Source organism: Rhodococcus sp. SMB37, assembly GCF_004345605.1.
Taxonomy (GTDB): domain Bacteria; phylum Actinomycetota; class Actinomycetes; order Mycobacteriales; family Mycobacteriaceae; genus Rhodococcus.
This window is the reverse complement of record NZ_SLVY01000025.1, coordinates 1-56,831: the sequence shown is the minus strand read 5'-3', so window position 1 is coordinate 56,831 and position 56,831 is coordinate 1. Positions and strand designations below refer to the sequence as shown.

Below are 56,831 nucleotides of genomic sequence, written 5' to 3'. Positions count from 1 at the left end.
TGGCTGGCGTCGACTCTTCATCGCGGTGAGCCTGCTCGGGAAGTTCGCTATCTTCTGCCTGGTCGTCGACATCCTCAGCGGCCTCTTGCAGCATGCAGGCATCGTCTCGATCTCGATGTTCGCCGGGCAGATGATCTCCGGGCTCGCGGCGCTGGCCATCTTCCCGCACACATTGCTCCGACAGGCGCAGTTGCCCCAGCAGGGCCCACTACCAGGTACCGCGGCCCGGATCCCCCTCTCTTCGTTCTTCAAACTCGCGTGCTGTCTGATCATCGCAATGGTCGGCGCAGCACTGGCAATCCACGTCTTCTACCCCGTGGTCGATGTCCTGAAGAGCTGGGCGATCCTGGGTGGCATCGGGGCCGGGGTGTTCCTGATGCAACAGATCCTCGCCTCCACCACGGCAGTATTGGGGTTCCGCACACTCAGGAAGTCCCACGAACTGCATTTCGCCCCACCGGCAGCCATTCTGGTGCCGGCCCACAACGAAGCACACAGCATCGGCGCCACCATCGCCTCGGTCGATGAGGGAGCAGCAACCTACCCCGGGCGAATCCACTTGTACGTGGTCAACAATGCTTCGAGCGACACCACCCGTGAGATCGCCGAGGAGGCCCTGCGGGACTGCAGCCACATCACCGGCGAGGTGCTGGACTGTCCCACCCCGGGCAAGGCAATCGCCTTGAACATGGGCATCGACCGTATCCGTGAGGAATTCATCGTCCGCATCGACGCCGATACGGTGATCGGGCCCGGTTGCCTGGAACACGCGATGCGTCACTTCGCCGAGCCCGACGTCGGTTGTGTCGGCGGGATCCCGATGCCCGCGGAAGAAAAGACCTGGATGGACAAGTGCCGCCTCATCGAGGTCTACATGCGACACGGCTTCTTCCAGGTCTCCCTCGACGGATACGACGGGGTGATGGGAATCCCGGGAATGTTCGCCGTGTACCGGCGTAGCCAGCTTCTCGAAGTCGGCGGCATGGTCCAAGGCATGAACGGCGAAGACACCGACATCTGTATGCGCCTCACCGCGGCCGGATACCGTAGCGTCGCCGACCCGAATGCGGTGTACTACAGCGAAACCCCCGCCTCGTACGCGCATCTTCTCGAACAGCGAACCCGTTGGTTCCGCAGCATCTATCACCTCACCGCCCGGAACCGAGCCATGTTGTTCGATCGGCAGACCATGGTCGGGACCTTCGTTCTCCCTTTCAACCTCGTCAATGCCGCCCGCCGCGCGATGCTGGCACCGCTGATCCTCTACGCCGTGGTGGCCGGAGTGGCCTTCCAATCCACCTTCACCTCGATGCGATGGCAACCCGTCGTCGCAACCCTGCTCGGAATGTCGATGATCATGACCGTCGTCGTCTGTCTCATCTGGCGGCCCGGTTCGGTCAAGTACGTCCCGATGTATTTGGTTTTCCGGGTGCTGCGCAGCTACTTCACGCTCGGCTCGACCCTGAGCCTGATCTATCCGCCCATGCATCCCAGGATGCCACGGAGGGTGCGATTACGCCGGGGCGCGTCCGCTGCTCTGCCTTGATATCAGGGGGAGCCGAGATCAGGTGTGCGCCGGGTGTGGTTCCATGGACCGGGTCAGCTCGGGTGTCAACAAACGAAACTCGCTCTCGTGGCGCTCGCGGACCCAGACCGGATCCGTGCAATTCCACCGCTCGGCGGCGAGCGAGCGTGTGAGTATCTTGAACGTTGCGGTACGGGGGAGACTTCGCGCCACCCTGATGAAAGTCGGGAGTTGCTTGGGTCCGAGATCGGCCTGAGCATCGAGGAATTCGGAGAAGGCGGTCGGGTCGAACTCGGCGTCCGCGGCGGGAACGACCGCGGCCATGACCCGGTCGCCCACGTATCGATCGGGTACGCCGTAGACCGTCACCTGCGCGAAGCCCGGATAACGCACCAGCGCGCGTTCGATGGGAGCTGCGCCGAGATTCTCCCCATCGACGCGCAACCATCCGGAACTGCGGCCCGCGAAGTACACGAAGCCGTCGGCATCCTGATATGCGAGGTCGCCGCTGTGGTACTTGCCGTCGCGGATTCGTTCGGCATCTGCCTGCGGGTTCTTGTAGTAGCCGGAGAACGCACCGGCGCCTTCGTTGTTGACGAGCTCTCCGGTGGCCTCGTCGGCGTTGACGATGCGGCCGTCCGCGTCGAACTCCGCCGCCGGGCATTCCAGCGCGGTCTCGGGATCGAGGATCACGACATTGCCGGGAAGCCGGCCCAGCGCTCCGGGCGGTGCACCGGGTGTCGCGGCGATCGACACACCGCCTTCGGTGGACCCGAAGCCGTCCACCACGACCGCATCGAAGCGGCGGGAGAACTCGGCGACCGCGGGGGCGCTGCCCTCGTTGCCATACATGATCCGCAGCGGATTGTCCGCGTCGTCGGGGAGCTCGGGTGTCGCCACGATGTACGACAACGGTTTACCCACGTAGTTCGCGTATGTCACCGAGTACTTGCGCAGGTCGGTAAGGAATCCCGACGCCGAGAACCGGCGACGCAGCGCGATCGAGCTCTCGGCGGCCAAGGCGACACCCCACCCGGCCATCACCGCGTTCGAATGGAACATCGGCATCGAGAGATAGACGGTGTCGGCCGGACCCAGCCCGAACCTCTCGGCCAGCATGCTCCCAGGTCCGGTGACCTTCGCGTGAGTACACCGCACGGCCTTCGGATCGCCGCTGGTACCGGAGGTGAAGATCAGCATGAAGAGGTCGTCCGGTTCGGTGGCGTCGACGATCTGTTCGGAGCCGGCGTACGGGGAGATCGTCGCGCGCCACTCGTCGGAATCGATATCGATCACACGTACACCGGCAAGGTCGAGCCCGTCCAGAAGTCCGATGTGCGTGGTCTCGGTGAACACCACCTGACAATCAGCGAGCAGGATGTCGCGGGCGAGGGCCTCTCCTCGCCGGGTGGTGTTCAGGCCCGCCACCACGGATCCCGAGAAAGCGGCAGCGCCGAGCAGGAGCGAGAACTCCGGCACGTTGTCGAGAAGCACGCCGACGTGCGGCGGACGCGACGAATCGAGAATGTCGCGCAGCAGTGCTGCCCGATCGTGGGAGAGTGCGACGTGCTCGCTCCACGAGACGAAGGCATCCTCGAACCGCATGCCGCGGTCGTCGACCTCGGTCAGTCGGCCGAGTAGAGCGGCAACGGTGTCGATCATCGTGACAGCCTCCGAACGTCAGGCAGGAGTGCCGGCGAGTTCCCGGCCGAGTGCACGCAACTGCGTCGTGGCGGATCCCAGCAGGAATTCGTGATGCTTCGCAACGAGGAAGTACCGATGAACGGGATGGTCCTGGTCGAGACCGACCCCACCGTGGACGTGCACGACGGTGTGTGCCACCCGATGCCCTGCATCAGCCGCCCAGAACGCGGCGGTGCGCAGGTCTTCCTCGTGGGGGTCGCCCTGGGCGATGCGGAAGGCCGCCTGCCACGACGTCAGGCGAACACCTCTGACGTCGATGTACGCGTCGGCGAGGCGTTGCGCGACGGCCTGGAAACTGCCGATGGGTCGATCGAACTGGACTCGCTCACGTGCGTAGTCGGCGGTGAGTTCGAGGCTTCGGTCCAGGGCTCCGCACTGGTAGGCGGCCGACCCGAGGAGCAGCCGGTCGCGCAGCAAGGCGGCGACGGCCGCGCCGTCGGAACCGAGAATGCGATCCGGTCCGAGCACGACTCCGTCCAGCGTGACGATGCCGGTGGAACCGAGACCGGTGGTCTGCTGCGGAGTGACGCTCACGCCGGGATCGTCCGCGCGGACCAGGAACACTGCGACGCCGTTCTCCGTCGCGGCGGGCACGAGGAAGCCGTCGGCGGCGGGCCCGGACTCGACGACGATCTTGGTGCCGTTCAGCACCTGGTCGGACCCGGACGCTGTGGCCGAGGTGGTGGGGTGCAGTGGGTCGTCGTTGACCTCTTCCGCCAGCGCTGCAGTCAGGATCTTCTCGCCGGACCCGGCGGGTTCACCCCATTCCGCACGCTGTGCCTCTGTCCCGAATTCCGCTATCGCGGAAGCGGATACGACGATCGAGGTGAGATAGGGGACTGTCGCGGCGCCGCGTCCTAGTTCGATGAGGATGCTGGCCTGTTCGAGCGGGCCGAAGCCGTCGCCGCCGACCGAATCAGGCAGTGCCGCGCCGAGCACGCCCGACGACGCAAGTGCATCCCACAGGACGTGGTCGGTGCGGTCGTCTGCGGCATCGAGGCTGCGCTGATGCTCGTTGGTGACGATGTCGGTGACGATGCTGCGCGTGAGTTCCGAGAGGTCCTGCTGCGCTTCGGTGAGAGTGAAATCCACGACGGATGTCCTTTCTAGCGCTTCGAAGGCGGCAGGCCGAGTGCGGTCATCGCGATGATGTCGCGTTGCACTTCGTTGGTGCCGCCGCCGAAGGTGAGAATGAGCGAACTGCGATGCATCCGTTCGATGCGTCCGCGCAGTAGTGCGCCGGGCGAATTCTGCCGCACCGTCGCGGCGGGGCCGAGGATCTCCATGAGCAGTCGGTAGGCCTCGGTGGCGAATTCCGTCCCGAAGACCTTGTTGGCCGAGGCCGGCGCGGGTCCGAGTGGTCCGGTACCGGAGGCGATGTCCCAGTTCATGAGTTGGAGGTACTCGGCCTTGGCGTACACGCGGGCCAGGTTGATCTGGACCCATTCCTGGTCGATGACGCGCCGTCCGTCGGGAAGTTGCGTCTGCTGGGCCCAGGTCCGGACTTCGCGCAGTGCGCTGAGGATGGGACCGGCGGAGGTCAGCGCGACCCGTTCGTGATTGAGCTGATTGGTGATCAGGGCCCAGCCGCCGTTCTCCTCGCCGACCAGTGCAGAGGCCGGAACCCGGACGTCCTGGTAGTAGGTGGCGCTCGTGTCCGGGCCGGCCATGGTGTGCACGGGCGTGTAGGAGAAGCCCTCGGCGTCGGTGGGGACGATGAGGATGCTGATTCCCCTGTGCTTCTTGGCATCAGGATCGGTGCGGACGGCGAGCCACACGTAATCGGCGTAGGCGATCAGGCTCGTCCACATCTTCTGGCCGTTGATCACCCACTCGTCGCCGTCGCGGACGGCGCTGGTGCGCAGCGACGCGAGGTCGGTGCCTGCCTCCGGTTCGGAGTATCCGATGGAGAAGTGGAGTTCACCGGCAGAGATGCGCGGGAGGAAGTATGCCTTCTGCTCGTCGGTGCCGTAGTGCATGATCGTCGGCGCGACCGAATCGATCGTCAGGAATGGAACGGGCGCGCCGGCGATGGCAGCCTCGTCGCTGAAGATGAGCTGATCCATCGCGGGACGGTTCTGGCCGCCGAACTCTTCCGGCCAGCCGAGGGTGAGCCACCCGTCCTTGCCCATCTGCTGGACGACCTCGCGGTACACGTTGCCCGAACCGTACTCGCCGGTCGTGGCGGCGAGCGCCCCGCGTCGTTCTTCCGTCATCAGGGCGGCGAAGTACTCGCGCAGTTCCTCGCGTAGCCGTTGCTGCTCGGGGGTGTAGTTGATGTCCACGAACGCTCCTTCGTCGTCATAGGATCCGACGAATCATTGCACAGAATTGTAACGCGTTCTAGTGTGAGTTCGAACGACTCGTACGGCGAGGGAATGAGGTCCGGAAATGGATGTCGAGGTCGACTTCGACCGCTGTGAGGCCAATGGTGTGTGCGTGGGGATCGCACCCGAGGTCTTCGATCTGAACGACGACGATGAACTGATCGTCGTGCACCCCACTCCCGCAGGGAGTGAGGATCTCGTTCGCGACGCGATCGCGCAGTGCCCGCGTGCGGCGCTGTCCGAGGTTCGGTAGCGGCGAGCCGGCGGAGGGTTCGCCGGGTCTTGTCATAAACAGCAACAAGTTCTAGATTCCGGGGCGGCTTCGGATCCCCGGGGTGGACCACGGGTGAGGGCATCTCGGATGCCCGCCCGACTTGGCAAGGGAGTGCGTGAATGAGTGCTGTCGGCAACGGTCGCGACGAGGATGTGTCGCTCGAAGGCAAAGTTGCGGTGGTGACCGGTGCCGGTGCGGGGCTCGGACGCGCCGAGGCACTCGGTCTCGCCCGTGCGGGCGCGAGGGTGATCGTCAATGATCTCGCTCCCGGTGACGCGGTGGACGACACCCTCGCGCAGATCCGGGCGCTGGGTGTCGACGCGGAGTTCGTGCCCGGCAGCGTCGCCGAACGGGAGACCGCCGATGCCATGGTCGCCACCGCTGTGGATCGATTCGGCGGGCTCGACATCGTGGTGAACAACGCCGGTGTCGTCCGCGACCGGATGCTTCCGAACATGTCCGACGAGGAATGGGACACCGTCGTGTCGGTGCACCTGCGCGGTCACTTCCTCCTCTGCCGCAACGCTGCCGCCTTCTGGCGCGGCAAGTCGAAGGAGGTCGGCGGTCCCGTGTACGCGCGGATCGTGAACACCTCATCCGAAGCCGGGCTCCTCGGTCCCGAGGGGCAGGCCAACTACGGTGCTGCGAAGGCGGGGATCACATCGCTCACCGTATCGGCGGCGCGTGGCCTGTCGCGCTACGGCGTCCGCGCCAATGCGATCTGCCCGCGGGCTCGGACCGCGATGACCGAAGCGGTGTTCGGCGACGCACCCGACGGGGAGATCGACCCTCTTTCTCCTGACCACGTCGCATCGTTGGTGTCCTACCTGGCCTCACCTGCGGCGGAGAAGGTCAACGGCCAGGTCTTCATCGTCTACGGCCCGATGGTTGCGCTGATGGCAGCGCCGACCGTCGAACAGCGCTTCGATGCCGTCGGGCAGTGGACCCCGGCCGCGCTCGCGTCCGAGCTCGGCGGGTACTTCTCCGACCGGGACCCGGCCAGGACGTTCTCGGCATCAGCGGCTCTCGACCTGTGATTCACCTCTAAGCTTCGTAGCAAGGGTCGATCCGGACGCTCGTCCGGATCGGGTTTTACTGCAACCGGCGGTGTCGGTTACTGTGCAATCCGGGTGTCGGCGCCGCCGGGCTCCGGTATCGGGAGCATCGAATTCATCGACGCCTGGATAAAATGAGAATCTGTTCTAGTTTCCCCTCCGGGGCCGGGAGTTATCGCTGTCGTGACCGAATTGTGTGCGCCGTCGGTGACGGTGCCGCGGCGGTCCGGTTTATCCCTCGAAGTGCCAGCGTAAACGGCCTTACGAAGGGTTGGGATTCTTCGGCTCGATCACGTTCTTCTCGTAAGTCGAACTGGTAATTCAACCGTGGAAGCGGTGCATCTTTGACACGTGAACACGTTCTAGTTAATATGACGCGGGTCACAGCATCGCTGCTGTTGTGGCGTGGTGCAGGCCAATCAGTGAACGAAGGGGGAGTGCGGTGGTAGACCTCTTCGAAGTCCCCCTTCGCGCCGTCGGCGGATTGTTCGCCATGACGGGCGAAACCGCGCGCGCCGCCTTCGTCCGCCCATTCCAGCGACGCGAATTCATCGACCAGGCATGGTTCGTCGCCAGGGTCTCCCTGATGCCGACCATCCTCGTCGCGGTTCCCTTCACCGTGCTCGTCAGCTTCACGTTGAACATCCTGCTGAGGGAGATCGGCGCCGCCGACCTCAGCGGCGCAGGAGCGGCACTGGGTGCTGTCACTCAGGTCGGTCCCATGGTCACCGTGCTCATTGTCGCCGGTGCCGGAGCGACCGCAATCTGCGCAGACCTGGCCGCGCGGACCATCCGCGAGGAGATCGACGCGATGAAGGTGCTCGGTATCAATCCGATCCAGCGCCTCGTCGTACCGCGGGTCCTCGCGTCCACCGTCGTCGCATTGCTGCTCAACGGACTCGTCTGCACCATCGGCATCCTCGGCGGTTTCGGGTTCTCGGTCTTCTTCCAGGGCGTGAACCCGGGCGCCTTCATCAACGGCATCACGCTGCTCACCGGATTCGGAGAACTCATGATCTCCCAGGTCAAGGCCGGCCTGTTCGGCATGATCGCCGGACTCGTTGCCTCATACCTCGGTCTCAACGTGCGGGGCGGCGCGAAGAGCGTCGGCGACGCCGTCAACCAGACGGTGGTGTTCGCCTTCATGGCGCTCTTCGTCGTCAACCTCCTCGTCACCGCCGTCGGCATCAAGCTGACCGGCGGATGAGGGGGGACACACGATGGCACTGATGACAGGGCGGTTCCCCAGAGCCGCGCGACGACTCGGCAAGACGTCGAAATCGATAGACAAACTCGGCGAGCAAGCACTGTTCTTCGCCCGCGCCCTCGGCTCCATGCCACGCGCGGTGATGCACTACCCGAAGGAAACCGTGCGGTTGATCGCGGAGATCAGCATGGGCACAGGCGCGCTCGCGGTGATCGGCGGCACCGTGGTGATCGTCGGCTTCCTGACCCTGTTCACCGGCGGCATCATCGCCGTGCAGGGATTCAGTTCGCTCGGCAACATCGGGGTCGAGGCGCTCACGGGCTTCTTCGCCGCGTTCATCAACGTGCGCATCGCGGCGCCGACCATCGCCGGTATCGGGCTGGCGGCGACGATCGGTGCGGGCTCCACCGCGCAGCTCGGCGCGATGCGCGTGTCCGAAGAGATCGACGCCCTCGAGACCATGGCGATCCCGTCCATCCCGTACCTCGTCTCGACCCGCGTGATGGCCGGGATGATCTCGATCATCCCGTTGTACTCGCTCGCGGTCATCGCGTCGTTCATCGCCAGCAGGTTCGCGACCGTCGTCCTCTACGGACAGTCGGCCGGTGTGTACGACCACTACTTCTCGACATTCCTCATACCCACCGACATCCTGTGGTCGTTCGTGCAGGCCATCGTGATGGCGGTCGCGGTGATGCTCATCCACACCTACTACGGATTCAACGCGAGTGGAGGCCCCGTCGGCGTCGGCGTCGCGGTCGGTAACGCGGTGCGGGCCTCGTTGATCGCTGTCGTGACGGTGACCCTCTTGATTTCCCTTGCGGTGTACGGCACCTCCGGCAACTTCAACCTGTCGGGATAGGGCGCGCATGGATACCCCTTCGTGGAAGAAGAAACTTGCTGCCGTCGGATTGGTCGGCGGACTGGTGGCGATCATCGCTGTGGCGCTGACACTGTTCGTCGGTGGATTCACGTCGACCACACCGATCACCGTCACCTCGGCCCGATCCGGTCTGGTGATGGACACCGACGCCAAGGTGAAATTGCGCGGCGTCGAGGTGGGCCGGGTCGCGTCGATCGAGCACAGCCCCGACGGCGCCGTCCTCGAACTCGCGATGCAGCCGGGGCAGATGGACCTCATCCCGTCGAACGCGCAGGTCGCGATCGAATCGACCACGGTCTTCGGCGCGAAGTTCGTGAACATCATCGTCCCCGACGATCCGTCGTCCATTCCGTTGCACGAGGGCGCGGTGATCGCGGCAGAGAGCGTCACCGTCGAATTCAACACGGTCTTCGAACACCTCTCCGATGTGCTGGCGCAGATCCAGCCGGAGAAACTCAATGCGACTCTCGGAGCACTGTCCGAAGCGCTCAACGGGCGCGGTGACGAACTGGGCGCCACTCTGGTCGAGGCGGATGACTACCTCGCCGAGATGAACCCGTCGCTGCCGCAGCTGGAATACGATCTCGAGGTCGGAGCGACCGTCGCGCAGCTGTATGCCGATGTCGCGCCGGATCTCATGACTACGATCGGGAATGCGACGGATGTGGGCAACACCATCGTCGACGAGCAGGAACAACTCGACCTGCTGCTGATGAATCTCACCGGGCTGGCCAACACCGGTCGGGACGTGCTGGGGCAGAACGAAGCTCAGCTCACCACGGCGCTCGATCATCTGACCGACACGACCACATTGCTCAGTGAGTACTCGCCCGAACTCACGTGCTTGATCGTCGGTCTCAACGATGCTCGCGTCGCATTCGAACCGATGGCGGGCACCGGGAAGTACCCGGCCCTCATGCTCAGCACCAGCTTCATGGGCGGAGCGACCCCCTACAACCACGAGGAGGACCTTCCGGTGGTCGGTGCGTCGGGCGGCCCCAACTGTCACGGTCTGCCGAATTTCGATCCGGTACGCGACGGTAATGCTTCGTTCGTGGTGACCGACACCGCGACCGTTCCGTACAAGCCGGCGACCGAGGCGTGGATCCGGTACCCGACGATCTTCGGTTTCCTGTTCGGCGACTACCTTCCGGCGGGGCAGTGACCATGAGAGACTCCACGATCAAGTTCTCGATCTTCGCGCTCGTCATGGTGCTCGTCTTCGCGGGGCTCGCAGTGGTGTTCAGTCAGGCGCGTTTCACCGGAACCGAGGACTATCACGCCACATTCACCGACGCATCGGGGCTCGAAAAGGGCGACAAGGTGCGAATCGCAGGAGTCCAGGTCGGATCGGTCACGGGCATCGACATCGGAGACGGCAACCACGCTGAAGTCGATTTCGACGTCGACTCCCATCACACACTGTTCGCGAGTACCCGCGCGACCGTGCGCTACGAGAATCTGGTCGGCGACCGCTACCTCGAACTCCTCGAAGGGCCGGGCAGCATCGATATTCTCGGCGCAGGTGGCACCATCCCCGTCGAACAGACCGAGCCCGCTCTCGACCTCGACCTTCTGCTCGGAGGGTTCAAGCCTCTGCTCAAGGGCCTCGATTCGAAGCAGATCAACGATCTCTCGGGTGCGTTGTTGCAGGTCTTCCAGGGGCAGGGCGACACATTGGTGTCGTTGCTCGGCTCCACGAACTCGTTCACCAACTCGATTGCCGACCGCGATCAGTTGATCGGGGACGTCATCGACAATCTCAACGGTGTCCTCGGGACCATCGACGACCACGATCGCGAGTTCACCGAGACGATCGATCAGCTACATGCCCTCGTCGGTGGGCTCGCCGAGGACCGAGACCCGATCGGCGCCGCCATCCCGCAGATCGCCGCCGGCACGGCGGATCTCGCCTCGCTGCTGCAGAACACGCGGCCCGATCTGCAGTCGGTGATCGCCGAAACCAACCGCACCATGACACAACTGGACCTCGGAGAGGACGACATCAACGCCACCCTCGAACGGTTGCCGTCGGACTACAAGAAGCTCATCCGAGTCGGTGCGTACGGAAACTTCTTCCAATTCTTCCTGTGTGCCAACACCTTCAAGGTGTCGGGTCCGGACGGAACGACCATCCGATTCACGTCCGCCGCACAGACGACCGGAAGGTGCGCGATCCTCGAATGAGTGGAATCCGAGAACCCGACACCCTCCGGATCGGCGCTGTGGGACTTGCGGTGTCCGTCGCGATCGTCGTGGCAGGCCTGCAATACGACCAACTGCAGTTTCTTTCCGGTGGACTGACCTACTCGGCGCGGTTCGCAGACGCCGGCGGTCTCATACCCGGTGACGACGTCACCCTCTCCGGAGTCGACGTCGGATCCGTCACCGACGTCGCCCTCGACGGTGATGCCGTGCTGGTGACCTTCTCCATCCGCGACGGGATCGGCCTCGGCGACGCCACCGGTGCAGACATCAAGACCAACACCGTGCTCGGTGCAAAGTCCCTCGCCGTCCGCCCTGGTGGGCAGGGGGTGATGCGGCCGGGGTCGGTGATCGCCCTCGACCGCACCAACTCGCCGTATTCGCTGACCGACGCTCTCGGCGACCTCACGACCACCACGTCCGAACTCGACACCGAACAGATCAACGAATCGCTCGAAGCGCTGTCGGATTCGCTGCAGGACACACCGCCCGAGATCCGCGGTGCCCTCGACGGCATGACCCGCCTGTCGCAGTCGATCAACGCGCGCGACGAATCGCTGTCGCAACTCCTCGAACGCGCCGAGGGCGTCACCGGCATCCTGGCCGAGCGCAGCGACCAGGTCAACGAACTGATCGTCGACGCGAACTCGCTCTTCGGTGAGCTGAGCCTCCGACGCGACGCCATCACCCAACTCATCGCGAACATCTCGGCGGTGTCGCGGGAGCTGACCGGCCTCGTCCAGGACAACCAGGCGCAGATGGGCCCGACACTCGAGGTACTCAACAGGGTCACTGAGAACCTGCAGGCCAACAAGGAGAACATCGCCGGTGCACTCGACGGGCTCGGACCCTACATCAGTGCCCTCGGCGAATCCGTCGCGAGCGGACCGTTCTTCAATGCCTACGTGTCGAACATCCTCCCGGCGCCGTGGTGGAAGGCCATTGTGGACAGTCAATTGGCACCCGACCTTCTTCCGCAGGATCTGCAGGACATAATTCCGAAGGACCCGCCGTCGATCACGAGGGATGGCGAATGAACGCCCACACCACATCTACCGAAAGCGCGGCCCGAGGCCGCCCGACCTGGCTGCTGCCTGCGATCGCCGGCGTTGTGATCATCGCGCTTGTCGCCGTCGGGCTCGCGGTGTTCTCCGGCCTGGGAAAACGTACGATCCATGCCGAATTCCTCTCCACGAGTGGCCTGTACGAGGGCGACGACGTGCGGGTCCTGGGTGTGTCCGTCGGGAAGATCACCGACATCGACCCAGGCGACGAGGTCGTGCGCGTGACCATGCAGGTCGACAATTCTGTCGATGTGCCTGCAGACGCCAAGGCCGTGATCATCGCCCAGAGCCTCGTGTCGGCGCGGTTCGTTCAGCTCACGCCGGTCTACTCCGGCGGAGAGGAGATTGCCGATGACGCGACGATACCCGTGGAGCACACCGCATCTCCCGTCGAATGGGATGAGATCAAGGCCGAGTTGATGCGCCTGTCGGAAGCACTCGGGCCTGAAGAACTCGATCCGCAGGGTTCCCTCGGGCGGTTCATCGACACCGCCGCGGAGAATCTCGACGGCAACGGCGCGACCATCAACAGCACACTTCGGGAACTCTCCGACACCATGAACACGCTGTCGGAAGGGCGGACCGATCTGTTCGGCACCGTCCGCAACCTGCAGACCTTCGTGTCGGTGCTTTCGCAGAGCAACGAGCAGATCGTGCAGTTCGGTGGCCGCTTGGCATCCGTGTCGAATGTTCTCGCCGAAAGCTCCGATCAACTGGGTGTCTCGCTCACCGACCTCAATGTGGCGGTCGGAGATGTACAGCGGTTCGTACAGGACAACCGTGCGGGCCTCACCGAATCGGTGCAGCGGTTGGCCGACGCGACCGAGGTGCTCGCCCGTAAGCGTCCCGAGATCGAACGGGTGCTGCATTCCGGCCCGACCGCGCTGTCGAACTTCTACAACATCTACAAGCCCGCCCAGGGCTCGCTCACAGGTGCCCTCGCGATCAACAACGCTGCCAACCCGATCGAGTGGATGTGTGGATCCGTGGGTGCCGCTGCGAATGCGACATCCGAGCGCAGTGAGGAACTGTGCCGACAGCAACTCGGTCCGGTCCTGTCGTCGATCCAGGCCAATTACCTTCCGGTGCTCTCCAATCCACTGGCCGGTGTCCAGGCGTTCCCCGACCAGATCGAGTACTCCGAGCCGTGGCTCGCAGAGACGTCGGCCGGGCGCGGAACCGCTCCGGAGCAGCCCGCGATGCCGGCATCGCCGCTGGACGGGCTGATCCAGGGGATGCCCGGCATCAGCGTTCCGGGCGACCTGGGGTCTTTGCTGCAGCCGGGAGGCGGACGATGAGAATGCGGAGCAGAGCCGCGCGGTTCGTCGCAGCGGCAACGACGGTGGTCGCGGCTGCCACGCTGACCGGGTGCGAGTGGAACGGGCTCAATTCCATCCCGATGCCCGGGGCTGCGGGACGCGGCGACGACGCGTACCAGGTTCAGATACGGATGCCGAATGTCACTACATTGACACAGAATTCGCCCGTCCGGATCGACGACGTGACGGTCGGTTCCATCGAGAACATCGAGGTCGAGAACTGGCATGCACTGGTGACGGTGTCGCTCGAGGGTTACGTCGCGTTGCCCGCCAACGCGACCGCCCGCATCGGGCAGACGTCGCTTCTCGGGTCGCAACATCTCGAACTCGCGGCACCGACCACCGAACCTCCCGAAGGCCGGCTCGAACCGGGGGACATCATCCCGATCGAGCGCGCGGGTGCGTATCCCACGACGGAACAGACCCTGTCCTCACTGTCGGTCGTGCTCAATGGTGGCGGCCTCGCCCAGATCAACGACATCACCACCGAGCTCAACGCGGCCCTCGTCGGCCGGGAGGGTTCGATTCGCGATCTGCTGCCGCGTCTCGACGAGCTCGTCTCCACTCTCGACACCCAACGTGAGGACATCGTGTCGGCGCTCGAGGGGATGGATCGACTCGCGTCCACGGTCAACAATCAGAACGAGACGCTCGTACGGGCGTTGGAGGAATTGCCCCCGGCTCTCGAGGTGCTCGCCGATCAGCGCCAGAATCTCACGTCGGCCGTGACCTCGCTGGGAGAGATGAGTACCGTTGCGAGCCGGCTCGTCGAGAACAGCGGCGACGATCTGAAGACGAACCTGCAGGCATTGTCTCCGACGCTGCGCGCGCTCGCCGACTCGGGCAGCGCATTGACCGAGGTACTCGGTGTGCTGCTGACCTACCCGTTCCCGCAGGCGGGGATCGACCAGGTCATCCGGGGTGACTATGCAAATCTCGCGATGACGATCGACCTGACACTCGATCGGCTCGACCTGAACTTCCTGACCGGAACTCCACTGGCCGGGCGACTGGCGGGCCCCGAAGGCATCCTCGGTACGGATGCCGGTCTCGCGGCGCAGGCGGTCGACCCCTTCCAGGCGCCGCTGGCACCGCCGCCCGCGGCGCCGCAGGGACCGGAGGGAACAGTGACGATCCCGGGTATCGGCGAGATCAAGATCCCGGGTCTGCCGTGGGAGGTACCAGCGCCATGATGCTCACCAGGTTCGTCCGCATCCAGCTCTCGATCTTCGCAGTACTCACCGTGATCGGGCTCGTGGTGATGTCGCTGATGTACGTGCGCCTTCCACAGCTGGTGGGTATCGGTCAGTACAACGTCACCGTCGAATTGGCATCGACCGGTGGTCTCTATCCGCATTCGAACGTGACGTACCGCGGGAACACCGTCGGCACCGTCAAGAGCGTGACGTTGTCGCCGGTGGGCGTCGACGCGGTGCTGTCCATCGATTCCGGCCAGAAGATTCCCGCCGACGTCGAGGCTGCGGTGCGCAGCGTGTCTGCGGTCGGTGAACAGTACGTCGATCTCGTGCCGCACGAGAATGGGTCGGCAGACGAGCACCTCGGCGACGGCGATGTGATTCCCCTCGATCGCACGACGGTGCCTCAGGAGGTCGGTGCACTGCTCGATCAGGCGGATGTCCTGCTCGCGAGTATCTCCGACACACGGTTGCAGACCGTCGTCGACGAGGCATTCGATGCGTTCAACGGGACGGGTCCGGAACTGCAGCAGCTGATCGACTCGACGCGCCTGTTCGTGCAGGAGGCATCGGCGAACTCCGGCGAAACACGTAGGCTCCTGGACGAAATCGGGCCCCTCCTGGACACTCAGGTGGTCACCAGCGAGTCGATCCGATCGTGGACCCGCGACATGGTGACCTTCACCGATCGGCTCCGCGAGAGTGATCCGGATCTGCGGGCACTCATGGAGAAGGGACCCGCGGCTGCTGCCGAGGCGGAAACCCTTCTGCAGGATCTGCGTCCGACTTTGCCTCTGCTCCTCGCCAACCTGGTGAGCGTCGGTGAAGTCGGGGTCATCTACAACGCGGGTATCGAACAGATCCTGGTGCTGTACCCACCGATGACGACCGCCCTGGTCACAGCTGCCGGCGGCGGACCGGCAGAAGACGGTGCGGTGGTCGACTTCCATCTGCAGTTGCACGACCCGCCGCCGTGCCTATCCGGTTTCGTGCCGCCCGACCAGTGGCGCAGCCCGGCGGATACATCGATGGTGGAGACACCCGACAACATCTTCTGCCAACTGCCGCAATCGGATCCGAACGCGGTGCGTGGAGCACGGAATGTACCGTGCATGGAGTACCCCGGTCGGCGGGCACCGACCCCCGAGATGTGCCGTACGGGTTACACGCCGGGCTATTCGGACAACCCGTGGCGCGGTGCCCCCACGCCGGTCGAATCGGAGAACGACATGCCGACGCCGGCGTCGTACACCGAGGGCGGTGCCGATGCGGCGCCCGCCGGCGTGACTGCGCGCCGGATCGATCCGGAAACGGGCACGTACCTTGGACCGGACGGCACTGTGTTCCGGCACACCGACCTCGGAGATGGGACGAGTTTGGAAACCTATATGAAGGCACAACAGGGCTGATGGCTGACGAGAACGAGAACCCCGGAGCGGGCAGCGCCGATGCGCGCAAGGTCGACCTGAGCAAAGCCGGGTCGAGCACGGGTGAGCAGAGCAATGACAGTGAGTCCGAGAAGCGTCCGGGCCCCGTTGCGGCCCCTCGGTGGGCGAGACTCGTGACCGTAGCCGCATCGGTACTGGTCGTCGGGCTCATCGCAGCGGGGGCGTGGTTGCTGTTCGAACGACAGTCCGCGGCCGACCGCAACGACCGTCGCGAAGAGTATCTGCAGGCTGCGCGACAGACCGTGCTGAATCTGACCAACATTCAGGCCGACACCGCCGATGCTGACGTCAAGCGACTCATGGAGGGCGCAACCGGCGACTTCAAGGCCGAGTTCGAAGGTCGTGAAGGGCCGTTCGTCGAGGTCGTGCAGCAGGCGGGCGTCACCACCACGGGTGAAGTGCTCGAGGCAGGCATCCAGAACGAGGACGGTTCGTGCACTGCGTCGCTGGTCGCGTCCCGCGCGATGGTGAGCAACGCAGAACAATCGGAACCGGAGCCCCGCGATTTCCGCCTCCGCGTCACGGTCTGTGACGAGGAAGGCCGTTTGCTGGCATCGAAGGTGGAGTTCGTGCCGTGAGCGATGATCGGAAGGAAGAACCCGTGACAGCTGCCGACACGGATGTCGAGAACAAGACGGATGCCGGGAACACCACACCGGCGGGGAGCGACACCGAGTCGTCGACATCGCGACTGCCGCTGATCGCAGGTGCACTCGGGGTGGTCGTGCTGGTGTTCGTGGTCCTCGTCGGATGGCTGGGGTACGGCACGATCCAGGACGCCGCCGCCGAGTCGGCCAGGACCGAGGCAGTGGCCGCGGCCGAGGAACAGGCCGTTGCGATGCTCGCCTACGATTTCGACAACGTCGATGAGCAGACCGCAGCTGCGGCCGACGGACTCACCGGCGACTTCCGTGACGAGTACATGAACCTGATGCAGAACATCATCGCGCCCGGAGCGAAAGAGAAGTCGATCAGCGTGCAGGTGAGTGTGCAGGCATCGTCGGTGGTGTCGGCCGACGCCGATCACGCAGTGACGCTGCTGTTCCTGAACCAGATCACCACCAGTTCCGAGAACCCGGAAGCCGTGAGCAGTGGGAGCCGGGTCCGTGTGGAACTCGAAAACCAGGACGGGCGCTGGCTCGTGAACCGGTTGACTCCCATCTAGAACGCGAGGTCAGTTCGGCTCGCCGGTCTCCGCAGGGGCGACCAGCGCGGGACCGGCGGCGCCCTCGTGCGCGAGAGCGTCGAGGAACGCACGAGCCCACCGATCCACGTCGTGGGTCAGAACCTGGCGACGAAGGGCTCGCATCCGCTTGCGGCCCTCCTCGCGAGTTTGCGTCAGCGCGGCCTCGAGCTTGTCCTTGACGTCCTCGAGGTCGTGCGGGTTGCACTGGTATGCCTGCTTCAGCTCCTCAGCGGCACCGGTGAATTCGCTGAGGACGAGCGCTCCACCCAGGTCGCTGCGGCACGCGACGTATTCCTTGGCGACGAGGTTCATTCCGTCGCGCAGGGGAGTCACGAGCATCGCGTCGGCTGCGACGAAGAACGCGATCAGCTCTTCGCGGGGGACCGGGCGGTGGATGTAGTGCACTACCGGTCGGCCGACTTCCGCGTACTCGCCGTTGATGCGACTGACGACCATCTCGATCTCGCCGCGCATCTGCACGTAGGATTCGACTCGTTCACGGCTCGGTGTCGCGAGCTGCACCATGACGGTATCGGTCGGGTCGACGCGGCCTTCGGCGATAAGTTCTCGAAGCGCATCGAGCCGGAGGTCGATTCCCTTGGTGTAATCGAGCCGGTCGACGCCCAGCAGGATCTTCGCAGGGTTGCCGAGCTCCTTACGGAGGGCCCTGGCGCGTGCACGGATCGATCTGCTCCGGGACTGCTCGTCCAACGCTCCGGATGCGATCGAGATCGGGAAGGCCCCCACACGGACGGTGCGGAACCCGACCTGCACCACACCGAGTTTGGAACGCACACCGACTGTCCCGCGGGACGTTTGGTGTCCGGCGAGGCGGCGGGCGAGGTAGAGGAAGTTCGTTGCGCCTCCCGCGAGGTGGAACCCGATGAGATCGGCGCCGAGAAGGCCTTCGACGATCTCGGTACGCCACGGCATCTGCATGAACAGTTCGACCGGCGGGAACGGGATGTGGAGGAAGAACCCGATGGTGAGATCGGGCCGCAGCATGCGGAGCATCTTCGGGACCAGCTGGAGCTGATAGTCCTGGATCCACACCGTCGCGCCGGGCGCGGAAGCCTTCGCCGTTGCTTCGGCGAATCGCCGATTCACCTCGACGTAGGAGTTCCACCACTCACGGCGATACTCCGGGCGCACGATGACATCGTGGTATAGCGGCCACAGGGTCGCGTTGGAGAAACCTTCGTAATAGTCGGCGATCTCGTCGGCGCTGAGTGGCACGGGATGCAGGACCATGTCGTCTTCGACGATCGGGTCGATATCCGCATCCGCGACACCCGCCCAGCCCACCCATGCGCCGCGGTTACTGCGCAGGATCGGCTCCAGCGCGGTGACGAGACCACCCGGACTGCGCTTCCAGCGGGTGGAGCCGTCCGGGAGCCGTTCGAGGTCGACCGGGAGGCGGTTCGCGACGACCACGAAGTCCGATTCGGTGAACGTGTCGGAATCTTTGCGCGGGTCCGCCTCGCCGGTCGTCACATCGTGTCCTCTCCGCCTACGGATCGTTGGTTCAGTTCTTGTCGAGCGGGCCGATGCCGAGCATCGACAGGAGCATGCGGCACTCGTCCGCATCCTCGGCGTATGCGGCGACGACGCGCTGCGCCTGGCGTGCGGTTTCGTCGGCGAGGGGTTCGAGATCCTCGTCCACGATGTCTTTCGCCGTGGGTTCCGCGGCCATGATTGTCCTCCCGGGGTGACTGCTGTGAGCAGGCGCTCTACCCGACTCTATGAGAATCGGACGCGTCGACGCCACCCGCCTTGCGCTGGATCGAGTCAGGTGCGTGGAGGCGTGGGGCGACGAGCCATCACGGTACGGTGTAGCGGGGGTTGCGCCACGTGTCGAGATGTGGCGCTGTTCGCTATTCGCCGAGGAAGGTTTTCATGCCCATCGCCACCATCAACGGAATCCCACTGAATTACCAGGTCAAGGGTTCCGGCGACCTGGTCGTCCTGATCATGGGGACCGGTAGCCCGGGCCGCGTGTGGGATCTGCATCAGGTTCCCGCTCTGGTGAAGGAGGGATATCGCGTCGCGACGTTCGACAATCGCGGCATCGCGCCGTCGGGGGAGAGTCTCGGTGGTATCACCATCGAGGACATGGTCAAGGACACCGCAGGCCTGATCGAGCTGCTCGGAGGCCCGGCGCACGTCGTCGGAACGTCCATGGGTTCGCGCGTAGCGCAGGAACTCGCGCTTGCCCGGCCGGATCTGGTGCGGAAGGCCGTTTTCCTCGCGGGGCATGCTCGGATGGACCGATTCCAGATCACGCTGACCGAGGGTGAGCGTCAGCTGTACGACAGCGGAGTGGAACTGCCTGCGAAGTACAAGGCTGCGCTCACCGCGGTGATGAACCTGTCGCCTGCGTCGCTGGCCGACGAGAACACCGCCCGCGACTGGCTCGACGTGTTCGAATTCAGTGGTGGTCGCGCAGCGCCCGGTGTGCGCGCCCAACTGGGGATGGATCGCGAATTCGATCGCCGTGCCGCCTACCGGGCGGTGCGGGTGCCGTGCCTCGCGGTCGGTTTCGCCGACGACCGGATGATTCCGTCGTACCTGTCGCGTGAGGTCGCCGATGCGATTCCGAATGCCCGATACGAGGAGATCCCGGATGCCGGGCATTACGGGTACCTCGAGCGTCCGGAGGCCGTGAACAAACTTCTGCTGGACTTCTTGGCCGACTAGGGCTTGGTAGCGCCTCGAAGGCGTGGTGCGAGCGCGGCGGAATCCCCTGGGGTTCCGCCGCGCTCGTGCTGTTTCGGGCCTTTCGGGCATTTCGGCAGGGGCAGCGGACGCGGCCGAACGAGGATCCCCACAGAGGGGACTTCGCTTGGTACGCTCCCCCAACCAAGGTTAGCCTGAGCTTTGTCCAGGGGTGTTGAAGCGAGCCGGCTGCGGGCATCCTGCCCCCGACTACGGAAGTTGAGTGATGATCGACCGATCCAGCACATTCACCGGTCAATCGGAGGTGCAGGGCGACCCGCACGGGGAAGTCTTCGACCTCGTCGGTATCGGTTTCGGACCCGCGAATCTGGCGTTGGCCATCGCGATCGAGGAACACAACGACACCTCTCCGGGCAACGAGGTTCGCGCCTGTTTCTTCGAGCGTCGTACCGAGTTCGGGTGGCATCCCGGAATGCTCCTCGAAGGCTCGACCATGCAGATCGCCTTCCCCAAGGATCTGGTCACCTTCCGTAATCCGACCAGCAGTTACAGCTTTTTCTCCTACCTTCATGAGCACGACCGGCTCGTCGACTTCGTCAATCATCAGACGTTCTTCCCCACCAGGCTCGAGTTCCAGGACTACCTGCAGTGGGCTGCCCGACGGGTCGGTACCGACGTGCGCTACGGCACCGACATCGTGTCTGTCGAGCCGTTGCACAACGCGCGGGGGAGCGCCGACCTGTTCGCGATCCGCTCTGCGGACGGCAGTGTTGTCCATGCTCGGACGGTCGTGATGGGTGTCGGCCTTCGGGCTCGCGTTCCCGGCTGGGCGACCGAGTCTGCGCGCTGCTTCCACAACCACGACTTCCTGTTCCATCTCGAGGAGATGCCCTCCCCGGTTCACCAGCGGTTCGTCGTGGTCGGCGCCGGTCAGAGCGCTGCCGAGGTGGTGCAGTACCTGCACACCAACTACCCGCAGGCCGAGGTCCACAACGTCTTCGGCCGGTTCGGCTACAGCCCCGCCGACGACAGCCCCTACGCCAACCGGATCTTCGACCCCGCAGTGGTCGACGAACTGCACGCCGCCCCGGTCGAGGAGCGCGAGCGTCTCCTCACACTGCACAAGAGCACCAACTATGCGGTCGTGGCGCCCGAACTGATCGAAGCGCTGTACGCAGCCGAGTACCGCGAACGGGTGCGCGGGCCGCGCCGCCTGTTCATGCGTCGTGCATCCGAGGTCCTCGCAACCGAGGAGACCGCCGCGGGCATCGACGTGGAGATTCGTAACAACCTGGACGGCCTGTCCGACACTCTGAAGTGCGACGCCGTCGTCCTCGCGACCGGCTTCGAGCCGGCATCGCTCGGCTCGATACTCGGAGACCTCGCATGGGACACCCCGGTGCCGCCGGTGGCACGCGACTATCGTCTGGATCTGCCGGCCGATGTCGCGGCCGACGTGTACCTGCTGGGAGGGACGGAGAAGACTCACGGTTTGACTGCGTCGCTATTGTCGAACGCGGCCGTTCGGGCAGGAGAGGTTCTCACGTCGGTCCTCGAACGCCGACTACGGAAGCAATCGGTGGAGCAGGCTGAGCAATCGGTGGAGCACGCAGGGACCGGTGAGCTTGATAGAATACCGAACCAGCACACCTACGCAACAAGTGAGGCGAGATGAGCACGAATCCATTTGACGACGAAGACGGCCGCTTCTACGTTCTCGTGAACGACGAGGAGCAGTACTCGCTGTGGCCGACCTTCGCCGAGGTCCCGCAGGGGTGGCGGGTGGTATTCGGCGAAGAGTCGCGCGCCGCTTGCGTCGAGTACGTCGAGCAGAACTGGACCGATATGCGTCCGAAGAGCCTGCGCGACGCGATGGAGGCCGACGAAAAGGCACGCCAGGGCAGCGCCTAGAAACTTCTTCTACATCCGACGAGAGTCACGCAGCCGACGAAATCGCTGCGTGACTCTCGTCTTTTGTGTAGGGATCGGAGCGGTGGTGGAGATCGGTGACGTCGGGAGTGGTCCGGTGCCCTCGATTATGGGCAGGGGAGCGGTGCCGTCGATGACCGGAATCGGTCCGGTCGTCGCGGTGGCACTCGGTCGATCTTCGGCTTCCTCCATGGCGGTGCGGGACCCGGTCCGGCGCATCTGCGGGCGGCGCAGCCCGCTCGCGGCGCCCCCGAGGAGGACACGAGGATGACGCGTCGTCCGGGCGAGCCACTCACCGAGGGTCACCCCGGCGGCGAGGGCACATCCGATGCCGAACGCCGAGAACAGAGCCGTCATGCCGCTGGTGACTTCGTTGCGCAGCATCGCGTACAGACCCCGGTACAGAGCCAGACCCGGCAAGAGGGGAGTGATACCGGCGACGGCAACGACGAGCGGTGGGATCAGAGCGCGGCGGGCCATCAGACCACCGGCGAAGCCGATCACCGTCGCGGCGATCGCGGACGACACGATCGGCCCGAGGCTCAGCCCCAGAGACAGCTGATAGACGAGGGCGCCCGCAGCGCCGGCGAGCGCGGCCACCGTCAAGGCCCGGCGCTCCGCATAACAGGCCAGTGCATAGAACAGCGCGGCCGCCGCACCCGCAGTGACCTTCGTCGGCAGCTGCGCCAGATCGGGTAGCGGGGCATAGGTGATCAGGGGGAGTTCGGCCCCGAACACCTCGGCGATCCGCAGCGTCGTCGCGACACCCGCGATGATTCCGCCGGTCATCATCAGCAATTCGAAGAACCGCGCCGACGCAGTGATCGGCGCGCCCGTGATGGCGTCCTGCACGGAACCCACGAGAGAGAGGCCGGACAGCAGCACGGTGACACCCGCCGCGATGATCAGTCCCGGCGAGATCTCGAAACCGAGCGTTTCGCGGAACCCGTACAACGTGATGGCCGGGGCCGTCGCGATGATGCCGCCCACCACGTGCTGGAAGAAGAAGGGCAACCCCGCAGCGTTGAGAAGCCGGTTGGCGCGGTCGATCACGAATGTCGATCCGAAGGCCACCAATGCGACGAGGAACCCGCCGCCGAGCAGCACGGAGATCGCCGCGGCCATGCCCGACCACGCGACTGTCGCAACCCAGCGGTTGTAGGGGTGGGGCGCGCTGGTGAGCGCCATGAGTTCCTCGTGGGCCTGCGCCGGTGAGATTGCGTCGCGCCGGATCCTCCGGGTGAGACGATCGACCGCTGCCAGTCGAGTGAAGTCCATCGATCGGTACTGCACCACGCGCATGGTGCTGGCCGGGGGCATCGTCTGCCCACGATAGGCCGACAGCACGATCGAGTTGTAGGTGACGTCGACATCGCACTGGGCCAGACCGTAGGTGGCGGCGACGAACCGTACCTGCTCGGAAGTGTCGATCGCGCCGGTGCCCGCTGCGAGCAGGACTTCCCCCACGCGAACTGCGACGTCCAGCGCCTCGGCGACCACTGCGTCGTCCGTCAGGTCGATCGGCTGGAGTGGCGCGGGTGCGGCAGTGACCGCGTCGATGGTCGCGCGTCGTTTGCCGAAGATCAGGTTGGCGGCGCCATTGAGGAAATTCACCGGCGACCGTCCACTACGAATCCGTGGCAGGCAGGGGTGAAACGCATGAGTTCTACGGTAGCCAAACCGGGTGGGTGTGCGTCGTGAGTGTGACGCACTATATGATGGGCCGCGCTTGAAAATGCCTCCTTAGCTCAGTGGTAGAGCACTCGCCTTGTAAGCGAGCGGTCGTCAGTTCAATCCTGACAGGGGGCTCCACGCGAAACGTGGGTCGGGGCCGCTTCTCCGCCGAGGAGCGGCCCCTTCCGTTTTCTTTTTGCAGGATGCCCGGCCATCGTGCATGACGTGTCTCGGCGCGCGTGCCCAGCGCTTGCTTGTGTGAGGACCCTGGATCCCGTGCGGGAGGTTTGTCCGCATGGTCCTTCTCGTGTTGTCGGGGTTCCTCAAATTTCTTCGCACCTTTGGTGAACGTCTCCGACGGTGCAGTCGCAACTCACGAACTGTCCGGTCGATATGGCACAGTGCGGCGCAGCCGGAATCCGACCACGCCTGGATGGGGGACGTGCATGAGAGTTGTTCGACGGACGGTGCTCGCGGCCACAGTGGCAGCGACGGCCACGCTCGGAGTTTCGACCGGGCAAGCCGCTGCAACACCCACAATGGACACGATCGTCAACGGAATCCTGTCGATCACACCGCTTTGTCAGGGCACGATCGACGAGTTGATCATCGCCTGCACCGAGCTGGAGAACCTGACCCCACGTTTTCCGGTGATGCTCGACGTGAACCCGGTCGGCACCCACCTCGTGGTTCTCGGGGCAGGGCTGACCGAGGACGGCAGGATTCAGCCTGTGCTCGAGCAACGACTCGAAGCGGCTCTCCGCGCGGCGGAGCGCTATCCGACGGCGCCGATCGTCGTCACCGGAGGAGTGCCACGTGACGGCATCACCGAGGCCGGGGCGATGAAGGAATGGCTGGTATCACGGGGAATTCCGCCAGAGCGGATCATCGAAGAGCCCGAGTCGACCTCCACTGTGGAGAACGCGCGGTTCACCAACGACGTGCTGCTCGAGCGTCGCGCAACGGGAGCCGTGCTGGTCACCAACCGTGACCACCTCGAGCGTGCGATGATCAATTTCCGTCAGGCCGTCGACGCCAGGATTCCGGTGGCGGGGATCGTCGCTGCCTGAGTAGGTCAGGCGGGGGCGATTTCCAGATCGTCGTCGTCGACGAACACCAGACGCCCGTCGTCGAGCGCGACCGCCCACCGTCGGATCGGTGCCCAGTCGCGCCCGAGGTCTGCGCCCACTACCTGCTGGGTACTGCCGTAATCCTCCACGATCTTGCCGGGTGTCGATCTCGCTTCGGCAACCCCGGCTCTGACGATCACGGCAGTACCCACTGACAACTGCGGCGATGAATTCGACGTCGGACCGGCCATGTTCGGATCATGCCATCTCGAGGCGGGCTTGTCGGGGCGAAAGCGCGTACTCGAGCGGCGACGGATTCACCGTAGCGCGAGTTTCTCCCGTGCTTGGGCAGCGAAATCCTGCTCGACCATCAGGTCGTACCGGCTGGCCTCGATGCTCTTGCGCGAGATGAAGTCGCGTCGGCCACCCGTGCTGTAGTGGGCGACGAAGCCGAGTGCGCCGCCCCACAGCGCCCCGAACGCGATGCCGACGAAGACGGGCCCGGCGACGGTGCTCGCGGGAAGGAAAACAGCGAGCAGAAGTCCGAAGAGCAGGCCCGTCCACACGCCCACACCCGCACCTTTGGCGGTGGAGAGCGCCGTGGTCATCCGGCCTTCGACTTGTTCGACCGTGGTGACGCCCTGGCCCACGACCCGTAGGTACTCGACCGGGAATCCTTCGTCGGACAGGTGGTCGATCGCGCGTTCCACTGCGTCGTATGTGCGATAGCTCTCGAGAAGTGTCTCCGAATCGAAGTTGTATCCCGGAGTCGGTGCATAGATCTCTGTCATGGGCAGCCCTCGAAACTGAACAATTGGAAAAACGATACGCTCAGCGTAGCGTATCGTTTCGTAGTGTTTGATTTCGGGGTGTGTTCTTCCGCAGACTCGATGCATATGCGGGGAACACTCGCCCTAGGAGGGATGGACATGGTTGTCGATGCCGACGTGGAACCCGCGTCCGTATCGCCGCGACGTTCCGTCAAGTCGCGCGCCGGAACGGACTCGAGAATTCTGGGTGCGGTGCTCGCGATCCTGCGCGCTCACGGCCCGAACCGTGTCACTGTGGAGTCCGTCGCCGCATTGTCCGGTGTCGCGAAGACCACCATCTACCGTCGGTATGCCAACCGCGACGAACTGCTGGAGGCAGCGCTCGACTCGCAGTCCGCGGCGCCGCGCATGCCCGACGGGCTCTGCGTGTACGACCGGGTGAAGTGGACCCTCGACCTGCTCCGAGTGGCCCTGTCCAGCGATATCGGTATGGGTAGCGTCAGCGCGGTCCTGACCGACCAGGACCCCGACTTCACCGAATCGTTCCGCGACATCATCAACAATCGCAGCCAGGTCGCGGCAGAAGTTCTCCGTGCCGCCGTCGACGCCGGCGCACTCCGCGCGGACCTCGACATCGACACCGCGGTGTCCACGCTCGTCGGGTCGTACCTCGGCGCCTACCTGCGACACGGACGAGTCGACGAGACCTGGGCCGACGAAGTGGTGCACATGGTGTGCCCGGGGCTCGAGCCCGGCAGTGCTGCAGACTGACACCGGCGTGCCCCAGCAGTGCGTGGTGGCCGTCGTCGGATCCCTCAACCTCGACCTCACTGCGCTCGTGACGCGTGCCCCCGAGGACGGGGAGACGGTGCTGGGCCGGAGTCTGTCGACCCATCCCGGCGGAAAAGGTGCCAATCAGGCGATCGGAGCTGCCAGGCTCGCCGCGACGGCAATCATCGGAGCCGTCGGAAACGACGATGCCGCCCACGTCCTGCGCGCTGCTCAGCGAGCAGCGGGTGTCGACACGCGCCACCTGACCGAACTCGACGACGCGACAGGTCGCGCGATCGTCGTTCTGGCGGAGGACGGGAACAATCGGATCATCGTGATCGGCGGTGCGAACGGTCTGCTGGACCCTGCGTACGTCACCGAAGCTCTCGACGATCTCGATCCGGCCGCCGTCCTCACCCAGCTCGAACTACCACCGTCGGTGACCCGCGCGGCGGCGCACTGGACGCGGGATCGTGCGCGCAGGTTCATTCTGAACCCCAGTCCGACGGCGCCGGTCGAACCGGAGATCCTCCGGGTGGCGAACCCGTTGGTCGTCAACGAGCACGAGGCCTCCTACTACGCGGATGCAGATCCGGACACCGGCATCGACGTCACCGTCGCGCGGTTGCTCGACAAGGTTCCGGCCGTGGTGGTGACACGAGGCGGCGACGACGTCGTGATCGGCACGGCGGACGGCGTCGAACACATCCCGGTACCGCACGTCGATGTGGTCGACACGACCGGTGCGGGCGACCATTTTGCGGGCACGCTCGCGGCTCTGCTCGGCGCCGGGGTGTCGCTGCGCGATGCCACGATGCGCGCGGCCGCAGATGCGGCACAACTCGTGGCGCTGCGTCGGGACCAGCGCTGAGGGCCGACTACGCCGGAGAGCTGACGGCCGCGACTACGACGGCGGCAGCAGTTCTCCCTTGCTGCTGCGTAGCCACCGCCCGGGCAGCTTGCCTGCGAGGTCGCCCAATGGGCCGACCGCGCTGCGGAGTAGCTCGACGGTTTCCTGCAGGGTGTCGACGCTCTCGTTCATCCGGACTATGCCAGGGGTGAGGCTCGCGAGGGTCTCGGACAGCGACACGATCTGATCGAGCGGGCCACCCTCGGCGAGCAATCGCTCCAGCGCGCCCCGCTCGGCCAGCAGCACGTCGAGCGTGCCGCCTTCGGCGAGTGCGCGTTCCATGACCCCACCGGGGCGGAGTGCAGTATCGACCAAACCGCCGGGCGCGGTGAGGCGCTCGACCGCGCCGTCCTGTGCCAGCAGTCGTTCGAGCGGGCCGTCGGGCGCGGTGATGCGGTCGAGGAGTCCACCCTCGGACAGGAGTCGGTCCAGGGCTCCGTCGTCGGCGAGTACCCGGTCGAGTGCGCCGCCGGGAACGGTCAGCCGGTCGAGCGCTCCTCCAGGCTCGAGGAGGCGTTCGAGTGGGCCGCCGGGGGCGGTGAGCCGATCCACTGGACCACCGGTCGCGAGGAGTCGGTCGAGCGGTCCGCCGGGGCGGAGGGCCTGCCCGAGCCCGCGATCGTCTGCGGTCAACCGCGACACCTGCTGCAGTAACCCGATCGAGTCTCGGGTGTCGTTCAGTCCGACCGCGCCCAGCGCCGAATAGGTCGCCGGCGACACCGCGATGCGTATCGTGCCGATGACCGTTTCGGCGACGAGCAGCGCGGAATCTGCCGCGGCCAGACCGACTCGCAGCGGCATCGAGAGCGCGGACCCCAATTTCACGGGTTCACTGTAACCCGAGACACACAGGAATCATGTCGGTGATCAGTGCAGGATCTTCAGGCCCACCACACATGCGACGATCCCGACGATCAAGAGGATTTTGACGACCGATGCGGCTTCGGTGCCCGTGACCATCGCATAACCGACGGTCAGCGCCGCGCCGATGCCGACCCATACCGCGTACGACGTGCCGACGGGAAGGGTGCGCATTGCATAGGCCAGTCCGGCCATGCTCACTGTCAGCGCAACGAGAAAGACGATGCTGGGGGTGAGTCGGGTGAAACCTGCCGATTTACCCAACGCTGTGGCCCATACCGCTTCGAGGACCCCGGACACTACGAGGACGATCCATGCCATGACGACAACTCCTGCACCGTCTTGTCGCTGGCCGGGTACGGTGCGCTCGTCCGGGAGACCGGCATGCGGTCACCATCGCTCCAGGCTAGGAAATGAGATCGACGGCGGCAAGGATTCGGTGGGCAATCTCACCGCATGCGGCTCCCAGGAAGTTCACAGCGAACTTCCAGCGGGACTCCAGGGGTGGACGCGACAATATGCACGTGACAGACAAGCCCGAAGCCCGCATCCTGATCGTCGACGACGAGCCGACCATCGTCGAACTGCTGTCGGTGAGCCTGAAGTTCCAGGGGTTCGAGGTCGAGACTGCCTCGAGTGGCACGGAAGGCCTCGACAAAGCCCGCCGCTTCCGTCCCGATGCGGTGATCCTCGACGTCATGATGCCCGGCATGGACGGGTTCGGGATGTTGCGGCGCCTGCGCGCCGACGGCATAGACGCACCGGTCCTCTTTCTCACCGCAAAGGATGCTGTGGAGGACAAGGTGTCGGGGCTGACACTCGGAGCCGACGACTATGTGACCAAGCCCTTCAGCCTCGAAGAGGTCATCGCGCGGTTGCGCACGATCCTGCGCCGCGCGGGAAAGGTCTCGGAGTCAGAGCGATCGGCACGCATCACGTTCGCCGACATCGAACTCGACGACGACACCCATGAGGTGTTCAAAGCAGGACAGCCGGTCTCGCTGTCTCCCACCGAGTTCACGTTGCTGCGTTATTTCATGGTCAACGCAGGCACGGTGCTGAGCAAACCCCGGATCCTGGAACACGTGTGGAACTACGACTTCGGGGGAGAGGTGGGTGTCGTGGAGTCCTACGTGTCGTATCTGCGACGCAAAGTCGACACCGGTGACACTCCGCTGATCCATACCTTGCGGGGCGTCGGTTACGTGATGCGTGAGCCACGGGCGTGAGCACCCGGCCTGCCGGCATGTCTCGTTCGCTCCCGCGACTGCATGCGGTGCCGCTGCGGCTGAAGCTGGTCGCGGCTCTGGTCCTGCTCGCGGGACTGGGATTGCTGGCATCGGGGTTCGCTGTGACCTCGGCGTTCGAGACGTCGATGATCTCTCGTCTCGACCGAGACCTGCACGACGCCGCACAGACCTGGGCGAAACCACTCGGCGCCCGCCCCTTACCTCCACTGCCACAGACCGTGGAAGCAGGCCGCCCGCCGAGCCCCTTCTATGTCCGTCTCACCGATGCCGACGGCGAGATCCGGTTACTGATCAACGACCAGTCGGAGTCTCCGGAGCTGCTGCCGATACCGGACGCCGGGCTCACCACAGTGGGCTCGACCGACGGATCCGACGTCGAATGGAGGGTACTGACGACAAGCGACCGGGACGGCGGCACCACCACGGTTGCACTGACGTTGTCGGAAACCGAGGATCTCGTCGGCCGACTCATCGTGCTGCAACTCGTGATCGGCGGGATTGTGCTCGTGCTTCTCGGCGTTGCCGGATATTTCGCCGTTCGGCGCAGCCTGCGCCCGCTGCAGGAGGTCGAACGTACGACGGCCGCGATTGCCGCCGGTGACCTGAGTGAACGTGTCCCGGAATCGGATCCGAGAACAGAGGTGGGGGGTCTGTCCGTCGCACTCAACACGATGCTCGCCCGGATCCAGGAGGCGTTCACCGCCACCGAGGCGTCGGAGGAGTCGGCCAGGCGCTCGGAGGAACGGATGCGCAGGTTCGTCGCCGACGCGAGTCACGAACTGCGCACGCCGCTCACGACGATCCGAGGATTCGCCGAACTGTACAAGCAGGGTGCGAGCAACGATACGGACATGATGATGGGCCGCATCGAGAGCGAATCGCGTCGCATGGGCGTACTTGTCGAGGATCTGCTGATGCTTGCACGCCTCGACGCGCAACGCCCGCTCGAGCACAAGCCCGTGGACCTGCTCGCGATCGCTGCTGACACCGTGCACGGCGCGAGGGTCGTCGCGCCGGACCGCACCATCGACCTCGAGGTCCTGGACGGGCCGGGCACACCGGAGGTGCTGGGGGATGATGTCCGGTTGCGTCAGGTCCTCGGCAATCTGGTGACCAACGCACTGACCCACACGCCGGCCGACGCATCCGTGACGGTCCGGGTGGGCACGGTCGACACCGACGCAGTGCTCGAAGTCGCCGATACCGGGCAAGGGCTGTCGGAGGTCGACCGGGAGCGTGTGTTCGAGCGCTTCTACCGCACCGACAGCTCTCGTTCGCGCAGCGGAGGTACCGGTGGCGGCAGCGGCCTGGGACTGTCCATCGTGGCGGCCCTGGTCGCGGCGCACGGCGGGACCGTCGACGTCGACAGCATCCCGGGGCAGGGCTCGACCTTCCGCGTGCGGATTCCGCGCCTGCACCCGGAGTGAGACACTCGGCCTGCTCTACCGATCTCGGTGAGAGTGCTCCATCGTTTCGCGGTGGAGATGAATCACCGTTACGCAGGGCGACGTTGAGACGTCACGTATTCGGCAATCACCGACAATGGGGCGCCGCCCGCAGTCCCGCAGTAGTAGGAGCGGGACCATAAATGCCCGCCCCACAGGTACCGGGAAAGGTGCTCCGCGTGATCGCGCCGCAAGTGCCGCGATGACACGCCTTTGAGTGAATTCACCAGCTTCGACAGCTGCACGGTGGCGGGGAAGTCGACGAGCAGATGCACGTGGTCATCCTCGCCGTTGAACTCCCGCAGTTCGCAGCCGAAGTCCGCGCAGACTCTCCGCATGATCTTCTCGCAGTCCACCAAGATCGGTCCGGTGAACGCGCCCCGGCGGAACTTTGTGACGAACACCAAATGTGCATGACAATCCCAGACAGCATGTCTACCACGTCTGACAAGGTCGAAATCAGTCATGACACCAATGCAATCGTGCTGGTGTGTTGAAGCGATACCGCTACCGCGCCTACCCCACAGGGGAGCAGCAGCACGCGCTGTCTCAACTGTTCGGGTGCTGCCGGGTCGTGTTCAACGATGCACTCGCCGCGAGGGAATCTGCCCGCAGGGCGTGCCGGCCGATCCCGAGTAAGGGTGAGTTGTCGGCGGCGCTGACCGCCGCGAAAACAACTCCCGAACGGGCGTGGCTGGCGGAGGTGTCGTCGGTGCCGTTGCAGCAGTCGCTGGCGGATCTGCATCGCGCGTACGCGAACTTCTTCGATTCTCGTACCGGCAAACGTAAAGGCCGCAAGGTCGGTGCGCCGCGGTTCAAGAAGCGGACACATCGCCAGTCTGCTCGTTTCACCCGTAACGCGGGTGTCGGTGTCCTCGAGCCGGGCGGTGGTAGCGGGTTTGTGCGGTTGCCGAAGATCGGGCGTGTGCGGTACGAGTCGTCGCGGCCGTTGCCGGTGGACCCGTCGAGTGTGACGGTGATCCGGGAGGCCGACGGTCGGCACTATGTGTCCTTCGTGGTCGACGAGCCCGTGCCTGTTGTAGTTCTCCCTGAGTCGGCGTCAGCCCGATGCGCGGGCATTGACGTCGGCCTCACTGACCTTGCGGTGATCGTCTACGACGACGGTACTCGCGAGAAGATCGACAATCCTCGCTGGTTGCGGTCGAAGGAGCGAGGATTGGCCCGTGCGCAGCGGGCATACTCACGCACCATGAAGGGGTCGAGGAATCGGGACAAGGCGCGTCGGAGGGTGGCGGTGACGCACCGGAAGGTGCGTGAGACGCGGTGGGATCATCACCACAAGCTGGCCTTGAGGTTGGTCCGCGAGAACCAAGCGGTCGCGCTCGAGGGGTTGTCGGTGGCGGGTTTGGCGCGCACGAGGGTGGCCAAGTCGGTGCACGATGCCGGCTGGTCGACCCTGACGCGGTTGATCGTGGAGAAAGCCGCACGGTATGGCGCGGTGGTGCACACGATCGGCCGGTGGGAACCGACGTCGCAGGTATGCGCGGGGTGCGGGGTGCAGGACGGGAAGAAGCCGTTGGATGTGCGGGTGTGGGTGTGCCCGTCGTGTGGGTTGGTGTTGGATCGGGACTACAACGCTGCTGTGAATGTGTTGCTCGCCGCTGGGCTGGTGGAGAGGGTAAACGCTTGTGGAGGGAGCGTAAGACGTGTGCTTGCATGCGCGGACCCGGTGAAGCAGGAACCCGCTGAACAGACCGCACCATCTGGTGGGGCTGCGTAGGAATCCTCCGCGTTGACGCGGGGGAGGAAGTCAAACTGCGTCTCGCATCGTGCCGATTCGGTAGGACAGGTAGGGAGAAAGATGGGGATAACGGATTTCGTGTCGAACGCCGCCCGCAACGCGTGGTCGTTGTTCGTGGCGGACGGTGTCGCCGAGCCGCACCGGACACCGTCGGTCGTGGTCGGCGACGGTCCGCACCGGACGCTGCGTCGCTTCGGCCCCGAGGACGCCGGCGACCCCGTGCTGCTCGTGACGCCACTCGCAGCGTCGCCGACCTGCTTCGACCTGATGCCGGAGCAGAGCTTGGCGGCGTACCTCGTGGGGCTCGGCCGCAGTGTCTTCCTCATCGAGTACGGGGAGATGACCGATGACGACCGCGACCTCGGTCTCGAATACTGGATCGACGACGTGCTACCCGAGGCAATTCATCGTGTCGCGGAACTGTCGGGTGGGCGCAAGGTCGACATCGTCGCGTGGAGCATCGCGGGAAGTCTGACACTGCTGACCTCGGCGGCCCACCCGGAGCTACCGGTCCGCTCGATCACCACGTTCGGGACACCGATCGACTACGAGAAAATTCCGCTGATGGTTCTCCCGCGCTTGGCGGGCAGATATCTCGCGGAGCCGGCGATCGACGTCGCCGACCATCTTTTCGGCGGGATTCCTGCACCTGTAGTGCGGATTGCTTACCGCATCACCGCGATCGAACGCGAGGTGAGGCGGCCGTGGTTCGTCGCCGCCAATATCGCCGACCGCGAGAAGCTCGCGCGAATGGAGCGCGTCGACCGGTTCCAGAACGAGATCGAGGGCTACGCAGGCCGGGCATTCCGTCAGCTTGCGGTGCAGGTGACCGTGGGCAACGAACTGACGACCGGACGGCTCCAGCTGGGTGGTCGCGTCGTCGAACTGGCCGATGTCGACGTCCCCGTGCTGGCGCTCGGCGGCACCGACGACGTTCTCGCTCCGATTCCGTCGGTCGAGCCGGTCACGTCGGTACTCACCGGGGCGCCACGAGTACGGTGCGTACGCGTCCCGGGCACTCACCTCGGGATACTCGCGGGAACGACGGCGCCCGCCACGTCGTGGGTGGAGCTGACCGCGTTCCTCGACAATCCCCTCGGCGACGGTCCGGACGGCGCGGGACCGGTGCTGGCCGCCGCCGGTGAGTCGGAGTCGACTGCATCGGAGACCCGGGCCCACTGATGTTCCGCCTCCGACGCGGCTTCAGTCGGGGACGTGGTCTCCGTGCCCCTGTTCGCGCAGTGCCGCCCGGATCCGGTCGCGGGCACGGTCGAGCGACTCGGCCGACGGGTCCTTCTCTGCCTGTGAGAAATCGAAGTCGCCGAGCGTGTGCGCGGGGAACACGTGAAGGTGCAGGTGGGGGACCTCGAGGCCGGCGATCACCAGCCCGACGCGCGGTGCTTCGTACGCGGCGCACACTGCTCGGCCGACGACGCGGGCGACATGGTTGACCTTGTCCCAGAGGTTGTCGTCGACGTCTTGCCAGTGGTCCACCTCCTGTCGCGGAACGACGAGGACATGCCCTTCGGTCAGGGGATTGATGGTGAGGAACGAGACGACGTCGTCGTCCTCCCACACGAACCGACCTGGCAGGTCACCGGAAATGATCATGCTGAACACGGAAGCCATACCGGCACAATAGGCCGATCACAGCTGCTCGGCGACATCTGCCGCGGCGAGTGAGAGGACCAGTAACGGGACGACCTTCGCAGGTGGGATGTGGTAGCGGTTGCGGGACTGCTGTTCGACGACATGTGCAGCCGAAAGTGTCCTCAGGTGGTGATAGAGGCGGCCGGGGGACGACAGGGCCGTCGCTTCCTGCAATTCCCCAGCAGTGGCAGGCCCCCGCAGCAGGGTCCGCACGATCGCGAGCCGGGCGGGGTTGCCGAGCGCATCGAGGACCGCCGCGATCGCGGACCCATCCAGACCGAGGGTGGCGGCAGCGTCGTATTCGATGGTCCACGACACGGTGCCGGACAACGACACGGTGCCCTGATAGCCGATGCTGCCTGCCGCCCCAGGTGATGCCGAGGCCGGGCTCTCTTCGGGCGCGGCGCTGTTCTCGAGGAGGCGGACGCGCCGTTCGAGGTCGGCGATGCGGGCCTCGTGGCTGCCGGTCGGGCGGTCGTTCACACAGCGCACCGTATCCGATCGAGGATCTCGGGCTCGGTCATCGCCGCGAACATCAGACCTTGGTGCGCGAAGCTTCCGAGCGCGGCCGTGTAGTCGGCTTCGGTCATGTTCGACGTCAGTATCACCGCGGTCGCGACGGTGCCGTCGGCCAGTCGCAGACTCATTGCCTCGGTGAGTATCCCGGGCAGACTTCCGCCCTTGAATCCGAGACCCTCGGCGCCGGGAGGTGCGGGCTGCCATTCCAGGTGACCGCGAGCGAAGTCCGCTCCGCTCCCGAACGACCCGTCGGCGATCGCCCGATGGATGCCCGCAAGCCGGTCGGCGGCTCCCGCGTTGTCGTCTCGTTGGATCCGGTCCATTTCGCCGAACGGGTCGTCGGGCAACACATCGGGTTGCTGCACGAGTTCGAGGATCTCGGTGCGGAAGCCGGGATCGTTCGCGTAGCGCTGCGCGGTGTCCCACAGGCCGGCGGCGGTGTCTTCGGGTGCGATGAATTCGAGCGTATTGCCGAGCAGAGTCGGCGGTTCGAAGTCGTCCCAGCCGCCCTGAGCGGCAGCTGCCGTCAGCGCGTCGTCGCCGAGTCGATCGCGCAAGTAGTCGGGTGCGGCGTTGTCGCTCTCCTGGATCATCGCGGTGACCAGGTCGTCGAGGGTGACCGTGCCCTCGGCGGTGACTCCGAGGCGTTGCAGTGCGGCCGGGTGTGCGCCGCCGTCCGTGTCCGGGAGGTACCAGCGTTCCCACTCGGAGACGGGAATCTGTTCGGCGGGGTCGAGGTTGCCGTCTGCAACGGCCTGCGCATACGCGGCAAGGTGGACGACCTTGACTGCCGACGCGAGTGGCTGTGGGTCGTCGGCGCCGTGCGCGACGACATTCCCGTTCCCGTCGTCGATGACGAGACCGATCGAGTCGGGGTGTTCGGCGAGGTACCCGATCCAGCCTTCGGGACTCGTCACGTCGGCGGCAGGGAGGGAAGCGCAGTCGTCGGTGGTGGTCGTGGCGGTTGCCGTGTCGTCTTCAGGCGGTGCGTCGGTGCACCCCGTGAGTGTCAGGGCGGTCGCGGCGGCAAGTGCGGCGAGGGCCTTCGTCGACATGTCTGCTCCGTAAGTTCGTAATTTCGGAATTTCGGATTAACGATAGGTGTGGCGGAGGAGCGTGTCCAGCCCGCCGGGCCGGTCGGTCGTATCGTCACGTCCATGAACGGGCCCGGATCCGCACGTGTCGGTACACAGCGTGCGCTCATCGACGAGCTCGTGACCGAGGTTCTGGCTCCGCTACCGGAGGACCGCCGGACGATCGTGGGGCTGTGCGGACCGCCCGGATCCGGGAAGAGCCGTGCGGCCGGGCTGCTCGTCGGTGCGCTCACCCGCGCGGGAATCGAAACGGGTCTGGCGCCGATGGACGGGTTCCACCTGTCCAACGCCCAGCTCGACGCGCGCGGCGCACGCGGGCGCAAGGGGGCACCCGACACTTTCGACGTGGCGGGATTCCGCGAACTGCTCCGGCGCATGCGACTGCGCCGCGACGAAACTGTCTACGCCCCCGACTTCTCGCGCAGACTCGACGACCCCGTGGCTGCGGTGCACGCCATCGAACCGTCTGCCCGCGTCGTGGTCACCGAAGGGAACTACCTGCTGTTCGACACCGGGGGCTGGCAGGAGATTCGTCCGCTTCTCGATCTTGTGATCTACCTCGATGTGGCTGCCGGGACGCTGACTCCGCGGCTGGTCCGCCGGCATCGCATGGGTGGCCGTGCTCGGACGCAGGCCCACGACTGGGTCCGCGAGGTCGATCTGCCCAACGCGACCGCCGTCGCTCGCACCCGTGGCCGTGCCGATCTCGTGTGGAGCCCCGTCCCGTAGTCTGTCCTGCGTGCGCGTACTCGTTATCGGCTCCGGTGCCCGTGAACATGCTCTCGCCCTGGCTCTGTCCCGGGATCCGGGTGTGACGGCCGTTCTGGCTGCTCCGGGCAACGCCGGCATCGCGAAGGTCGCCGAGCAGCATCCGGTGGATCCTTCGTCCGCCGACGAGGTCGTCGCGCTCGCGAAGAGCAAGCAGGTCGATCTCGTCGTAATCGGTCCCGAGGTCCCGCTGGTGCTCGGCGTCGCCGAGGCCGTGCGTGACGCGGGTATCCCGTGCTTCGGCCCGTCCGCCGCCGCTGCCCGCATCGAGGGTTCGAAGGCTTTTGCGAAGGACGTCATGGCCGCCGCAGGTGTGCGCACGGCACACAGTGAGGTCGTCGACACTCCCGCGATCATCGACGAGGCCCTCGATCGGTTCGGCCCGACCTGGGTGGTCAAGGACGACGGTCTTGCCGCGGGCAAGGGTGTCGTGGTGACCACCGACCGGGACGCCGCCCGCGATCACGCAGCGGAGATCATCGAGAACGGGCACCCCGTACTGCTGGAGTCGTTCCTCGACGGACCCGAGGTATCGCTGTTCTGCTTGGTCGACGGCGAGACCGTGGTGCCGCTGCTTCCTGCACAGGATCACAAGCGCGTCGGCGACGGCGACCTCGGCCCCAACACCGGCGGCATGGGCGCGTACACACCGCTTCCGTGGCTGCCCGCAGACGCCGTCGCGCAGATCGTCGACGACGTCGTCAAGCCGGTCGCTGCCGAACTCGTGCGTCGCGGTAGCGGATTCTCCGGCCTGCTCTACGCGGGCCTGGCCATGGGTAAGGAAGGTCCCGCGGTCGTCGAATTCAACTGCCGTTTCGGGGATCCCGAGACGCAGGCCGTGCTCGCGCTGCTGGAATCCCCGCTCGGTGAAGTGCTGGGTGCGGTCGCGAAGGGCACTCTCGCGCAGCTGCCTCCGCTGCAGTGGCGCGACGGCGCCGCGGTGACGGTCGTGCTGGCAGCGGAGTACTACCCGGCGAGTCCCCGGACGGGCGACGTGATCAGCGGTGCCGACAGCGACAAGGTCCTCCACGCGGGTACGAAGCGCGGCGACGACGGCGCGCTCGTGTCGGCCGGCGGTCGTGTGCTGAGCGTCGTCGGGGTGGGCGACGATCTCGAGGCGGCACGTGCGGACGCGTACGCGACCCTGAACGACATCAGGCTCCTGGGCGGCCATTTCCGCAAGGACATCGGCCTCGCTGCGGTCGAGGGGCGAATCACGCTCTGACTTGATACCGCGTGGCAAACCTTGCGCCTGCTTCAAGAATGTTTCACACTCGGTGCATCTTCTGAGAGGCCAGAGGTGACAAATGGGTTCGTGGAAGCGTGTGCCGACGCAGGATCCGACTCCGCTCGAGCACCATTGCATCAGGCTCTATCCGCTGCCGAGCGACGTCGTCGTCGAACGTGATGTCCCGATCCGCACTGCCGACGGCACCACCCTGCGGGCGAACGTGTATCGGCCGGATGGGGCCGAGCGGTGCCCCGCCCTCGTCTGCGTCACCCCGTACGGCAAGGACGCCGGTGTCGACGACTATCCGGTGAACTTCGACGAGCTCGCGGAGTCCGGCAACTTCGTCGGAGAACTCGAACTGAGCGACCACACGGCGTTCGAAGCACCCGATCCCGGTTACTGGGTGCCGCGCGGATACGCAGTGGTCGTCGCCGACCTGCGCGGCTGCTTCGCCAGCGACGGCCGCCCCCGGTTGCTGCTCGGCCGGATCGCGGCAGACGCCGCCGACGTCGTCGAATGGGCTGCCGAACAACCGTGGTGCACCGGCAAGGTGGGCATGGCCGGCGCGTCGCACCTGGCGACCCTGCAGTGGTACACCGCGGCGCAGCATCCGCCCCACCTCGCCGCGTTCTCCCCGTGGGAGGGCATCACCGATCCCTTCCGCGACACGCTCAGTCACGGCGGAATCCCCGAAACGCGTTTCAGTGACTTCTGGTGGCGCGCGACGCAGCGCGGTAGTCGCTCGCCGTCGACCTCGATCCGGAAGATCTCGCCGTGGTTGTGGCGCCGATTCCCGGGCCGCTGCCGGCACGTCGTCGGCCCGCCGCCTTTCGCGGACATCACCGTTCCTGCTCTGGTGGGAGCGTCGTGGTCCGACCAGGGGCCTCGCACACGCGGCTCCATCACCGGCTACTCACAGCTGGGATCGCCCGACAAGTGGCTGTACACGCACGGCCGCAAGACCTGGCAGATGTTCTACGGCGCCGAAGCGCTGGACATACAGCGCCGGTTCTTCGACCACTTCCTCAAGGGCGAGGACAACGGGTTCGACGAAGTTCCGCACGTCCGCGTCGAGACTCGTCACGACCTGCGTACCTACTCCGAACGCCACGTTTCGCAGTGGCCGATCCCGGACACCCGCTACGTCCCGCTCCACCTCGATCACGCCGGCGGCGGCCTGCAGCCGGAGCAACCCGCCGAGGAGACCAGTGTCCGGATGTTCCCTGTCGCCGGCGACGAATCGGTCTTCACGACCACGTTCGACGAGGACACCGAGATCACCGGCCACGCCGCGTTGCGACTATGGGTGGAGGCCAAGGACGCCAAGGACATGGACCTGTTCGTCGCGTTGAAGAAGGTCGATCCGTCGGGCGACGAGGTCCGTTTCGAAGGACACGACGGCTTCGAAGAGGGGGTCGTCGCGCACGGATGGATCCGGGTCTCGCACCGCGCGCTCGATCCGGAGGCATCGACGGCGTACCGTCCGGTGATCGACCCGGCTGCGTACTGGCCGCTGTCGGCCGGACAGATCGTGCCCGTCGACATCGAGATCATGCCGCACAGCACCTTCTTCGAAGCGGGATCGTCGCTCGCGCTGGTCATCACGGGCCACGACTTCGACACCCTCCCCGACATCCGGCACGACGACACGATCAACAAGGGCTTCCACATCGTGCACACGGGTGGGCGATTCGATTCGCACCTGCTGCTACCCGTGGTGCCCACCGAGGTCTCCGTGGACGATGCCACCGGCGTCCCTGTCGCATCCGCCACCCCCGCTTCGCTCCACGACCTCCCCATCGCGTGGGGTGCCCTCTTCGGTCGCCAGTACGTCCGACTCTGACCGCACGAGGAGGACGACTACCGTCGACGTCGTGCGCACTGAATCCCGACGCTCCCGTATCGAGACGTTCCACGTCATGGACGTGTGGAAGGCTGCCGCCGAGCGGCAACGCACCCACGGTGACGTGCTGAGCCTGGCTGCGGGGCAGCCGTCGACGCCGGCACCCACACCGGTCTTGCGCGCGACCCGGCACGCTGTTGACACCGAACTCCTCGGCTACACCGAGACCTTCGGGATCCTCGCGCTGCGCGAAGCGATCGCCGGGTACCACCGCGACCGGTACGGGGTCGATGTCGATGCCGACGACGTCGTGGTCACCACCGGGTCGTCGGGCGCATTCACCCTGCTGTTCCTCGCCGCATTCGATCCGGGCGACACCGTGGTCGTCGCGCGGCCCGGATACCCGGCCTACCGCAACACGCTCGCCGCCCTCGGCTGCAACGTGGTCGAACTCGATTGCGGTCCCGACACCCGCTACCAGCCCACCGTTGCCATGCTCGAGGCACTGGACACCCCGCCGGCCGGGCTGGTGGTCGCGAGTCCGGCCAACCCCACCGGCACCATGATCGAACCGGACGAACTCGCCGCGCTGGCCCGCTGGTGCGACGATCACGGCGCGCTGCTGATCTCCGACGAGATCTACCACGGCATCGAATTCGGGACCCTGAGCTCCTCTGGGACCTCGGTGGCTCCGCCTGAGACGTCGACGTCCTGGGTGACGTCGAGGGAGTCGGTCGTCGTCGGGTCGGTGTCGAAATACTTCTCGATGACGGGCTGGCGACTCGGGTGGATGCTCGTACCGGAATCGCTACGGCCCGCCCTGCAGCGCCTGGCCTCGAACATGACGGTGTGCCCGCCGTCGATCTCGCAGTTCGCGGCGATCGAGGCATTCGGCGCCGAATCGCGCGCCGAACTCGACGGGCACGTCGCCCGCTACGCCGCCAACCGTGAACTGTTGTTGTCCGGCCTACCGGATCTCGGGATCACGAAGTTGGCGCCGGCCGACGGCGCGTTCTACGTGTACGCGGACATCGCGCACCTGCTGGGAGACGAGACGTCCACAGCGTGGTGCTCCCGACTGCTGCACGACACGGGTCTGGCGCTCGCACCCGGCATCGACTTCGATACGGTCCGCGGTGACGAGACGGTGCGCCTGTCGTTCGCCGGATCGACCGCGGACGTGTCCGCAGCGCTGGACCGGCTCGCTGGGTGGCTGCCGGTGCCCTGAACGGTGCTGCTGCCCTGAACGCGGCTACTACCTGCCTGACGCGATGATCTGTGCGATGTTGCGTTCGGCGAGTGCGGCGATGGTCAGCGACGGATTGACCGTGCCGGTGCTGCCGGGGATCAGGGCACCGTCGACGACGTACAGGCCGGGATGACCGTGCACCCGGCCGTAACCGTCCGTCGCATCGCCCATCACCACACCACCGAGCGGGTGTGCGGTGAACGACGCGTTGACGTCCGCAGCCATCGGTTCGGCGCCGGGAACGGTGCCGCCCGCTGCCGCCATCTTGTTGTGCACAGCTCGGAGTGCGTCGACGCTTGCGCGTTCGCCCCCGGCCGGCCAGTTCACCACCCCGCGATCGGCGTTCGCGTCGTAGACGACCTCGGCGCGGGTCGGGTCGAGGGTCATTCCGAGGGACGCGAGCATGCCGACGTCCTTCGCGGTGCCCGCGACCAACCAGTTCTCGAGACTCAAAGGCATACCCGATTCGTCGACCACACGGGAGGCCGCAGGCGAGCCCTGGTCGCCGCCGAAACCGTCGGTGAGGGCCACCGAGCGTACGAGCACCGCGTCGCCGTTGGTGCCCCAACCCCGTCCGATGTATTCGTTGAGGTTCTCCAGCGTGCCCGTGTGCCGGGCCTTGACCAGCAGTTCCGTGGTGCCGATGGAGCCTGCGCCGAGCACCAGCCTGTCGCAGGTCAGCGTCGAGGTACTCAGGACTTCGCCGGTGGGGTCGACGGCCTGCACCTCCACCACATAGCGGCCGCCGGGTTCTTGCCCCACCGACAGCACCCGGTGCGCGTGGCACACCTGGGCCCGACCGGTGGCCTCCGCGGCGGGAATGTAGTTCTGGGTCAGGTCGAATTTCGCGCCATTGGAGTTGCCGAGGTTCGTTTCGCCGGCCACCGCCGAGCGGCGCACCGATCCCGCGAGTTCGGCGCGGACGATGTCCCAGTCCCAGATGCCATCGATGCGGTGCGGTGTGTAGCCGGCCTTGATGGCGTCTTCGTCCCAGCGTCGCGAATGCGTGAACTCGGCGGCGTTGTAGATGTCGTCGGGCATCGTGTCGAGCCGCAGCATCGACCGGACCTTGGGGTACCACGTCGAGTGCATCTCGTCGTAGCTCAACCGGTCGCCGAACACCTGCTCGAAGAAGTGCTGCTCGGGGGCGATCATCACGCCTGTGAACACGATCGAGCCACCACCGACGGCAGCGCCGCGCCACACCGACATGTTCGGATAGTCGGTCACGTCCAGCACACCCGCGAAGTCGTCGCACACGACGGGAATTCCGGTGGGGCCGGTGAAATTCGTGCGGTGGTAGTAGCCACGCCCGTCGGCGAGCAGATCGGTTGTGAAGACCTCCCGCTGTGGGTCGCGCGGCCAGCGCATGCCGCGTTCGAGCACGGTCACCTGCGTGCCGGCCTCCGCCAACCGCAGTGCGGCGACACTCGCGCCGAACCCGGAACCCACCACGATGACGTCCGAATGGGCCGGTGGCGTGGGGGGAGGGGTGAACAGCTCGGGGACGAGGCGCCGGTATTCGTCGATGCCGACGGGCAGCGCCGACGCGATCGGAAGGCGGGTGCCGGGCACCCCCGCGGACGCCACGGCCGCGCCCAACGCTGATGCCAATAGGAACCGACGACGCTTCATATCCGACTTAGCTCCGATCGTGTCGAGACGACCCGGGGACGCGACAGCCGAGCCCCCATGCCAGCGGGCTGATCGTACCGGGCGGTCTCTGCTCCGTTCGCCCCTGGTAGAGGCGGTCGGGCTGTCACGATGACTAAGTGTCGATTGCTGCTACTCCGAAAGGCGAGCGGCGCCGCCAGGCGCTGGTCGAGGCTGCAGCAGATCTCATACTCGAAGGCGGAATCGACGCGGTTCGGCACCGGTCCGTCGCGACCCGCGCCGGCCTACCACTGGCGTCCACGACGTACTACTTCGATTCGCTCGACGACCTCGTAACGTGTGCCGTGCACTTCAACAGCGTGCGCGAACTCGACGTGATGGGCGACTGGGTGCGCGAGGTCCCGGAAGCGCCGCGCGCCGTCGACTCCACTGCCGATCTGATCGTCGACCTGCTGATCGGCCCGCAGGCGATCGGCCCCGCAGACCGGGAGCGCCTCATCTCGCGGTACGAGCGTTACGTCGCGACGGCACGCCATCCCGAGCTGCGCGACGTGCAGCTGGAGATGCGTGAGCAGCTCGACGAGTTGCTCACCGAACTTCTCCACCGGTGCGGCCGGGACGTACACACAGATCAGCTGCGTCGGCTCGTCGCGGTGGTGGACGGTGCGGTGCTCGGTGGTCTCGGAGAGCTCGATCCCGACCCGAGAGCGCTGGCACGAGGGATCTTGATCGACGTCGTCGACACCGTTGCACCGCCAGCCGATGAGTGATCGCGGGTACGGGTCCGTAAACTGTTGCTCCGTGAGCAACATCCCGAACGTCCTCGCCACCCGGTACGCCAGCCCCGAAATGCGGCAGTTGTGGTCGCCGGAGCACAAGATCGTGCTCGAGCGCCAGCTGTGGCTCGCAGTGCTGCGTGCCCAGGCCGAGCTCGGGATCGATGTGCCGGCGGAGGCGGTCGCCGACTACGAGCGTGTCCTCGATCAGGTCGACCTCGACTCCATCGCCGCCCGCGAGCGGATCACTCGACACGACGTGAAGGCCCGGATCGAGGAGTTCAACGCCCTCGCCGGTCACGAGCACGTGCACAAGGGCATGACCAGCCGCGACCTGACAGAGAACGTCGAACAGCTGCAGATCCTGCGGTCGCTCGAGCACGTTCATGCACACGGTGTCGCGGTCGCCGCTCGACTCGCCGAGCGCGCCGCCGACTATTCGGCGCTGGTGATGGCGGGACGCTCGCACAACGTCGCGGCGCAGGCCACGACTCTGGGGAAGCGGTTCGCGTCGGCGGCCGACGAACTCCTCATCTCGCTGCAGCGCGTACGTGAACTGATCGACCGGTATCCGCTGCGCGGCATCAAGGGCCCGATGGGTACTGCCCAGGACATGCTCGATCTGCTCGGCGGCGACGCCGGCAAGCTCGAGCAGCTCGAAGCGAAGGTCGCGGAGCATCTCGGCTTCTCGCATGTGCTGACGAGCGTCGGCCAGGTGTACCCACGTTCGCTCGACCACGACGTGCTGTCGGCGCTCGTGCAGGTCGGCGCGGGTCCGTCGTCCTTCGCGCACACCGTCCGCCTCATGGCCGGACACGAGCTGGTCACCGAGGGGTTCCAGCCGGGTCAGGTCGGATCGTCGGCCATGCCGCACAAGATGAACACCCGCTCGTGCGAACGAGTCAACGGGCTGCAGGTCGTGCTGCGCGGCTACGCCTCGATGGCTGCCGAGCTCGCCGGCGCCCAGTGGAACGAAGGCGACGTGTTCTGCTCGGTCGTGCGCCGTGTCGCGCTGCCAGATGCGTTCTTTGCGATCGACGGGCAGATGGAGACCTTCCTGACGGTGCTCGCCGAGTTCGGTGCGTACCCGGCGGTGATCGAGAAGGAACTCGTCCGGTACCTGCCGTTCCTGGCCACCACCAAGGTGCTCATGGCCGCAGTGCGAGCAGGTGTAGGACGAGAGACCGCGCACGAGGCCATCAAGGAACACGCTGTGGCTGTGGCGCTGGCGATGCGTGAACAGGGCCGCGAACCGGACCTGCTCGACCGCCTCGCAGCCGACGAGCGGTTGCCGCTCGACCGCGCAGGGCTCGACGCGGCCCTCGCCGACCGGTCGGTCTTCGTCGGTGCTGCCGAGGCGCAGACGGCGCGGGTGGTCGGCGCCGTGGAGGACTTGGTAACGGAATATCCGGAGGCAGCGAAGTACTCGCCGGCGCCGATTCTGTAGCCGAAGGGGACGGCTACCACAGGGGGATGTTCGATGGGGGTAGCTGCACACAACAGGGGAGACGACAGTGTCGGAGAAGGCGGGAATCAACGGGCGGATCAGGGACGCGGCGCGCACACGCACCGCGCTCCTCGACGCAGCGCTCGAGGTGTTCCTCAGGGACGGGTATGCCGAGGCGGCAACCGAAGAGATCGTGGCAGTGGCGGGCGTGACCAGGGGCGCGCTCTACCACCACTTCGCGAACAAGCGTGAACTGTTCCGGGGCGTGATCGAGCGCCTCCAGAAGGAGGCCGAGGAAACCCTCGTGCCGCACGAGCCGTACGACGATCGGTGGGACGCGTTCACCGCCGCGGTGCTCGCGTCCCTCGACGCGGTCTACGACCAGGCGACCCGACGTCTGCTGCTGATCGAGGCACCCGCGGTGCTCGGATGGGCCGAGGTACGGGAGACCCACCGCGGTTCGACGTTGCGCAGCGTCGAACTGATGCTCGAGTCGTTCCGTCCCGAGGGGGCGGAACAGTCGATTCGTGAATCGGTGCTCGCTCATCTGGTCGTCGCTGCCGTCGAGGAAGCGATGCTGTACCTCGCGCACAGCGATGATCCACAGCGTGACCGCAGTGTCGTGGAGGCGGAATTGTTGAGAGTGCTCAGCGCTGCCCGACGGCCCGCCGTCGGGGCGTAGTCCCCGAGTGAGATCCTTACCTACGTGAACGACTGCATTTTCTGCGCGATCGTGGCCGGAACCGCACCTGCGAGCGTGGTACTGGATGAACCCGATGTACTCGCGTTCATGGATATCCGGCCCTTCACGTCCGGGCATCTACTGGTCATACCCAAGCGGCACGCATCCGGTCTGGCGCAGCTCGACCCGGACGACGGGGCGACGGTGTTCGCGGCGGGGCAACGCATCGCAACGGCCCTTCGGGCGAGTGCGCTCCCGATCGACGGCGTGAACCTCTTCCTGGCAGACGGCGTGGCCGCAGGCCAGGAAGTGTTCCACGTGCATCTGCACGTCGTTCCGCGCACCGGCGGCGACGGCTTCGGAGTCCGCGCCCGGCCGCAGTCCCCCAACCGGACGGTGCTCGACGGCACCGCCGATGCGATCAGGTCCGCCCTGATCGTGCCTGAGGGGTGATCTCGTGACGTATGTGCAGCCGATCGCGCCGATCGGCGAGTCGATCGCGTGGTCCGCCCTGGTCGCGGTCCTCCCGCTCCTGACGATGCTCGTGATGCTGGCGGTGTTCCGCGTCAAGTCCTATCTCGCTGCGGCGGTCGCGGTCGTCGTAGCCGTTGCGGTTGCGGCGACGGTCTACGGGATGCCGCTGCTGTCGGCGGTCGGCTCCGGCCTCGAGGGTGCCGCCTTCGGCGTGTTCCCGATCATGTGGACGGTCGTCAGCGCCGTGTTCGTCTACCGGCTGACCGTCGAGACAGGGCATTTCGACGTCCTGACCCGTGCCTTCGCGCGGATCTCCCCGGACCCCCGCATCCTGACGATCGTCATTGCGTTCCTGTTCGGTGCGCTGCTCGAGGCCGTCGCGGGTTTCGGAACACCGATCGTCGTCGCCACCGTGGTGCTGATCGGGGCAGGGCTGAAACCTGTGCGGGCGGCAGCTGCGGCGTTGATCGCGAACGCTGTGGGCACGCCCCTCGGTGTCATGGGCACCCCGATTCTCACGATGTCCAAGGTGTCGGAGATTCCGATCGAGGAGATCGGGCCCGTCGTCGCGACCCAGGTGTGCGTGCTGGCGGCGTTCGTGCCGCTGGTGCTCGTCGCGGTCGTCGACGGTGCCCGAGGAATCCGGCAGACGTGGCCGATTGCGATCGCGGTCGGTATCGCTTTCGCATCGGCGCAGTTCCTGTGCGCGACCTACTTCGTGGTGGGCCTGAGCAACATCGCCGGTGCGGCCGCCGGACTGGTGGTGCTGCTGATCGTCCTGCGATTCCGATCGCCCGCCGGTGAGGTGTCCGCCGCGCCGCAGCACGAACTCGACAGCAACCGTCGTGTCGTCGAAGCATTCGCCCCGTACGCCCTGATCGTCGCTGTGTTCCTGATCAGCCGCATCGGTCCCGTCGCGTCGGTGTTGTCGGGCGCGACGTTCTCGTTCACCTGGCCTGGTGTGGATGTGGAGACTGCGGCCGGCGAGGTTCCCGCAGCCGAGACGTTCACCCTGAATCTGCTGACCGCACCGGGCACGATCGTGTTCGTCGCCGCGTTGCTGTCGATCGCGCTGTTGCGTGTCGAGGCGGGGGACGCCCTGCGATGTTTCGTAGCTGCTGTCGTGCAGCTGAAGTGGTCGTTCGCGACGGTGACGTCCGTGGTCGCTTTGGCTTACGTGATGAACCTGTCGGGCCAGACAGCGACGATCGGCCAGTTCCTCGCGGGTGCGGGGGCCGCGTTCGCTCTGCTGTCGCCAGTTCTCGGGTGGCTCGGTGTGGTGGTGACGGGATCGAACACCGCCTCGAATGCGATGTTCGGAAGCCTGCAGGTCTCGGCCGCGCAGCAGGCAGGTCTCGACCCGACCGTCCTCGTGGCAGGCAACATGACCGGCGGAACGGCCGGAACCCCGATCGCGCTGCAGAATCTTGCCCTGGTGTCGTCGGTCGAGGGCTTGGCAGGTAGGGACGGATTCCTGCTTCGCCGGCTACTTCCGGTAAGTCTCGCGGCGCTCGCCGTGTACGCGGTGGTGGTGTGGTTGCAGACCACGTCGGTGCTGTCGTGGATGGTGACATAGCGTTCGCTGCGCCCTTTCGACGGCGCTTTCCATTACGGTGATCTTGTGTCAGTTTCCCAGCCGATCATCACGCCCTTGACCGAGGCGGCGATCTTCCTCGTCGTCAGGGTGGACGAGGGAGGTGAATCCGCGGTGCGAGAGCTGCTCGGCGACCTCGCGGGTCTGCGTCGTTCCGTCGGCTTCCGCATCCCGGACGGTGGGCTCTCGGTCGTCGTGGGGATCGGATCTCAGATGTGGAACCGATTGTTCTCCGGGCCGCGCCCTGCCGAACTGCACGAGTTCGTGCCGCTGGACGGCGACACGCATCATGCGCCCGCGACGCCGGGAGACCTCCTGTTCCACCTTCGCGCGTCGACGATGGACTTGTGCTTCGAGCTCGCAGGGAAGATCAACGACCGGCTGCGTGGCGTCGCCACGGTGGTCGACGAAACCCACGGATTCCGCTACTTCGACCGTCGCGACCTGCTGGGGTTCGTCGACGGCACCGAGAATCCCGAGGACGACGAGGCGACCGCTGCCGCACTGGTGTCCGACGCAGACCCGGACTTCGCAGGAGGCAGTTACGTCATCGTGCAGAAGTACCTGCACAACCTCGAGGAGTGGAACGCGCTGTCCGTCGAGGAACAGGAGCGGGCGATCGGTCGGACCAAACTCGACGACATCGAACTCGACGACGACGTCAAGCCGGCGAATTCGCACGTGGCGCTCAATACGATCGTCGACGACAACGGTGAAGAACGGCAGATCCTGCGAGCGAACATGCCGTTCGGGAACTTCGGTGCCGACGAGTTCGGCACCTATTTCATCGGTTATTCCGGCACACCCGAAGTGACCGAGCAGATGTTGCGCAACATGTTCCTCGGCGATCCGGTCGGAAACCACGACCGGATTCTGGACTTCTCCACGGCCGTCACGGGCACGCTGTTCTTCTGCCCGGCCATGGAGTTCCTCGACGACCTTCCGCCGGCACCGCCGGAACAAGAGGTCCACCCCGAACCGAACGCACCGACCGCCGGAGACGGATCTCTCGGAATCGGCCCTCTCAGAAGGAGTTCAACGCTGTGAACAATCTGTATCGCGAACTTGCCCCGATCACCGACGCGGCGTGGTCCGAGATCGAGGAGGAAGCCTCCCGCACCTTCAAGCGGCACGTCGCCGGCCGTACCGTAGTGGATTTCTCCGGTCCGCACGGCACCGATTTCGCGGCGGTCGGCCTCGGCCGCACCAGCGAGATCGATGCGCCGGCCGACGGAGTGCGGGCCCGCCAGCATCGGGTGGCGTCCGTCGTCGAACTGCGTGTGCCGTTCACGCTTTCGCGCGAGGAACTCGACAACGTCGAGCGCGGCGCCAACGATGTCGATCTCGACGCGGTGAAGGATGCTGCCAAGAAGATCGCGTTCGCGGAGGACCGCGCGATCTTCGAGGGCTACGCGGCCGCGAATATCGAGGGCATTCGTGCGTCGTCGACGAACGCTCCGCTGCACCTGCCCGAGGACCCGCGCGACATCCCGGAGACCATCAGCCTCGCGCTGTCGGAGCTGCGCCTCGCCGGTGTGGGTGGCCCGTACTCGGTGCTGCTCAGTGCCGACGCATTCACGAAGGTCAGCGAGACCTCCGACCACGGCTACCCGATCCGCGAGCAGATCCGTCGCCTGATCGACGGCGACATCATCTGGGCGCCGGCGATCGACGGTGCGTTCGTCACCACCACCCGCGGCGGCGACTACGACCTGCAGGTCGGGCAGGACCTGTCGATCGGCTACCTGTCGCACGACGCGGACAACGTGCAGTTGTACTTCCAGGAAACCTTCACGTTCCTCGTGTACACCGGCGAGGCCTCGGTCGCGTTGCTTCCGACGAGCTGATTCGTGGAGTCGGTCCGCCCGTAGCGACCGGGCGGACCGACACCCGTCAGCGTTGGCTCTGGTGTAGCTGCTTCTGAGCGGCGGCGTTGACGCGGACTAGGACCCGGTGCAGTTCCTCGAGTTCGGAAATGTCGACGCCGAGTGCGTCGACGACCTGTTTCGGAACGCCCTCGGCGGCGATCCGCAGGTCGTGGCCGGCGTCGGTCAGGTCGACGACCAGTCGCCGCTCGTCGATCGAGCTGCGGGTGCGGGTGATCAGGCCGAGTGTCTCGAGTCGCTTGAGAAGCGGCGACAGGGTGGGGGAGTCGAGCTGCAGGAGCGCGCCGATGTCCTTGACGGCCAGCGGTGCCCGCTCCCACAACGCCAGCATGACGAGGTACTGCGGGTGCGTCAGTCCGAGCGGCTCGAGGACCGGCCGATACACCGCGAGCACCGCACGGTTCGCCACCGACAGGGCAAAACACACCTGACGGTCGAGAGCCAGGGGGTCGTCGTCGGATGAGGTCTGCGAATCGGGGAAATCGACGCTCATATGATCACCGTACCGAATCGGTCGTGCGTCAATGGATCGTGGGCGATTCGGTTCATTTCTGAGCCGCTTCGTGGCCGGCCTACCATCGAGCAGCTTGTCGTGAATCCGCGCGATCCCCGCGATGAGGTCGGCGACCTGTCCGATCTCGCGACCATCACCGATCGGCAGCTGCAACCCGGAACTGCCGTCGGCCGCGACGCATGGCTCACACTCTGGCCAGAAGACAAGCCCGAGGTCGGCACAGCACAGTACGTCGTTGTGAACGGCAACCGACGTCTCGCCGCCGCCATCGAGTAAGGAGTTCTGCCGTGCCGACGCGACAGCAGCAGAACTTGGACGCTCCGAAGGGCAGGTATCCCAACGCCGCGCCTTACTGAAACTTTCTCCCAAATTCAGGCAGCACTCCGTGCAGGCGACCTCGCGGTCAGGCAAGGCACGAACACCCGCCGAGGCCCCGATCGAAGAACAGGTCGCGGCCTGGGAAGCGGTGCGGAATCCGCAACCGGACAAGGCGAAAGCCGAACCGGAGCCGAATGATCTCCCGCCGAACTCTGGAACAACTCGGACCTACTCGCAGGGGCACGCCATAGACGCTTGGGAGGCGGCTGTGATCCGTGCTGCGAGGCCGTCGAGGATGAGTTCGAGGCCTTCCGCGAAGTCCTGGTCGGGTTCGTCGTTGCGGTCGGAGTCGGTTCCGAGGGCGCCGGAGGTGAGAATGGCCGAGGTGTGAGGGAACTGCTCCGATGATATGACGCAATTGAGGGCTGCGGCATATTCACGTTGGCTCTCGGTTTGAGCTTGGCCTGGTTCTCGTCCCTCTTCCATTTCTCCTTGGAGCAAGGCTGAGTGGCGGACGAAACCGCTCAGCAGGGTAAGTGCTGCGAGCATCTCTTTCCCAGTGAGGTCTGTTGATGCCAACTGCGCGAAACCTCTTTCGAGCCACGCTATTTGGCGTGGCCCAGAAGGCGCACGGTACACCGGAACCCGAGGCAGCCAGGGTCGCTTCTGGTAGAGCTTCCAGAGGTCGCGGGCCCATGATCGCAGGCCTTCTCGCCATCCTGATGCGACCTTCCCTGCGGGAGCCGGTTCGCTCGCTGCATCAACCATGAGCAGGAGCAGTTCATGTTTGGAGCCGATGTGTCGGTACAGCGACATCGCCGTAACGCTCAATTCCTTGGCTACCTTCGGCAACGTTGCAGCCTCTAGGCCGTGGCTGTCAGCGAGTCGAACAGCCGTGTTCACGACGGTGTCAACATCGAGGACGGACTTGCGGCCCCGGGATGAGGGTTCCGTCGGGAGACGCCAGAGACGTCGGACGAAGTCGGGTACCGCAGTGTCGGCCATCGCGCACTCCCCTTCTGACGAGTCAAGAGCAAGCCTACCTCCCCATATAGTTTACGGTATATAGTTTCCTTGTTATGCTTTTCTGCATGAGTCAACATGCAACTGCCGAAGGCCCTGTGGAGAGCGGGCGAGTTCATGACGTGGACGCCGTACGCGGGTTCGCTCTGCTGGGCATTTTCGTTGTCAACATCACCTTTATGGCTTCGGCCTATCCGGGAAATTTGGTCAACGATCCCAGTTTTTCAACACCGATAGACGACGCGGCAAGGTTCTTGGTGGCGGCGTTGTTCTCGATGAAGTTCTATCTCCTCTTCTCTTTTCTCTTCGGATACAGCTTCGTGCTGCAGATGGACGCTGCCGAGCGTGCTGGTGCGTCGTTCGTGCCGCGGATGCTGCGTAGGTCACTGGGGCTTTTCTTGCTCGGAGTCGGCCATATCGTTTTGCTGTACGGCGGGGATGTCCTGACCACCTACGCTGTGGTCTGTCTGGTGCTGTTGGGGATGCACCGAGTGCGAGACCGGACGGCGTTGCTCACATCGGGAATTATCTATGCCTTCGTGGTGCTTTCTCTCGTCGTCAGCGCCGCGCTCCTTGATCGCTCGATGTTCATGCCCAGCCACGACGAGGCGCTCGTCACGGCAGCCGCCCAGACTCAGGCCATGCTCGGATCACCAGTCGAGATCGTGGGGCACCACGTGTCAGGGCTGGAGCTTCTCGTCATCCAGGCCGCGTCCTTGCTGGGGCCGACTGCACTGGCGATGTTCCTCTTGGGGATGGTTGCCGCTCGGCGCAAGCTGTTCACGCGGCTCGGTAACCGGACCGCACTGCTTCAGCGGGTTCAGTGGGTCGGCTTCGCAGTCGGCCTTCCAGGAGGAGCGCTCTTTGCGCTGATGGGAGGCGACACGAACACCTGGGCAACGACAGTGAGTGTCGTGACGGCCCCATTCCTCACGGCCGCCTATGTTGCGACACTGATCCGCATCATGCATGCGCCCTGGGGCACATGGGTGCGCACAGTCCTGGCACCGGTCGGCCGCATCGCCCTGACGAACTACCTGGGGCAATCACTGGTCGGGATCATCCTGTTCTCAGGAATCGGCCTGGGGCTCGCCGGTCGGGTATCGCCGCCACTGCTTATTGTTCTTGCCCTTGTCGTCTTTGCTGCTCAAGTATCGGTGAGTGCCGGATGGCTACGGCGCCACCGCTATGGCCCGGCCGAGTACTTCCTGCGTTGCTTCACCAACTGGAGCCGTCCAGGGCGCGTCAAGATCGCCACCGAATCAAAATAATCAAAATAAAGGTACATGCGGCCTTGTTGCGCCCCGGGGCGCATCAGACCCTCCAGTAGACCCGGCATGCAACAGTGTGGCCGCGACCCACGTACACCAGGGGCGCGGTGGTGGTTCACGGTCGGTGGCGGCGTCGAAGCAGGTGAAAATCATGTACAGCGGCTGTCCGGGAGGTGTGGGGAAACCCGGCTGACCGTCAACGGCGACTGAATTCTGGTTCTGCCCACTTTCCAATACGGCTTCTGAGTGTGTCAGTGGCTGAGGAGTATTCGCTTCCGGAGCAGGTCGAAGCCGGCGCGTCCACACATCTGCCGCTCGAGCATCCTGATGCGGTTGACGTGGCCTTCGGCGGCGCCGGAGCTATAGGTGAGGGTGAGTCCGTTTGCGGACGGCATCGTGATCGGTCGCCAGGCCCCGGACGAACCGGTGCAGCTGCGGCAGGTCGTCCGCCCTGGCCGCGGCCCCTCGAGAACTTCGTGGCACCACTATTGGCGTGGTGAACTCGCTGCGGGATCACCGGCGCGCGGGGCCTCGTCGATGAAAGCGTGCACGAACAGGGGCCCTGTCAGCAGGGGTGCAGACAGAACGAACTGCTCACTTTTCGTGCCGTGTAACCTCACGGGCGAGCTGGTGCGTCGGCGTCTGCTCTCGCCTCGGTAGAGGGGGCTCGGGTGCAGCTCGATCTCGTTTGAGTTGTGCGACAACGAGATGCAGTGCGGCTGTCGTGGTGAGGGTTCGAACGTGTTCGCGGTCCCCGGGGAAGTGGCGGGTGATCGTGTACGTCGGCCGTCCGTCGATCGCGACGCCGAAGCAGACTGTGCCTACCGGCTTGTCGTCGCTGCCACCACCGGGACCGGCGACGCCGGTGGTGGAGACCGCGACGTCGGCGTCGAGACGGCGTCGGGCGCCTTCGGCCATTGCTGCGGCAACCTGTTCGCTCACCGCGCCGTGCGTGGTGATCATCTCGGCCGGTACGTCGAGCAGATCGGACTTCGCGTCGTTGGAGTACGAGACGACGCCACCGGTGACATAGGCCGACGACCCGGGGCGGGAGGTGAGCCGCGCAGCGATGAGGCCACCGGTGCACGACTCCGCAGTCGCGATCAGCCGGCCGTCGAGAACGTCGATCAGCTGGTCTTCGATGGTGGAGCCGTCGGTCGAGAAGATCTGGTGTCCATGGTGTTCGGTGAGGACATCGAGAAGACGGCGGTAGACGTCCGCGTCGGCGGAGGCGAATCGGGTCACCATGTCGAGTTCACCGCGTCGAAGACATGTGGTGATCTCGAGTCGGTCGAGGTCGGCGATCTCTGCGTCGGCCCGGCGCAGTGTCTCTGCGAGTTGTGCCTCGTGCAATCCGTAGGCGCGCACGGTTTCCTGCTGCAGGTCGTCGGCTCGGGACAGTACCTCGGCGACTGCAGGTGAGGTGACTGCGTTCGGCCACATGGCCTGGAGCTCGCCGGGCGGTCCGGGCAGGATGACGATGGTCGGGACTTGCCGGTTACCGGCCACGGCGGGGATGACCACGCCCGGTGCTGTACCGGTCGGCGGCAGGGCGGTGGCGCCGGTGGGAACCTGTGCCTGCTTGCGGATCCCGATACGCGTCGGCCCTGCGTCGAGGTCCGGGGTGCGCGGGCGGTGGCGGCGGATGATACCCGCGATGTGTTCCTCGAGTTCGAGGTCGAGCAGTAGTTCGCGGTTGCAGAATTCGGCGACGGTAGCGACTGTGAGGTCGTCGGCGGTGGGGCCGAGCCCACCGCTGGTGACGATGAGGCCGACGCCTTGATCGGCGTGGAAGCGTAGTTGTGCGATCAGGTCAGCGGGCCGGTCGCCGCAGATCGTGATGTGGGCGACGTCGACGCCGAGTGCGAGGAGCTGAGTGGACAGCCACGGTCCGTTCTGGTCGGTGATCCTCCCAGTGAGTACCTCGGTCCCGGTCACGATGATTCCCGCACGTACGCTCACGGCGTCGAGCCTAGTCGGGAGCATCCATGATCGGCGGTGACGGTTCGCGAACCAGACGGAGGGCAGGCGTTGGTGTCGGTTTCGCAATCATTTCCCCACCGACACGTTGCCACCGAAGGCCACGAATGGCTTATCGCAGCAATGTGTCAGTACTCGGCTTTGCGAAGCGCCGCGCGGGATATGGGGTGTTGCCTGCGGGGTTCGGATAGGTGGATGTCGCCGGTCTCGGCACCAGCGGATCCGGTCCTGGTCTCGAGCGATCAGGTGCCGAGCTGGTCGCAGGTCGAATCCTCTGGCAGATGCAGGGCGTGCAAGCCCTGCCGGGCACATACATCCGGGATCTCGGGCCGCGTGTCCTCAACGAGATCCGCGACTGCGTTACGGATGCGCTCGATCGATGCGTGACTGCGGGCAAGTCGCCGACGGCACCGGCCAGTTCACGATGGCCCGCGTCAAGGGCGAAGGCCGTGATTACATCCGTTCCAGGATCATGCATGTAGTGGCCGCCGACGCGCAGATAGCGATCATCGCGACCTGCTTGTCCCTGCGCTCGAGCTCGTCGATCGCTGTGGCCAGCAAACGAATACCGGTTGCTCCCGCCGGATGGCCGAGAGCGATGGCACCGCCGCCGACATTGAGCACATCCGGATCGATCTTGTGGACCTGCGCGAACGACATGGGCACGGCGGCGAATGCTTCGTTGACCTCGAACAGGTCCACGTCGGCGACGGTCATACCCGTGCGGTCGAACAAGATTCGCGCCGCGGCGACCGGGCCATCCAGCATGAATTCGGTGTCGCCCCCGATGACACACTGCGCGAGCAGTCTGGCCCGCGGCCTCACGCCGAGGTCACGAGCCTTGCCTTCGGTCATCAGCACTGCAGCGCTCGCACCGTCGGATACCTGCGACGATGTCCCTGCGGTGTGGAGGCCGCCGTCGATCGTGGGACGCAGCCGGGCGAGCGCGTCCATGCTGGTCTCGCGCAGCCCTTGATCTTGTGTGACCGCTGTACCCAGTTCGTCGCCGGGGATGGGCACAGGAATGATCTGCCGATCGAACCAGCCGTTGTCCCACGCGGCGCGGGCGCGTTGCTGGGAACGCAGACCGAAGTGGTCGAGATCCTCTCGAGTGAATCCGCGGTGCCGTGCGATCCGGTCTGCGGCGGTGTACTGGTCGGGGGTATCCACCGACCAGCTCGCCGGCCGCGGCGTCCCAGCGCCGGTCCCGACCTTGGCGGTGAGCGGTACCCGCGACATCAGTTCGACACCACACGCCAACCCGACGTCGAGTGTGCCGAGCGCGATCTGACCAGCGACGAGAAGAACCGACTGAAGCGCGGTGCTGCACTGTGCGTCGATCGTCGATGCCCCGGTATGGGAAGGCAGACCGGCATGCATCCACGCAGTGCGGGTGATGTTTCCGAACTGCTCTCCGATCGGTGTGACGCATCCGCCGACAGCCTGCTCGACGAGGGCGGGATCCAGGTCGAGTCGGTCAAGTACGCCCTGCTGCGCAAGCCCGAGCAGCTCAGCGGCGTGCAGACCGGAGATCCAGCCGTCGCGTTTGCCGAATGAGGTCCGCGCAGCATCGACAATCACGGGTTTCATATGCAGAACCTTTCTCTTTTAAAGATGTTTCGGTAATTGAGTGAGAACTGGTCATAAGGAAAGCCCGGTGTGATCGAGGAAGCCGTGACACAGATCGTAGTTCGACCCGATCCGGGTCAACCCGGTCTCGGTCGCGATACGGACCTCGTCGAGAATATCGGGGCACAAATTGGCCAGCTCGGTGGATTTCATGTTGCCCCAGACCTGTTCGATCGGGTTGAGCTCGGGCGCATACGCCGGAAGTCGTTCGACGTGAAGCCAGTCTCGTTGGGTCGACAGCCATGCCTTCATTGCCGCAGACCGGTGGGCCATCAATCCGTCCCAGATCACGATGACCGGCTCCCCGGCGAAGTGGCCGCGCAGTTCGGTGAGGAACTCGATGAGCTTGTCGGTGTTGTACGAACCGTCGGTCATGGAGAACACGAACGCGCTCTCGCTGCGGTCGGGTCGATAGGCCAGGACTCCGGCCATGGACATGCGTTTCCAGGAGAATCGGTGATGGAGAACCGGTGTCACGCCTTTCGGCGCCCAGGTTGCGCGGACCACAGGCAGCAGCGACACGCCGCTTTCGTCCTGGAAGCAGATCCATGCACCTCGGCGCCGCGCTATTTTTTTATCCGCGGCCACTCGTTCTCGCGCCAGGCGACGATGGCGTCCTCGTCTCGTTCGACTGCCCGCCGTGCGGGTCGCTGCCGACTCCAGCCGAGCCGGGTCCGCAGGATCGTCCAGGTCTGGGTGGGCCCGTAGGTCACGCCGGTGAGCCGCTCGATCACGACCGCGACCCTGCCCAGGGTCCA

General features: G+C 65.5%; 58 protein-coding genes, 1 tRNA gene and 1 riboswitch (1 of these 60 running past the window's edge). Of the genes, 37 read left to right on the top strand and 22 right to left on the bottom strand.

All coding sequences use genetic code 11. The annotated features are described in order from the left end of the window. On the top strand, positions 1-1,546 hold the 3' portion of the coding sequence (locus EV641_RS27440) for a glycosyltransferase family 2 protein (protein WP_132476435.1). It extends 320 nt beyond the left edge of the window; the window shows 1,546 of its 1,866 coding nt (coding positions 321-1,866); the start codon falls outside the window, past its left edge; it ends in the stop codon at positions 1,544-1,546. Positions 1,547-1,564: 18 nt separating this feature from the next. Here EV641_RS27440 and EV641_RS27435 read toward each other — a convergent pair whose 3' ends face one another. From EV641_RS27435 to EV641_RS27425, 3 genes are read right to left on the bottom strand one after another with little or no spacing between them, the layout of a single operon-like run. After that, entirely contained in the window at positions 1,565-3,187 is a 1,623-nt protein-coding gene (locus EV641_RS27435; RefSeq protein WP_132476432.1) for a long-chain-fatty-acid--CoA ligase, read from the bottom strand. An 18-nt stretch (positions 3,188-3,205) separates the two neighbouring features. Continuing rightward, entirely contained in the window at positions 3,206-4,321 is a 1,116-nt protein-coding gene (locus EV641_RS27430) for an acyl-CoA dehydrogenase family protein (protein WP_132476429.1), read from the bottom strand. A gap of 14 nt (positions 4,322-4,335) precedes the next feature. After that, positions 4,336-5,514: an acyl-CoA dehydrogenase family protein gene (locus EV641_RS27425; RefSeq protein ID WP_132476426.1), complete on the bottom strand. Its 1,179-nt coding sequence runs from the start codon at positions 5,512-5,514 to the stop codon at positions 4,336-4,338. Positions 5,515-5,620: 106 nt separating this feature from the next. Between EV641_RS27425 and EV641_RS27420 the strand changes: the two genes are divergently transcribed. The 12 genes from EV641_RS27420 to EV641_RS27365 all read left to right on the top strand — a co-directional run bounded on the left by EV641_RS27420 (position 5,621) and on the right by EV641_RS27365 (position 17,372). Next, a complete protein-coding gene (locus EV641_RS27420) occupies positions 5,621-5,809 on the top strand; it encodes a ferredoxin (RefSeq protein WP_054714149.1) in 189 nt (62 codons plus the stop codon). A gap of 140 nt (positions 5,810-5,949) precedes the next feature. Then, on the top strand, positions 5,950-6,867 hold the full coding sequence (locus EV641_RS27415; protein WP_132476423.1) for a 3-oxoacyl-ACP reductase: 918 nt from the start codon (positions 5,950-5,952) through the stop codon (positions 6,865-6,867). Positions 6,868-7,327: 460 nt separating this feature from the next. Next, positions 7,328-8,092, top strand: coding sequence for an ABC transporter permease (locus EV641_RS27410; RefSeq protein ID WP_132476421.1), 765 nt, complete (start codon positions 7,328-7,330; stop codon positions 8,090-8,092). A 13-nt stretch (positions 8,093-8,105) separates the two neighbouring features. After that, complete coding sequence (locus tag EV641_RS27405) at positions 8,106-8,954, top strand: ABC transporter permease (RefSeq protein ID WP_132476418.1); 849 nt, start codon at positions 8,106-8,108, stop codon at positions 8,952-8,954. 7 nt (positions 8,955-8,961) lie between these two features. After that, positions 8,962-10,140 (top strand): MCE family protein, encoded by a 1,179-nt coding sequence (locus tag EV641_RS27400; protein WP_132476415.1) that lies wholly within the window; start codon positions 8,962-8,964, stop codon positions 10,138-10,140. 2 nt (positions 10,141-10,142) lie between these two features. Then, the gene (locus tag EV641_RS27395) at positions 10,143-11,162 is read left to right on the top strand and encodes an MCE family protein (RefSeq protein WP_054714143.1); all 1,020 of its coding nucleotides are present in this window, start codon (positions 10,143-10,145) and stop codon (positions 11,160-11,162) included. Beyond that, positions 11,159-12,217, top strand: coding sequence for an MCE family protein (locus tag EV641_RS27390; protein ID WP_132476412.1), 1,059 nt, complete (start codon positions 11,159-11,161; stop codon positions 12,215-12,217). Before EV641_RS27395 ends, EV641_RS27390 begins: the two co-directional genes overlap by 4 nt. Then, complete coding sequence (locus EV641_RS27385) at positions 12,214-13,542, top strand: MCE family protein (protein ID WP_132476409.1); 1,329 nt, start codon at positions 12,214-12,216, stop codon at positions 13,540-13,542. Before EV641_RS27390 ends, EV641_RS27385 begins: the two co-directional genes overlap by 4 nt. Positions 13,543-13,544: 2 nt before the next feature. Continuing rightward, positions 13,545-14,756: an MCE family protein gene (locus tag EV641_RS27380; protein WP_241997508.1), complete on the top strand. Its 1,212-nt coding sequence runs from the start codon at positions 13,545-13,547 to the stop codon at positions 14,754-14,756. Next, entirely contained in the window at positions 14,753-16,168 is a 1,416-nt protein-coding gene (locus EV641_RS27375; RefSeq protein WP_132476403.1) for an MlaD family protein, read from the top strand. Before EV641_RS27380 ends, EV641_RS27375 begins: the two co-directional genes overlap by 4 nt. Then, on the top strand, positions 16,168-16,785 hold the full coding sequence (locus tag EV641_RS27370; protein WP_241997503.1) for a hypothetical protein: 618 nt from the start codon (positions 16,168-16,170) through the stop codon (positions 16,783-16,785). The genes EV641_RS27375 and EV641_RS27370 overlap by 1 nt, the downstream gene beginning before the upstream one ends. Before the next feature lie 113 nt (positions 16,786-16,898). Continuing rightward, positions 16,899-17,372, top strand: coding sequence for a twin-arginine translocation pathway signal (locus tag EV641_RS27365; protein WP_241997507.1), 474 nt, complete (start codon positions 16,899-16,901; stop codon positions 17,370-17,372). Positions 17,373-17,381: 9 nt separating this feature from the next. Here the strand turns inward: EV641_RS27365 and EV641_RS27360 are convergent, their stop codons facing one another. Together EV641_RS27360 and EV641_RS29580 are read right to left on the bottom strand one after the other, a co-directional pair. After that, positions 17,382-18,887: a trehalose-6-phosphate synthase gene (locus EV641_RS27360; RefSeq protein ID WP_241997502.1), complete on the bottom strand. Its 1,506-nt coding sequence runs from the start codon at positions 18,885-18,887 to the stop codon at positions 17,382-17,384. A 31-nt stretch (positions 18,888-18,918) separates the two neighbouring features. Continuing rightward, the gene (locus tag EV641_RS29580; protein ID WP_199233406.1) at positions 18,919-19,086 is read right to left on the bottom strand and encodes a hypothetical protein; all 168 of its coding nucleotides are present in this window, start codon (positions 19,084-19,086) and stop codon (positions 18,919-18,921) included. Positions 19,087-19,289: 203 nt separating this feature from the next. Here EV641_RS29580 and EV641_RS27355 point away from each other — a divergent pair, with 203 nt between their 5' ends. The 3 genes from EV641_RS27355 (at position 19,290) to EV641_RS27345 (ending at position 21,980) form a co-directional block, all read left to right on the top strand. Beyond that, positions 19,290-20,090: an alpha/beta hydrolase gene (locus EV641_RS27355; RefSeq protein WP_132476397.1), complete on the top strand. Its 801-nt coding sequence runs from the start codon at positions 19,290-19,292 to the stop codon at positions 20,088-20,090. A gap of 244 nt (positions 20,091-20,334) precedes the next feature. After that, on the top strand, positions 20,335-21,744 hold the full coding sequence (locus EV641_RS27350) for a SidA/IucD/PvdA family monooxygenase (RefSeq protein ID WP_132476394.1): 1,410 nt from the start codon (positions 20,335-20,337) through the stop codon (positions 21,742-21,744). Beyond that, complete coding sequence (locus tag EV641_RS27345; RefSeq protein WP_054805259.1) at positions 21,741-21,980, top strand: MbtH family protein; 240 nt, start codon at positions 21,741-21,743, stop codon at positions 21,978-21,980. Before EV641_RS27350 ends, EV641_RS27345 begins: the two co-directional genes overlap by 4 nt. Before the next feature lie 9 nt (positions 21,981-21,989). On the opposite strand, the gene EV641_RS27340 is transcribed toward EV641_RS27345, so the two are convergent. Continuing rightward, entirely contained in the window at positions 21,990-23,612 is a 1,623-nt protein-coding gene (locus EV641_RS27340; protein ID WP_132476391.1) for a threonine/serine exporter family protein, read from the bottom strand. Between the two features lie 123 nt (positions 23,613-23,735). Here EV641_RS27340 and EV641_RS27335 point away from each other — a divergent pair. Both EV641_RS27335 and EV641_RS27330 read left to right on the top strand, forming a co-directional pair. After that, a tRNA-Thr gene (locus tag EV641_RS27335) sits at positions 23,736-23,810 on the top strand. A 308-nt stretch (positions 23,811-24,118) separates the two neighbouring features. Beyond that, positions 24,119-24,742, top strand: a complete 624-nt coding sequence (locus tag EV641_RS27330; RefSeq protein ID WP_054718626.1) for a YdcF family protein — start codon at positions 24,119-24,121, stop codon at positions 24,740-24,742. 5 nt (positions 24,743-24,747) lie between these two features. On the opposite strand, the gene EV641_RS27325 is transcribed toward EV641_RS27330, so the two are convergent. Both EV641_RS27325 and EV641_RS27320 read right to left on the bottom strand, forming a co-directional pair. Beyond that, positions 24,748-24,993 carry a hypothetical protein gene (locus EV641_RS27325; protein ID WP_054718629.1) on the bottom strand — a complete coding sequence of 82 codons (246 nt, stop codon included), beginning with the start codon at positions 24,991-24,993 and terminating at the stop codon, positions 24,748-24,750. A 66-nt stretch (positions 24,994-25,059) separates the two neighbouring features. Continuing rightward, positions 25,060-25,533, bottom strand: a complete 474-nt coding sequence (locus tag EV641_RS27320; RefSeq protein WP_132476388.1) for a general stress protein — start codon at positions 25,531-25,533, stop codon at positions 25,060-25,062. Positions 25,534-25,671: 138 nt separating this feature from the next. Between EV641_RS27320 and EV641_RS27315 the strand changes: the two genes are divergently transcribed. Both EV641_RS27315 and EV641_RS27310 read left to right on the top strand, forming a co-directional pair. After that, complete coding sequence (locus EV641_RS27315) at positions 25,672-26,283, top strand: TetR/AcrR family transcriptional regulator (RefSeq protein WP_054718632.1); 612 nt, start codon at positions 25,672-25,674, stop codon at positions 26,281-26,283. Further along, positions 26,270-27,154: a ribokinase gene (locus EV641_RS27310; RefSeq protein ID WP_241997501.1), complete on the top strand. Its 885-nt coding sequence runs from the start codon at positions 26,270-26,272 to the stop codon at positions 27,152-27,154. The genes EV641_RS27315 and EV641_RS27310 overlap by 14 nt, the downstream gene beginning before the upstream one ends. 33 nt (positions 27,155-27,187) lie before the next feature. On the opposite strand, the gene EV641_RS27305 is transcribed toward EV641_RS27310, so the two are convergent. Then, entirely contained in the window at positions 27,188-28,018 is an 831-nt protein-coding gene (locus EV641_RS27305) for an ABC transporter (RefSeq protein WP_132476386.1), read from the bottom strand. Positions 28,019-28,060: 42 nt separating this feature from the next. Further along, positions 28,061-28,375, bottom strand: a complete 315-nt coding sequence (locus tag EV641_RS27300) for an SMR family transporter (protein WP_132476383.1) — start codon at positions 28,373-28,375, stop codon at positions 28,061-28,063. Between the two features lie 10 nt (positions 28,376-28,385). Next, positions 28,386-28,451, bottom strand: a riboswitch (guanidine-III (ykkC-III) riboswitch). A gap of 127 nt (positions 28,452-28,578) precedes the next feature. Here EV641_RS27300 and EV641_RS27295 point away from each other — a divergent pair. Next, positions 28,579-29,283 carry a response regulator transcription factor gene (locus EV641_RS27295; RefSeq protein WP_054719902.1) on the top strand — a complete coding sequence of 235 codons (705 nt, stop codon included), beginning with the start codon at positions 28,579-28,581 and terminating at the stop codon, positions 29,281-29,283. 17 nt (positions 29,284-29,300) lie between these two features. Next, entirely contained in the window at positions 29,301-30,731 is a 1,431-nt protein-coding gene (locus tag EV641_RS27290) for a HAMP domain-containing sensor histidine kinase (RefSeq protein WP_132476380.1), read from the top strand. Between the two features lie 68 nt (positions 30,732-30,799). Here EV641_RS27290 and tnpA read toward each other — a convergent pair whose 3' ends face one another. Next, the gene (gene tnpA / locus EV641_RS27285; RefSeq protein ID WP_132476377.1) at positions 30,800-31,216 is read right to left on the bottom strand and encodes an IS200/IS605 family transposase; all 417 of its coding nucleotides are present in this window, start codon (positions 31,214-31,216) and stop codon (positions 30,800-30,802) included. Positions 31,217-31,239: 23 nt separating this feature from the next. Here tnpA and EV641_RS27280 point away from each other — a divergent pair, with 23 nt between their 5' ends. Further along, positions 31,240-32,490: a transposase gene (locus tag EV641_RS27280; protein WP_241997500.1), complete on the top strand. Its 1,251-nt coding sequence runs from the start codon at positions 31,240-31,242 to the stop codon at positions 32,488-32,490. Between the two features lie 81 nt (positions 32,491-32,571). Next, positions 32,572-33,693: an alpha/beta hydrolase gene (locus tag EV641_RS27275; RefSeq protein ID WP_241997499.1), complete on the top strand. Its 1,122-nt coding sequence runs from the start codon at positions 32,572-32,574 to the stop codon at positions 33,691-33,693. A gap of 21 nt (positions 33,694-33,714) precedes the next feature. Here EV641_RS27275 and EV641_RS27270 read toward each other — a convergent pair whose 3' ends face one another. The 3 genes from EV641_RS27270 to EV641_RS27260 are packed head-to-tail and all read right to left on the bottom strand — an operon-like array spanning position 33,715 to position 35,735. After that, entirely contained in the window at positions 33,715-34,140 is a 426-nt protein-coding gene (locus EV641_RS27270; RefSeq protein ID WP_054720579.1) for an HIT family protein, read from the bottom strand. Between the two features lie 18 nt (positions 34,141-34,158). Beyond that, entirely contained in the window at positions 34,159-34,644 is a 486-nt protein-coding gene (locus tag EV641_RS27265) for a helix-turn-helix domain-containing protein (protein ID WP_132476374.1), read from the bottom strand. Then, positions 34,641-35,735, bottom strand: a complete 1,095-nt coding sequence (locus EV641_RS27260) for a serine hydrolase (protein ID WP_132476371.1) — start codon at positions 35,733-35,735, stop codon at positions 34,641-34,643. The genes EV641_RS27265 and EV641_RS27260 overlap by 4 nt, the downstream gene beginning before the upstream one ends. 102 nt (positions 35,736-35,837) lie before the next feature. Here EV641_RS27260 and EV641_RS27255 point away from each other — a divergent pair, with 102 nt between their 5' ends. From EV641_RS27255 to EV641_RS27240, 4 genes are all read left to right on the top strand, one after another. Continuing rightward, the gene (locus tag EV641_RS27255; RefSeq protein WP_054719887.1) at positions 35,838-36,503 is read left to right on the top strand and encodes a nucleoside/nucleotide kinase family protein; all 666 of its coding nucleotides are present in this window, start codon (positions 35,838-35,840) and stop codon (positions 36,501-36,503) included. A 10-nt stretch (positions 36,504-36,513) separates the two neighbouring features. After that, positions 36,514-37,767, top strand: a complete 1,254-nt coding sequence (purD, locus tag EV641_RS27250; protein WP_132476368.1) for a phosphoribosylamine--glycine ligase — start codon at positions 36,514-36,516, stop codon at positions 37,765-37,767. An 82-nt stretch (positions 37,768-37,849) separates the two neighbouring features. Then, positions 37,850-39,616 (top strand): CocE/NonD family hydrolase, encoded by a 1,767-nt coding sequence (locus EV641_RS27245; RefSeq protein WP_241997498.1) that lies wholly within the window; start codon positions 37,850-37,852, stop codon positions 39,614-39,616. Between the two features lie 31 nt (positions 39,617-39,647). Beyond that, positions 39,648-40,844: a pyridoxal phosphate-dependent aminotransferase gene (locus EV641_RS27240; RefSeq protein WP_132476365.1), complete on the top strand. Its 1,197-nt coding sequence runs from the start codon at positions 39,648-39,650 to the stop codon at positions 40,842-40,844. Positions 40,845-40,871: 27 nt separating this feature from the next. Here the strand turns inward: EV641_RS27240 and EV641_RS27235 are convergent, their stop codons facing one another. Further along, positions 40,872-42,500: a GMC oxidoreductase gene (locus tag EV641_RS27235; RefSeq protein ID WP_132476362.1), complete on the bottom strand. Its 1,629-nt coding sequence runs from the start codon at positions 42,498-42,500 to the stop codon at positions 40,872-40,874. A gap of 137 nt (positions 42,501-42,637) precedes the next feature. Here EV641_RS27235 and EV641_RS27230 point away from each other — a divergent pair, with 137 nt between their 5' ends. The 7 genes from EV641_RS27230 to EV641_RS27200 all read left to right on the top strand — a co-directional run bounded on the left by EV641_RS27230 (position 42,638) and on the right by EV641_RS27200 (position 49,299). Further along, complete coding sequence (locus EV641_RS27230; protein ID WP_054713379.1) at positions 42,638-43,249, top strand: TetR family transcriptional regulator; 612 nt, start codon at positions 42,638-42,640, stop codon at positions 43,247-43,249. A 31-nt stretch (positions 43,250-43,280) separates the two neighbouring features. Then, a complete protein-coding gene (gene purB, locus EV641_RS27225) occupies positions 43,281-44,702 on the top strand; it encodes an adenylosuccinate lyase (RefSeq protein ID WP_132476359.1) in 1,422 nt (473 codons plus the stop codon). 67 nt (positions 44,703-44,769) lie between these two features. After that, positions 44,770-45,384, top strand: coding sequence for a TetR/AcrR family transcriptional regulator (locus EV641_RS27220; RefSeq protein ID WP_241997497.1), 615 nt, complete (start codon positions 44,770-44,772; stop codon positions 45,382-45,384). Between the two features lie 24 nt (positions 45,385-45,408). Beyond that, the gene (locus EV641_RS27215; RefSeq protein WP_054713380.1) at positions 45,409-45,837 is read left to right on the top strand and encodes an HIT family protein; all 429 of its coding nucleotides are present in this window, start codon (positions 45,409-45,411) and stop codon (positions 45,835-45,837) included. 4 nt (positions 45,838-45,841) lie between these two features. Then, the gene (locus EV641_RS27210; RefSeq protein WP_241997496.1) at positions 45,842-47,434 is read left to right on the top strand and encodes a lactate permease LctP family transporter; all 1,593 of its coding nucleotides are present in this window, start codon (positions 45,842-45,844) and stop codon (positions 47,432-47,434) included. A gap of 45 nt (positions 47,435-47,479) precedes the next feature. Then, complete coding sequence (locus EV641_RS27205; protein ID WP_132476356.1) at positions 47,480-48,499, top strand: Dyp-type peroxidase; 1,020 nt, start codon at positions 47,480-47,482, stop codon at positions 48,497-48,499. Beyond that, a complete protein-coding gene (locus tag EV641_RS27200; RefSeq protein ID WP_132476353.1) occupies positions 48,496-49,299 on the top strand; it encodes a family 1 encapsulin nanocompartment shell protein in 804 nt (267 codons plus the stop codon). The genes EV641_RS27205 and EV641_RS27200 overlap by 4 nt, the downstream gene beginning before the upstream one ends. Before the next feature lie 46 nt (positions 49,300-49,345). Here the strand turns inward: EV641_RS27200 and EV641_RS27195 are convergent, their stop codons facing one another. Beyond that, positions 49,346-49,831: a MarR family transcriptional regulator gene (locus EV641_RS27195; RefSeq protein ID WP_054713382.1), complete on the bottom strand. Its 486-nt coding sequence runs from the start codon at positions 49,829-49,831 to the stop codon at positions 49,346-49,348. Between the two features lie 99 nt (positions 49,832-49,930). Between EV641_RS27195 and EV641_RS30020 the strand changes: the two genes are divergently transcribed. Further along, on the top strand, positions 49,931-50,128 hold the full coding sequence (locus EV641_RS30020; protein ID WP_241997495.1) for a hypothetical protein: 198 nt from the start codon (positions 49,931-49,933) through the stop codon (positions 50,126-50,128). 270 nt (positions 50,129-50,398) lie between these two features. Here the strand turns inward: EV641_RS30020 and EV641_RS27185 are convergent, their stop codons facing one another. After that, positions 50,399-50,938 (bottom strand): TetR/AcrR family transcriptional regulator C-terminal domain-containing protein, encoded by a 540-nt coding sequence (locus tag EV641_RS27185; protein ID WP_241997506.1) that lies wholly within the window; start codon positions 50,936-50,938, stop codon positions 50,399-50,401. 323 nt (positions 50,939-51,261) lie between these two features. Here EV641_RS27185 and EV641_RS27180 point away from each other — a divergent pair, with 323 nt between their 5' ends. After that, complete coding sequence (locus EV641_RS27180) at positions 51,262-52,464, top strand: DUF418 domain-containing protein (protein ID WP_132476350.1); 1,203 nt, start codon at positions 51,262-51,264, stop codon at positions 52,462-52,464. Between the two features lie 251 nt (positions 52,465-52,715). Here the strand turns inward: EV641_RS27180 and EV641_RS27170 are convergent, their stop codons facing one another. The 5 genes from EV641_RS27170 to EV641_RS27150 all read right to left on the bottom strand — a co-directional run. Further along, on the bottom strand, positions 52,716-52,859 hold the full coding sequence (locus tag EV641_RS27170; RefSeq protein WP_054713385.1) for an ISL3 family transposase: 144 nt from the start codon (positions 52,857-52,859) through the stop codon (positions 52,716-52,718). Positions 52,860-53,058: 199 nt separating this feature from the next. Further along, on the bottom strand, positions 53,059-54,426 hold the full coding sequence (locus EV641_RS27165; protein WP_199233404.1) for a competence/damage-inducible protein A: 1,368 nt from the start codon (positions 54,424-54,426) through the stop codon (positions 53,059-53,061). A 471-nt stretch (positions 54,427-54,897) separates the two neighbouring features. After that, positions 54,898-56,034, bottom strand: a complete 1,137-nt coding sequence (locus EV641_RS27160) for a steroid 3-ketoacyl-CoA thiolase (protein ID WP_132476344.1) — start codon at positions 56,032-56,034, stop codon at positions 54,898-54,900. A 51-nt stretch (positions 56,035-56,085) separates the two neighbouring features. Beyond that, on the bottom strand, positions 56,086-56,661 hold the full coding sequence (locus tag EV641_RS27155) for an IS630 family transposase (protein ID WP_132476341.1): 576 nt from the start codon (positions 56,659-56,661) through the stop codon (positions 56,086-56,088). Then, a partial coding sequence (locus EV641_RS27150; protein WP_132476338.1) for a winged helix-turn-helix domain-containing protein occupies positions 56,640-56,831 on the bottom strand: 192 nt, incomplete at its 5' end. The genes EV641_RS27155 and EV641_RS27150, both read right to left, overlap by 22 nt.

Excerpts from the sequence above, each read along its gene's own strand:
- EV641_RS27435 (WP_132476432.1), bottom strand. The coding sequence starts at position 3,187 with ATGATCGACACCGTTGCCGCTCTACTCGGCCGACTGACCGAGGTCGAC.
- EV641_RS27420 (WP_054714149.1), top strand. The coding sequence starts at position 5,621 with ATGGATGTCGAGGTCGACTTCGACCGCTGTGAGGCCAATGGTGTGTGC.
- EV641_RS27415 (WP_132476423.1), top strand. The coding sequence starts at position 5,950 with ATGAGTGCTGTCGGCAACGGTCGCGACGAGGATGTGTCGCTCGAAGGC.
- EV641_RS27405 (WP_132476418.1), top strand. The coding sequence starts at position 8,106 with ATGGCACTGATGACAGGGCGGTTCCCCAGAGCCGCGCGACGACTCGGC.
- EV641_RS27400 (WP_132476415.1), top strand. The coding sequence starts at position 8,962 with ATGGATACCCCTTCGTGGAAGAAGAAACTTGCTGCCGTCGGATTGGTC.
- EV641_RS27395 (WP_054714143.1), top strand. The coding sequence starts at position 10,143 with ATGAGAGACTCCACGATCAAGTTCTCGATCTTCGCGCTCGTCATGGTG.
- EV641_RS27390 (WP_132476412.1), top strand. The coding sequence starts at position 11,159 with ATGAGTGGAATCCGAGAACCCGACACCCTCCGGATCGGCGCTGTGGGA.
- EV641_RS27385 (WP_132476409.1), top strand. The coding sequence starts at position 12,214 with ATGAACGCCCACACCACATCTACCGAAAGCGCGGCCCGAGGCCGCCCG.
- EV641_RS27380 (WP_241997508.1), top strand. The coding sequence starts at position 13,545 with ATGCGGAGCAGAGCCGCGCGGTTCGTCGCAGCGGCAACGACGGTGGTC.
- EV641_RS27375 (WP_132476403.1), top strand. The coding sequence starts at position 14,753 with ATGATGCTCACCAGGTTCGTCCGCATCCAGCTCTCGATCTTCGCAGTA.
- EV641_RS27370 (WP_241997503.1), top strand. The coding sequence starts at position 16,168 with ATGGCTGACGAGAACGAGAACCCCGGAGCGGGCAGCGCCGATGCGCGC.
- EV641_RS29580 (WP_199233406.1), bottom strand. The coding sequence starts at position 19,086 with ATGGCCGCGGAACCCACGGCGAAAGACATCGTGGACGAGGATCTCGAA.
- EV641_RS27355 (WP_132476397.1), top strand. The coding sequence starts at position 19,290 with ATGCCCATCGCCACCATCAACGGAATCCCACTGAATTACCAGGTCAAG.
- EV641_RS27350 (WP_132476394.1), top strand. The coding sequence starts at position 20,335 with ATGATCGACCGATCCAGCACATTCACCGGTCAATCGGAGGTGCAGGGC.
- EV641_RS27345 (WP_054805259.1), top strand. The coding sequence starts at position 21,741 with ATGAGCACGAATCCATTTGACGACGAAGACGGCCGCTTCTACGTTCTC.
- EV641_RS27330 (WP_054718626.1), top strand. The coding sequence starts at position 24,119 with ATGAGAGTTGTTCGACGGACGGTGCTCGCGGCCACAGTGGCAGCGACG.
- EV641_RS27325 (WP_054718629.1), bottom strand. The coding sequence starts at position 24,993 with ATGGCCGGTCCGACGTCGAATTCATCGCCGCAGTTGTCAGTGGGTACT.
- EV641_RS27320 (WP_132476388.1), bottom strand. The coding sequence starts at position 25,533 with ATGACAGAGATCTATGCACCGACTCCGGGATACAACTTCGATTCGGAG.
- EV641_RS27315 (WP_054718632.1), top strand. The coding sequence starts at position 25,672 with ATGGTTGTCGATGCCGACGTGGAACCCGCGTCCGTATCGCCGCGACGT.
- EV641_RS27300 (WP_132476383.1), bottom strand. The coding sequence starts at position 28,375 with ATGGCATGGATCGTCCTCGTAGTGTCCGGGGTCCTCGAAGCGGTATGG.
- EV641_RS27290 (WP_132476380.1), top strand. The coding sequence starts at position 29,301 with ATGTCTCGTTCGCTCCCGCGACTGCATGCGGTGCCGCTGCGGCTGAAG.
- tnpA (WP_132476377.1), bottom strand. The coding sequence starts at position 31,216 with ATGACTGATTTCGACCTTGTCAGACGTGGTAGACATGCTGTCTGGGAT.
- EV641_RS27275 (WP_241997499.1), top strand. The coding sequence starts at position 32,572 with ATGGGGATAACGGATTTCGTGTCGAACGCCGCCCGCAACGCGTGGTCG.
- EV641_RS27270 (WP_054720579.1), bottom strand. The coding sequence starts at position 34,140 with ATGGCTTCCGTGTTCAGCATGATCATTTCCGGTGACCTGCCAGGTCGG.
- EV641_RS27260 (WP_132476371.1), bottom strand. The coding sequence starts at position 35,735 with ATGTCGACGAAGGCCCTCGCCGCACTTGCCGCCGCGACCGCCCTGACA.
- EV641_RS27255 (WP_054719887.1), top strand. The coding sequence starts at position 35,838 with ATGAACGGGCCCGGATCCGCACGTGTCGGTACACAGCGTGCGCTCATC.
- EV641_RS27245 (WP_241997498.1), top strand. The coding sequence starts at position 37,850 with ATGGGTTCGTGGAAGCGTGTGCCGACGCAGGATCCGACTCCGCTCGAG.
- EV641_RS27235 (WP_132476362.1), bottom strand. The coding sequence starts at position 42,500 with ATGAAGCGTCGTCGGTTCCTATTGGCATCAGCGTTGGGCGCGGCCGTG.
- EV641_RS27195 (WP_054713382.1), bottom strand. The coding sequence starts at position 49,831 with ATGAGCGTCGATTTCCCCGATTCGCAGACCTCATCCGACGACGACCCC.
- EV641_RS27185 (WP_241997506.1), bottom strand. The coding sequence starts at position 50,938 with ATGGTTGATGCAGCGAGCGAACCGGCTCCCGCAGGGAAGGTCGCATCA.
- EV641_RS27180 (WP_132476350.1), top strand. The coding sequence starts at position 51,262 with ATGAGTCAACATGCAACTGCCGAAGGCCCTGTGGAGAGCGGGCGAGTT.
- EV641_RS27170 (WP_054713385.1), bottom strand. The coding sequence starts at position 52,859 with ATGCCGTCCGCAAACGGACTCACCCTCACCTATAGCTCCGGCGCCGCC.
- EV641_RS27160 (WP_132476344.1), bottom strand. The coding sequence starts at position 56,034 with ATGAAACCCGTGATTGTCGATGCTGCGCGGACCTCATTCGGCAAACGC.